Source organism: Tenacibaculum ovolyticum DSM 18103, from assembly GCF_000430545.1.
In the GTDB taxonomy this organism is placed as follows: domain Bacteria; phylum Bacteroidota; class Bacteroidia; order Flavobacteriales; family Flavobacteriaceae; genus Polaribacter; species Polaribacter ovolyticus.
Map to the genome: position 1 here is coordinate 205,821 of NZ_KE387164.1, position 57,671 is coordinate 263,491.

Genomic DNA, 57,671 nt, shown 5'->3' on the forward strand with positions numbered 1-57,671 from the left:
ATTTTTAATTACGATTTATATGTTTCTACGACTGTAGAAAATAAAGTAGGAATATCAACTACAAATGTTGTTTTTAGTAAAGATGGAGAGACTCCTAAGAATGTTATACAAAGTACTGTTGTTGTTGAGTCTATAACAGAAACAGAAATAGTTGTGAAAATTAAATCAAGTACTACTGGTAGTAAAGTAGAAGGTACTTTTACAGTTCCTTTTTGTAAGTAGATTAGAAAATAATAAATAAAGAAAAGCCATTTCAAATAAAATTTGAAATGGCTTTTTAGATTACTTAAATTAGATAAAAAAATCAATGAATAAACTGTCTTTTAAAAGCTATTGGCTTTTCTTATTAATTCCTATTGGTGTTGTATATTTTGTGCTTGTACCAGAACTTAAAAAAAATTATGAGCGATATAATAATAGCCAAATAAAGCTTCAAAATGATATTTATACTTTAGATTCTTTACAGCAATTAAAAAGCCTAACAAAAAAGGGTGAGCACCTACTTAAAGTATTAGAAATTACTGTGCCTATTCACACAAAGGTTTACGGTCGTGAAGAATATACGTTTTATAAAATAAGCGGAATGTTACTTGTTTTAGTGTTTATGGGAGTAGGTATGGTTGCAACAAGTTATATATCTAATAAAAAGAAAACTTCACCAAAAAATAAACAAATAGACTTTGTTTTTGAAGATCCGGAAACCGATGTAATTGGGCAGCAAATATCTTGGAATGCCTTAGAGAATTCTGCTAGTAATTTTGCGAGTGAAGTATTAAAAAAAACAGCACAAGGATACAAAATAACTTCTAGCTCATTTACCAAAGTATTTGCTTGGAGTTTTTTCTTAATGGGCTTAAATTATGTAGCAATTTCATTTTATGAATACTATCAAGTTTATAATATTCCACTTACTTTTATGAAAGGAGGAAAATTGTTTTTTACTTCTGGTGGGCCTTTTTTATTAATAGGGTTGTTTTTACTATTTATGTTTTCTCCTAAGGTATTTATACATACTAGAAAAAGAAAAATTATTACAAGTGGTGAAACTCTTCAATTTCAACAAGTATACGCGTTACAAGTATTAGAAAAATTTTCGTCGGGAGGTAGCTCAGGTGGCTATTTTTCATACGAGTTAAACTTAATCACTAACAAGGGAGCTAGATACAATTTATTAAATCACGGAGATAAAACATATATATTAAGTGATATGATGAAAATTAGTAAGTTATTAAAAGTGCCTGTTTGGAATAAAGGAGTGGCTTAATAGTCATTAAATAAACTTTTAGTAATTTACACTTCAAATAGAAGAGAGTCTGTGAATATGTTATCTTGTAGTAAACATTCTTTAAATGTTCAATATTTTTATAATATTAACGAAATTCCAAATGATATTTGGAAACAATTAGATTGTGAAAATAACTTGTATTTTAATTCAAAATATTTAGAGGCATTACAATTAAATAATTCGAGTATAAAGTTTGCTTACATAGTTTTATTTAATGAAAATGATTCTCCAGTAGCCTTAGCAACTATTCAGATAGTAGATTTTTATTTAGATAGTGTTCAGAACAATATGCAATCTGTTGTAGAATGGATGAAGTGTATGGGGAGAAAATTAGGTTTTATACCACCAGAAAACGTTTTTAAGATACTTACTTGTGGAAATACTTTTGTAAGTGGTGAGCACGGATTTTATATAAAAGATAATCAAGATAAAAACACAATTATTCAAAGTATAGCTAAAGCTGTTGTTGATTTTGAGAATTTAAGTACTAAAAATACTGCAGATGTTTTTATGTTTAAAGATTTCGAAAATAAATCACAGTTTACAACAACATTATATAATGAAGGTTATAATTCTTTTAATGTAGATCCTAATATGGTTTTACATTTAGATAATAATTGGAATAATTTAGACGATTATTTAGCAGCATTAAAAACAAAATTTAGGGTAAAGGCACGAAAAGCATTTAAACTTAGTGCAATGTTAAAAATTGAAGATGTTACTGCTGGTAGACTTTCTGAATTATTTCCAGAAATGACTTCGCTTTATAAAACGGTATCTGATAAAGCAAGTTTTAATTTGGTTGATTTTAATTTAGAAACCTATAAAACATTAAAGGAAAACTTAGGAGATGATTATTTTTTAAAAGTGTATTGGTTAGAAAATAAATTGGTTGGATTTTTATCTGGGGTTTTTAATCAAGAATCATTAGATGCACATTTTGTAGGAATAGATTATACTAATAATAAGGAATACGCTATATATCAGCGTATGCTATATGATTATATCTCTATAGGTATAGCTAAGAAAGTAAAGACAATAAATTTTGGAAGAACAGCAAGTGAAATTAAAAGTTCGGTAGGTGCAGTTCCTAAAGATTTAACTATTTATTTGCGTCATAAAAAAACGATTCCGAATCGTATTTTAAGTTTATTTTTAAAGAGAATTCAGCCTTCAGAATTTACGCAAAGACATCCATTTAAATTAAAAGATTAAGAGAGAAAAGATAATTATAAAAATGAAAAACACGCAAGAATTATTAGATATTCTAACTCTAGAAGATATTGGCGATAATAACTATAATGGGATTAGTAAAGATATTGGAAGCCCAAGTGTTTTTGGAGGTCAGGTTTTAGCGCAATCATTAAATGCTGCTTATAGAACTGTTTCAGAGAAGCGAACATTACATTCATTACATTCTTATTTTTTAGAAGCAGGAAATTTAGATTTACCAATAACATATAATGTGCAAATTATTCGAGATGGCGGTAGTTTTTCTACTCGTAGAGTAACAGCATTTCAAAAAGATAAAACAATTTTTATATTGGCTTGCTCTTTTCATAAGAAAGAAGAAGGGTATGAGCATCAAATGCCGATAAAAAAGGATATTAAACAACCCGAAGAGTTGTTTAGTTGGACAGATATGTTAAATCAGTTTGGTGATTTTTTACCAAAAAAATTAAAATCTTTTTTAAGTATTGAGCGTCCAATAGATTTTAAACCTGTTCAAGTTGTAAATCCTATGGATGCAAAAGATTTACCACCAGTTGTAGATGTATGGTTTAAGTTGAAAGGAGGTGCTGTTAATTTAACATTAGCCCAGAAGCAACAAATTTTAACCTATATTTCAGATTATAATATTTTAACAGCTTGTTTAAACCCAAATGCTAGTGTTGCAAACTTTGGAAATACTCAAATGGCAAGTTTAGACCATTCAATGTGGTTTTATCGTGATTTTGATTTTAGTGATTGGTTATTGTTTTCAATCGAGAGTCCTAGTGCTTTTGGAGCTCGTGGATTTGCTTGTGGTAATATTTACACTAGAGAAGGTGTATTAGTTGCATCAGTGGCTCAAGAAGGCTTAATGAGAGCAATGAAAAAATAATTTATATTAGTATACCAGTTCTAATTTAAAATAACCGTAATAAATCGCCCTTTTTTCCTTTCTATTTCAGAATAAAAAGAAACCATAGCTAAGGCTATTCTTTTAGTTTTGTTATTCATATAAAGAAAAAAATCATCATTTTATTTAAGAGTGATTTCAAACAAGAACTGGTATTAGTAACAAAAAAAACCGAGTGAAATATTCACTCGGTTTTTTGTTTTTATAAAAACAATTTTTATACGTTTTTACTACTTATGTGAAATTCTTCATAAGTTTCTAATAAGCTCATAAGAGCAGAAACTAAATCTTGAGTTTCAAGTAAAACACTAAAGTATAATGTTGTATTCTTAGGACTTGTTTCATCTGTTCTAATACGAGCTACTTGCTTTTCTATAGAATCAGAAACATCTTTTAATAACTCTTTCTTTTCATTAATAATGTGTGTTAAATTATTAAAAGTTCTATTCTCGAAAGTAGCACTAATATCATCTAACAATTTAGAAAGTGTATTATCAATATGTTTTAAGTCTTTTAACTGACCTTTCTTTAAATTCTTATGATTGTTATTTACGTGTTTAAAACTTGCTCTAGAAATGTAACTAATAGATTGTGCAACGTCTTGTAAATAACCTAAAACTAAAATGTAAAATCTACTAGCTTGTACTGAAGTATCATCTAATGATTTAATAAAGTAGAATACTCCATCTTTTAAACCATCAATTTCATCATTTAATTTACCAACGTGTTTATCTGTTTTACGTAGTTTATTTAAATCGTGATTCGCTAAATCATTAACAACACTAGTATATAACTTGTTAACGCGAGTTGCTACTTCAGCAATATGATCGGCACTTTCTTCAATTACCCCATTTATAGTAATTAATTCAGCTCTTTCAAAATGCATTTGTTTTTTAACTTCTTTCGATTTTCTTCTGTGTATTAATGTATTTCTTCCTATTAAAAGAGCTACTACTAATAATAAAACAGGAATCATAACCGTACTAAAGCTAATTAAATAAGCTACTACTGCTGCTGCTAAAAATGCAGTTAAAGCGGTTAAAAACCATCCACCAATAACATTAATTACACCAGCTACTCTATAAACTGCACTTTCACGACCCCAAGCTCTATCGGCTAAAGAAGTACCCATCGCAACCATAAAAGTTACATAAGTTGTAGATAATGGTAGTTTCATAGATGTTGCAATTGATATTAAAATACCAGCAACAATTAAGTTTACAGCTGCTCTTACTAAATCAAAAGCAGGCATTTCATAAGTTTTGTCTTTAGGTAATTCAATTACTGGTTTTTGAAATTTAGAATCTACAAAAGCTAATGTTTTTGCAGGGAAAACTTTACTAATACCAACATTAACAGCCATTGCAGCTCTTACAACAATTCTAGATAATGGATTTGGTTGAAATTTTTCATGCCCTTCTCCTTGTCTAGATAAATCAATACCAGTTTTAATTACGTTTTGAGCTTTACTAGAAGTCCATAAAGTAATAACCATAATAGCACCCGCTAATAAAAGTAAATAAACATTTGAAGGTACTTTCTTAGCTAAGATTCCCATAGAGAAAGCATCTGCTGAAACTCCAGAAACACTCCAAGCTTCATACGAATTCCACGCTGCAATTGGTACACCAACAAAGTTTACCAAATCGTTACCAGAAAAAGCCATTGCTAAAGAGAATGTTCCTACTCCAATAATTAATTTTAAAACATTTACTTTAAAGAAGCTAATTAATGCCTGAGAAATTAAACTCCAAACAACAAAACTTCCCGCAATAATTAATAATGTATTTCCTTCAATTAAGTGCTTAATATCTTTATAAAAAGGAGTTCCTTTCATTCCTTTTATAATAATAAAATAAGTAATTGCAGTAATTGCAAAACCACCAAATAAAGCATTGATATATGTGGCTCTTTTCTCGAAATTGAAAGAATATATTAATCTAGATACAAACTGAACAATAGCACCTACAGAAAAGGCAACTACAACAGAGAGTAGTATTCCGTTTATAATTTGAATTGCTTTTTTATGATTGATATAATTCCAGATATCTGAAATTGATTGCGTATCACTAGAAGAAATTTTAATTAAAGAGATACATACAGCAGCTCCTAATAATTCGAATACAATAGATACGGTAGTTGAAGTAGGCATACCTAATGAATTAAAGATATCTAATAATAAAATATCGGTAATCATCACTGCCATAAATATGAACATAATGTCTTGAAACATAAACATATTCGGGTTAAAAATACCCTTTCTAGCTACTTCCATCATACCACTAGATGTAACGGCTCCGAAGAACACACCTACACTAGCAATTATCATAATGTTTCTAACCTTAATAGCTTTAGAACCAATTGCTGAATTTAAGAAATTAACAGCATCGTTACTAACACCTACAACTAAGTCTACAACAGCTAAAATAGCTAAAGCGACAAGCATTAAAATATATGGATCTCCCATTTTTACTTTTTTTGTTTTTTTACAAATCTACAAACACTAGCATTGTGTGTATGTTAGGTTTATGTTATGTTATTGTTTCTTAAAAATGAATATCTACTTGTAAGCGGCACATTAACTGGTTTGTTTTATCAGCTAAATCTAAATAACTCACATCGGTTTGTACTTTTAATTTATGTCCTGCAATGTATTTTGATACACCTAATGTATATTGGTCTTCTGTTCCTTTTCCTGTTATAATTTCATCTAAGTTAATGTTTGTATAACGACCAGAAAGTTCCCAGTTTTTTGAAAATAAGTAACCAGTTTGTAAGTTTAATCCGCTACCTACCTGTACGATGTCTCCAGTAGCAGTACCATCTGAATTTTTAGCAATAGGATCTTTAGCATCTCTGTATGCATATTCTCCCATAAAAGAGAACCCTTTGTATTTAAACATAGCATCAACAAAAAATGTAGAAATGTTTGTTTGGTAAAAGCCAACATCGTTTTTCATGTAAGAACCTTGGTTACTTCTATTTTTAACAGCATTGTTATTAAAATCATAACTAGTAGCAATAGCTAATTTTGGAGATGTTTCTCTTTTTAAATCACTCCCCTTATAATCCCCTTTACTTTTAAATTTACCAAAAGGTAAAAATTCTAAATGAGCTGTGTATTGGTGCCCTCCAAGATTTCCTGTAGTAACATTTCGTCCTTCACCTTGTGCAATTGATAAAGCTTCACGTACAATAAAGTTATCAGATATATTAAAATGATGTCTTAATTGAATTCCCATATCTCTATCAATATTAAATCGTTTGTTTAATAAAGAACGATCTACCATTTGAAGATTAGCTGAAGAAACTACACGTTCTCTGTTTCCTGGTAATTTTGTTTGCCCCATCCACAATTCGAAATTTTCATAAAAATTCCATTTTAAAACGGCATCTAAAATATATCTAGGCGCGTTATTTGTGAATTCTGAAGCACCACCAATATCTCTATTAGTTAGTCCTAACTCCATTTTATATTTTAATTTTGGAGAAAAAGCAAAACCATTAAATTTTAATCTTGCTCTTCTTACTAAGAAAGAAGAAGAAGGATTTGATAATCCGTCAGCATTAGAGTCCCATTGTGCAATTGTTAAGAATTGCATTCTTGCTCCAATTTTCATAGACCAAGTACTATCTTTCCCTATTAGATTAAATAACCCTTTTCCAAATTTAGGGGCGTCTGTTTGTTGTGCATGTGCATACGATAACACAAACATACTTACACAAGTAAGTGCTGTTTTAAAATTCATTAGTGTTGTTTATTAGTTTTTGTCGCTGCAAATAACTAATACTAATGTTAATTTATTGTTAATAGGGTATTAAATAAAAAAACTGCCTTGGCCAAAGGCAGTTAGCCTGATAAAAAAGTCGACAAAAACTAATATTTACCTAACGACTCTTTCTTAAATTAAGATTTTTCAAAATTAATGGTTCATTTTTACCTTAATATTAAGGGTAATTTAAGAAACTGTTATCTATTGGAGGAAGTGAAAAATTAATTTATATATTCTGAAATATTGTTAGAAGTTTCTAAAATGGTTCTTTTAATCTGCATAGTACCATTTTCGTTGGTAATTACATGCCATTTAATAAGACTAATTTGATTGTTTTCTATTTCAAGACCTGTTATACACCGAGGATGCACACAGCTACCATCATTAAAATGCGGGAGTTCATTTGGGGCAGGAAAACGTGGGCGGTGTGTATGACCAGTAATAATCATTTGATTATTGTTTTTTTTAATCCATTCTTCAAGACGGCTTTCAACTTTTATGTGCCCTTTAAAATTTTGAGCAGGACTTGTAGGGTCTTTTATACCTACTAATTGTAATGGTCTCCATAAAATTTGAACTAAAAATCTACTTAATTTCCAAAATGTATAATTAAACCAATCTGCTTGATGACCGTGTAATAGAAAAATAGACCTTCCATTTTTTTGTTCCAATTTAATAGCTTCAGAAAAAGAAACATTTATCATTAATTCTTTTTCTTTACCGTCGGTAACATCATAATAATAGTGTAAGTTTTTTTTTACTTTTTTTGGATTTTTATAATCCATATCATGATTTCCCCAAATTAAATGGAGCCGATTTTTTTCATGAAATTTTTTTAAAAGTAAAAAAACATCCTTATTTGCATTAAAAATATTTACAAATTTATTTTCCCAGAGTTCATCGCCATCACCCAATTCAATATAAGTAAAATCTTTTTGTAAATATTGAGATAAGGCGTGATGAAATATTTTTCTGTTATGAGAAAAATCATCAGCAAAACTATTATCACCTCTATGACAATCTGAAAATAGAATGTATTTAGATTCCTTAGATAATTCTAACTTTTTGGCATTTAAAAAGGCTCGTGTTATTCGACTGTTAGATGGCATTTGCTCTTATAAATATTTAAAATATAAATATGCGTATTTTTTTCTAAACACTTAATAAGGTGTAAAAAAAATATTTTAAGATGTAATTAATAATTCTTTGCATTAAAAAGTCATGATCTCACTAAGTTTAATGGTAAAGATGAAAAGATTGCATTTTAAATTAGTTGTTAGTTTTTAATTTGCTTGTATTTAATCATTCATTTTAAGTAACTTACGCTTTGTAATATGCGTAAGCCACTATTGCAAAATATTTTAATAAAAATTAATTTTATAACCCTTCAAAAAATGAAAAAAAAGTATTTACTAATTTCGTTATTATTCTTGTGTACCATTGTATCAAGTGTTTTTAGTCAAGAAAAAATGTTTTATGCTACACTCGAAACTGCAGACGCTTTAAGTTTAAAAGCAAAAGCATCAAAAGAAATCAATATTATTTCCTCCTTAAATGGTTTTAGTGCAGTAAAGTTAAGTAATAAAGCTGCTGAAAAACTACATCACATGGTCTTAACACATGGGCCAGGTTTTATTTATGAAGCATCAGAAAAAGATGCACTTAATACACTTAAAAAATTACAAAGTAGAAAAGGCTCTCAAAAAAGAGCTAGTTATAGTATTTCCGAAGATCAATTAGTTAATCAAGGTATTAATTTGGTTAATAACACAAATATAGCAAACCATATTAAGGAGCTTGAAAATTATGGAACTAGGTATCATACTACTCAAAAAGCAAGACAATCTGTTCTTGATTTAAAACAAAAATGGGAAAGTATGAAAGGAAGTAGAACAGATGTTTCTGTTAGAATAGTTGAGCATAATAGTACTTCAATGCCATCTGTTATAATGACTATTCAAGGAAGTGAAACACCTAATGAATACGTTATAATTGGTGGGCATATAGATTCTGTAAGTCCCGAGCGTGAAACAAATGCTCCAGGAGCCGATGATAATGCATCAGGAATAGCGACTATTACTGAAGTTGCAAGAGTGCTTTTTGAAATGAATTATAAACCTCAAAAAACCATTGAGTTTATGGCTTATGCTGCAGAAGAAGTTGGGTTAAGAGGGTCTAAAGAAATTGCTCAAGATTATAAAAATAGAAATATAAACGTTTTATCTTATTTACAGTTTGATATGACCAATTATAAAGGTTCACCTAAAGATGTTTATATTTCTGATGATAGTTATAATAGTAGTGCGTTAAATGGTTTTTTAGCTCAGTTAATGGATCATTATAATTCTTCAGGAACAAATAAATTCACCTATGATTATACGCGATGTAATTACGGATGTTCAGATCACTATAGTTGGGCGCAACAGGGATATGACGCGGCTTTTCCTTTTGAAGCTTCTTTCAATGACTCTAATCCATATATTCATACCGTAAATGATACTTTTAACCGATCTGTTACTGCTAACGCAACACATGCTGCTAAGTTTGCTAAATTAGGAATTGAATATTTAATTGAGGTAGCAAAAAAAGAGGGAGCTGTTACTCCTGTTCCTGTTGTTTATTGTGATTTAAAGGGAGGAAATGTTAATGATGAATATATTCAAAATGTTACACTAGGTACAATTAATAATAATTCAGGAACAGTGAATGGGTATCAAGATTTTACTAATTTATCTACCAGTTTAAACAAAGGAGCTTCTTATACATTAACGATAACACCAAAATGGACAGGTACTAAATATAATGAGGGATATGCTGTTTGGATAGATTATAATCAAGATTCTGATTTTAATGATGCAGGAGAACAAGTTTGGACGAAAACTCCTTCGAAAACAAGTCCTGTAAGTGCTTCTTTTGTTGTTCCTGCAACTTCAAAATTAGGAAAAACAAGAATGAGAGTTGCTATGAGTTATAATGCTGTTCCTACTTCTTGTGGTACTTTTGATTATGGTGAAGTTGAGGATTATTCTGTGATTATAGCAGAAGGAAGTACAGCTGGTATTTGTGATGGTGTAGCAGCATATGATGCTTCTAAGAATTACCAAGCAGGTGAAAAAGTTGTGTATTCTAATTCTTTATATGAAAGAACAAATACTGGCTGGAATAAAATAGGAAGTTGTACTAGTGCTAATTTGTCTAAGAATAATTTTACCAAAAAATTGGTAAATGATAAAAACGTACTATTTTCTAATCCTAATCCTGTGGTAGGAGATAAGTTTACGGTTAAAGTTTATAATGAATTGTGGCAGCATAGAAATATTTATATTTATAATGTGAACGGAAGTTTAGTAAAAGAAGTAAAAATGTCTTCTGATACAAACAATATTGATGTTTCTAATATAAAAACAGGTGTTTATTTTATTACATTAGAAAAAACAGGAAAAAAATATACTCAGCAGTTTATTAAAGAGTAATGCCAGTTATTCTAAATTATAAATAGTTTAAAATAAAACCCCAAGCTTTAAAAGCTTGGGGTTTGTTTTGTTAAAGAAATTATTTTTTACCAACAGAAGAGAAATCGTCTTTATCTTTTACTTCCCATTCAGAATTTGAAGCGTTTGTGCCAGCACTTGCAGCCCAGTTTTTAGTACCCTTAGTAATTGTGGTTTTTCTAATTAAAGTATGGTCTTTGGTGGCGTTTTCGGTATCTGCAATTCTCCAACCAACCCCTGGGTCTTCACCTATTTTTCCGATAACATCTATTATTACGTCGTTTTTTAGAAGTGCAATAGCATCATCACCGTTAAAAATAGTTACAGACGATGAAAGATCTCCTTCATTTTTAATATGATTATTTGCGCTAGAATTATAGATAACGATTACTTCTCCGTTTGTTAAATATGTATTGGTTAAGGTATTTAATTCTAGTTCTCTAGTAGCTGCTGAAGAACCGTTACGGTATAATTGTAATTTATAGTTAGCTAAGTTTATAGTAGTACCAGTGCCGTTATAAATTTCAATATATTTATTATTACTAGACCCTTCCGCATATTCTGAGAAATATAAATCTGTATTAGATTCCGAGCCACCTCCAGTAGAGGTACAGGTATAAGTTTCTGTAAAATTTATATCTGTTTCATTTCTAATGTGTATTTGAACTCCGTTAAAATTAGTCATAACTCCTGTAATAAGTCCCTTTTTGTTACTTACTAGGTTGTTAGCAAACAAAGCATCTGTTTTTACTGAAAGAAGTTTTAATTCGTTAGTGCAATCATAAGTTAATATGTTTTCTGAGGTGTAATTTTTTGTTAAGTCTTTAAATTGAACGTTCTCAATTTTAACTAATTTACTTTCATAATTTCCTGATAATGCTTGTTCAATTGTTATTAATTCGGGAACAGGTAAGGTGCCAGTTGCTTTATTTATAATATTTGAAGAAGCTAGATTTAATTGCAGCACCCCATTATTTTTAGTTAAATTTAATCCGCCTACAGCAATTTCTATTGCATCACCTAGGTTTAAATTATGAGCATCACTAAAGGATAAAGAAATTCCAGCTGTTTCATCTTGAGCAAAAGCCTCTTTATTGGTTATGTTTTTTTTACTAAGGTCAGAGGTAATAATAATCTTTATTTTTGAGTTTTGAGAGATTTTTGTTTCAACTCCCGTAAATAAGGATTTTATATCAGCGAGAGAAGCTTCAGTAGGATTATTAAAACAACCATATTCTTCATTAAAATCAATATCATTCGTATTTCTAATAGTTAAATATTTTTTATCATCGAGCATATTAAAAACACCAGTAATACTTCCTTTCTTATCTGGAATAAATAATGATTTAAAAGATGTGAAAATGCTATTTGTCAGCGTTAATTTTTCGGAAGTATTACATGAAATAATCGACCTGTTAATCACATATTCTGAGCTACTGTTTGGAGTTGCATATTGTAATCCTTTTATTTCAGATTGAACATTGTTTATTTTAATAAGTGTATTTGTGTGCTTTTCATTTAATTCTGAAATATCCAAGAGTGTTGGTATTATGTCACTAATTTCAGAAGATCTATCTATAAAATAAACATAGTCATTTACACTTATTCTATCTACTCCGTTTCCAAAAGTATTTTTACTTCCTATTTGATAATTACCTTGAGTTTTATTTAAAAATAATCCTTTTAAGTTGATGAAAATTTTTCTACCGATAGCATATCTAGCACTTAAATTTGTGTCATTTATTTTTATTTCAACACCAATCGTTGGACTTGTGGGGGTATCTTGAATAAAAATTGATTTATAAAAATTACCACCCTTATCACTTGAAACTACATATCCAGAAGTTGTAATTTCTTCCTCGAATGCTACAAGATTTCCCTGGTATAAATTAGCAATGTCATTTAATGATGTTAGATTCACATATTCTTTGTTTTCCTCTAAAGTAGGAATTGAGAAATCTTCATTATTTATGCAAGAGCAAAGAATAATAAAAAATAGTCCAATGTATTTAAAAATGTTTTTTGTTTTCATGCTGTTTTTTTTAAAATCTATAATTTATATTTAAGAAGTAGGTTGCGCCTCTACCGTACCAGTATTTAGTTCCGAAATTGGGAGTTCCATTTACTTGATCTTTACTTTCTAATTTATAGTTTGCAGTTCTTCCTTGTTCGTAGCCTCCTGTTTTATATTTTTCATTAAGTATATTATTTAAACTCGCAAAGAATCCGATGTATTTGCCTTTACCAATGTTCCAAGTTTTTCCTCCAATAGCATTTAAGGTGAAATAGTCATCAAATCTTTCTTGTGAAAGTAATTCTCTTGCTATGTCAGGATTAAAATTTGGAAAAAATTGACCATCATCAGAAACAAAAGAAGTAGTTCTTTTTATTATTGAAGGAGATACATAGATGTTACCTAAATAATTAAGTGTCATTCCTATAAACCAGTAGTTAGGGTCTCTGTATTCAAAACCGAAAGAGTAGGCTGTTTGAGGGCCTGAAGCAACTCTGTAATTTTTTAGGTTTGCTGTTCCGTAATCTTTAATACCCCTATCATTAAAGCCAGTATTATTAGATTTTGTACTAATCTCAGAAGCTAAAGTTACATTAGGATTATTGTTATAAGTGTATTGCCCGATATTGGCAGCTGCTTTTAATTTAAAGCTAGATACTACTTGTGCTTCAATACCTATTTCTGTTCCAAAATGTTTTTTATTTATTCCTGTTGTAATTTCCTGAACAAAAAGATTATCAGCTCCAGTAAAGTAAAAAGCAATATTAGTGGCATCTTTAATTGTTGTGTAGTATCCTGATAATTTTGCGGTAATAAAAGGTGTTCTTACAATATAGCTAGCATCTAAAGATGTGATTTTTTCATTATTTAAACTACTCACATCTGCTACAGTCAAGTTATTGAATCTTGAATTTACAAATGAGTTTCGGATAGATGGAGCTTTACTAATATATCCCCCGTTAAAATCTAATAAATGACGCCCTGAAATTTTATAAGTGAAACCTGCTTTAATTCCGTAACCAAAGTGCTTTATTTTTTTAGATCTACCAAAAGAGTTTGGTATTGTGGCGTTTGTTGAACTTCCTGGGTAGATACCGTTTTTATACAAACCTTCTCTTTGGTATGCTTTATTATGAATAGCAGCAGCAGTATAAAAATCTATTTTATTGTATTTAAATTGTAATTGAGTAAAGCCACCATAAACTTGTGACATTAGTTTGTAATTGTACTTAAATCGATCCCCTTTTTTTACCACTCGATTAGGGGTTCGTAAATCGTTTTGAAGATTGTCATTACCAATATCTCCAAATTTATTAATGTCTAAATATCCGCTTGCGCCAAATAAATCTAATACATTGGCAAAGTTTTCAGAATTTAATTTTTTATATTCTAAGTTACCACTTAACGTAATATTGTTGGTTAATTCAGCATTTAAATTAGTCGTTACTGTTAATAGTTTATCATCGTTACGATCTTCATAGAGAGCAAACAAAGCGTTGTTATTGGTGTTTTCATTTCCAATATATAAATCAAGCCAATTTAACTGTCCGTCATTTTTAAAATTTACGAACGATTTATAGGCATTTGCATGATCTGGCCCATAAGAGTTGTTTAAAAAATAATTAGGTAGTTTTCTGTAATAAGTTGGGCTTGGATCGTTACCTCCATTGAAATCAATCCGACTATTACCAGTTTCCCCAAACTGATATGCAATTCCTGTATTTAAGGATATTTTACTACTTAATTTCCAATAGTGATTTAGCATAAAAATCGGCTCATTAACTCTTTTAATTCGAGCATTTCTAATTTTTCCGTTTTGATAGCCCCAATAAGGATTGTATGCTGTTCCTTTTAAATCAAAAACCTCCTGTGTGTTGGCAGCAGATTTTCCTCTGCTATTTTTAGCTTGAATGGCAGTGAAGTTTAAACTATGTTTTTTGTTAATTTGTTTTTCTAAAGAAGCAAAAATTGAATAAGCATTATATGAAGTTCCTTCAGTAAAGCCTTCGTTAGCGTGTCTTTTACTTGCCGATACGGTAAATGCCCATCCGTTTTTTAGTAAGCCCGAGCTGTACTTAGCCATTAAACGATGTGAATAACTTCTATTTGAAGATGCGTAAGAAATGCTAATGCTCTTTTTATAATAAGAAGCACGAGTATTAATGTTTGTAACTCCTAAAATACCACCGAAAGAATAGGCTGAAGGAGATAATCCGCTGCTAAAATCTTGATTTCTTAATACACTATTTAAACCACCCCAATTGCTCCACTGCGGACGACCGTTGTAGTGTTTATTCATTTCAATACCATTAATAAGAACCTTTGCGTTTTCAGACCCTAAACCTTTTATACTGTAGAAGGAAGCACTCCATTCATAAGCAGCAGCTAGCAAATAAGTGTCTTTTGATGATTGTAGTAAACCAGTAATGTTATCGGCAATGCTAGAATCATCATTTAGTTCATCATCTGTAAGCGTAATTATACTTAAGTCGATGTCATTGGAAGTGTCTTCGTCTATTGAAATATTTCCTAAATCTAGGAGACCTTCAGTTATTTGAATAGGAATGTTTTGAGTTTTAAATCCTTTTAAGGAAATTGTAATAACCAATTCTTTCTTAGGTAAATTATTTAGTGTAAAACCACCATTAAAGTTAGTTAAGCTATTAAAATTTGTTTTTTTTACACTTATTAAAACACCTTGTAAAGGTTTTTTAGAGTCGCTATTTATTACAATTCCTTTTATAGCGTTTTGTGCGCTTAAATTTAAAAAACTTAAACACAATAATAGTATTGTTACGGTAAAGATCCTCATAAACACTTATTTATAGTTTGTTTATTGGTCTTAATTCACCGTGAAAAGAAAATAAAAAGGAGGTGGGTAAAAATAATAAATAATAATTTAAATAATAATTTTTTTTATATTAAAATCTAGGTAAATTGTTGGTTGTTACATATGTGATGTTTTTTTGTCATATAAAAATTATGAAATGAAAAAGATATTAGGAATAATTAGTCTGTTTATTATACTGTTCTTAGGAAAGGTAGAAGCACAAAAAAAATATAAAATAAGAACGATAGGTTTTTATAATCTTGAAAACCTTTTTGATACTATAAATGATTTAGATAAAAATGATGAGGCAAGCCCTATAATGGAAATTAAAGGCGATCGAGAAAAAATTTATTGGGATAAAATAGATAAACTAGGGCAGGTTATTTTACAACTAGGAGCAGAAAAAACAAATACGAGTCCTGCAATTCTTGGAGTTGCTGAGGTAGAAAATGAAAAGGTGCTTGAAGATTTAGTAAACTCTAAAAACCTTAAAGATAAAAATTACGGAATTATTCATTTTGATTCACCTGATAAGCGTGGTATTGATGTTGGTTTATTATATCAGAAAAAATATTTTAAACCAATACATTTTGAGGTTTTTAATCCTAATATATACAAGGAAAACAGAAAAGTATATACGCGTGATATTTTATGGGTTTCAGGATATTTAGATGAAGAATTAATTCATGTACTTGTAAATCATTGGCCTTCAAGAAGAGGTGGAGAAGCAAAAAGTAGCGTATTGCGAGAAAAAGCAGCTTACAAAGTAACCCAGATAATAGCAGAAATTAAGAAGAACGACCCAGCTCCGAAAGTGTTTATTATTGGTGATTTTAATGATGACCCTACTAATGCTAGTTTTAAAAAGGTATTAAAAACAAAAGAAAAGAAACGTGATGTTAAAGAAGGAGATCTTTATAACCCATATGAAAACATGTTTCGTCGCGGTTTTAGTACCTTAGGATATAGAGATAATATTAATTTGTTTGATCAGATTGTAATAACATCTGCTTTATTAGATAAAGGAGAAAAAGATTTTTCTTCTTATAAAATGTTTAAATCGGGGGTTTTTAATAAAAGATTTTTAACTGAAAAGAAGGGGCGTTTTAAAGGGTACCCTTTTCGAAGTTTTTCTTACGGAAAATATACTGGAGGTTATAGCGATCATTACCCTGTGTATATGTATTTAATTAGGGAGGATAAAAACTAAAACCGACTCTCTTTTTTAACGTGAGTTCGATAGAAAATTAAAACGTATTTATTTACAATCATTTTATATCCGAATTGGTTACTCATTATAATCTAAAAGCTCTTGAAGCTTTGTTTGCTACTTTTAATAAAAAAAAGCCATTATGTTTTAATTAGTACTGTTTATGAAAAAGGTTTTTCTGTAATTTTTGTACACCGAAAGTTATAGTGAAAAAAGTGAGTGTACATAGCTGTACACTGAGGGAAAATAAAAATAAAATGGGTGTACATGCTTGTACACTTATTAATTTAAAAAATATACGAGTGTACATTAATAGACTTAAAAAAAATAAAAACAAAAAAAATTGAATTATGCTAACAGCTATAAGAACATGTTTTAAGATTACTAATATTTCATTAGCAAATTATACAGGAGCCTCGTACGATACGTTAAAATCGCTATCTTCAAATCGAAGATCGTACAACAATGCCCTATTTAATAAACTGCTAACAATATACAAAGCACTTGCCTTACAAACACCTATAGCAGCATTAGCACATGCGTTAAACTTTATAAAGAACGAAGAAGAAGTAGCGTTACCTAAATTAATGCAATTATTAAAAAAAGCAGAAAAAAAATTGCATAGAAAACATGCCTCGCTACAATTATTACAAGAAAAAAGAGCTAATTGGTTGCGTGGTATACATGCGTGTTTAGAACTATTACAAAAAGAGGGTTTAACAAGTAATGATACAAAATGGATTAATTTGCGTAAAAAACATTTAGAACTACAATTAGCCGATAGTTCACTTTTTAAAATAGTAGTATTACAAACGGAGATATCCGCTTTAAATACAGAAATTGCTAGTTTACATAATTTTATTAAAGAGTTTCAGAGTAATAGTACTTCATGATTTTTGTTATTACGTATTGGTATAATATGTATTGTGTTACCTTTTGGTTGTTAGAACTTTAAATTTTTAACAGACTTCTATTTAATGTCACCTTTATGCAAAATTGTTTTTTATTATAAACAATAAGTGATTATATTTACAACTCAAATTTGACAATTTGTAATTTTATAATTGCTATGTAAAATAAACTGTCATACTTGTATTTATATAGGCTACTAAAGCCTGTATTATACTATAAAAGTATCGTTATTGGGGATCTCCTGGTAGCGCATGTTTCTTTTTTTAGCTTATTATATAATTGCCTATTGTTATAGGAGAGTCCGTTTTATGTTTACATAATACTAGTTACGCTATGCATAAAGCAAAAGAAAATTTTAAAAATTAATAATTAAAAAACAAAATTATGGGATCGTTTAGAGCATCGCTAGAATTAGGAGGAAAAGAATTTGACGTATTAGCAACAGAATATTCTTTTAGTAGAGATACTGATAAGAAAGGTAAAATTGCATCTAATGTTTACGGAGGAAGAATCAACATTACAATAGAATCTACCGCAGATTCATCAGTAATCGAAGCGATGTTAAATAGCCAATTTAAAGCTATTGAAGGAAAAATTGTATTTAAGAAATCTGAAGAAGATTCAAAAATGAAAGAAGTTGAATTTAAGAATGCGTATATCGTATACTATAAAGAAAACTTACATGTAAACGGAGACGTACCAATGACTATTAACTTTACTGTTTCGGCAGAACAAATGACTATTGGTAATGCAGCTATCGATAATCGTTGGCCAGTAGCATAAGTACAAATTAATAAAGAGCAAACCTATAAGGTTTGCTCTTTTACTACTTATAAACGTGAGTTCTAACTAATAAAAAAGTGTCAGTTTGAGTGAAATTCTGGAATGATTTAGTATCGAGAACACTATTTTTTGGTTTAAATTGTCACTTCGAGTAATTTTCGTTAGAAAATTGTATCGAGAAGTATAATTTAAAAAATCAAAATATTTATAAAAGAGCTTTTGCTATAAGCTCTAATTTGAAAAAGAGAAAAATACTAATAGTATACGAATACAATAGTAGTAACAATAGTCTTGCTTAATTTATTTCAGTATTGCATACAAGCTAAGGCTATTTAGGTATGTAAATTAAAATAAGATATAATATTTGTAAACAAATGATGCTATTGTGTTGCGATTTTTACATGTTAAAGCTTTTTTGTTATGTGAATTCGAATACTACACAATATGTGTAAACAAATGATGTTATTTAGTTGAGTGGCAGTTATACATAATTTATTTATAGTAATACACAGTTTAACGGCTGTTTTAGTATGCTATTATTTCGTATTAAAAAAAATGAAAAATGAAACCAACAACAACGATTAATATAGACGGAGAAACGCTCTATAACTTTGAAAAAGTAACGCTTAACCAAGCCATAAACAATCATCATACCTTTAGTTTAATAGTAGATTATGATACTGTTGAAACCGTTGGTTCTTATACGCTAGACGACTCAAAAGAATGGTTAGGGAAATCGATTGTAATAAATTTTAACGATACCGATTTTTTAGGCGTAATAACCAATGTAAAACTACAACACAGCAATGGTTTTGATGGTAAATTGCTTGTTAGCGGATATTCTAAAACCATTTTATTAGAAAACGGTGCACACATGCATTCTTGGTTGCATAAAAGCTTAGATACCATTGTAAACGATACCGTTAGAGCAGCAGGCTTAACTGCCAAAATAAAACCTGTATTTAAAACACCAATTACTTACCAAGCACAATACAAAGAAAATCACTTTCAGTTTATACAACGACTAGCGAAACAATATAACGAATGGTTGTATTATGATGGTATACAATTGGTTTTTGGTAAACCAACCTTAGCAGCGGCAATAACGGTAGAATATGGAGCAGATATGGACACCCTTAATATTGCCATACAAACCATAGCAAGTACTGCCACTAGTTACGAATACAATGCATTGCAAAATGTTAGAGACGAAACAAAAACAAGAGGGCGTGTAGAGGGTTTAAACGAATTGGGTAGTTATGCTTTTGATGTATCTAAAGAACTATTTACCATAAATACTCAAGAAAATTTAGCGACTAAAGCAGAGAATAAAAGTGAAATAGACACTTTTGTATATAGCCAACAGGCAAGCAAAATAGCAACAGCTAATGTACTAAGTGCTACTAGTACCAAACAAGGTTTAACTGTAGGTACTGTTATAAAAGTAACAGGCGCTCAACGCGGAATTGATGCTTTTAATGTAAAAAATTATGGTGAGTATATTATTACTAAAATAACCCATACTGCTACAGGATCAAGTGAATATGGAAATGAATTTGAGGCAATTTCATCAGGTACAACCATATTACCCGTGCCAGAAGTAGCCTTTCCAGAAGCAGCTACTCAAGTAGCTACCGTATTATCAAATGAAGACCCGAACCAAAAAGGGCGCGTACAAGTACAATTTCAATGGCAAAAGCACGAACTAAAAACAAGTTGGATACGTGTAATGACTCCCGATGCAGGTAGTAGTGATCACCATGCACAAAACCGAGGACATGTTTTTATACCTGAAAAAGGAGATCAAGTAATGGTTGGTTTTCGTTACAACGACCCAAACCAGCCTTTTGTAATGGGAAGTTTATTTCATGGTAATAATGGAGCTGGTGGTAAAGATCAGAATAATTATAAGAGTATTATTACTAAAAGTGGGCATATTTTAGAATTTAATGATACCAATAATAGCGAGAGTATTACCATTACAGATAAAAATAATAATATTATATTTATTGATACTGCAAATAAAAATATACGAATTAGTGCGCCAGAAAACATTAGTATCAGTGCTAAAAATATAGACATTACAGCAAGTGAAAACTTAACGATGAGTGCTGGTAAAAATATGGGAATAAACACGGGTGATGATATGAATATTGGTGCGGGTGATAATTTAAATATGATTGCCAACGAAGCACTGTTAATTATGGCAAAAACAATTACCGAACAAGCATCAGAAAACTTTCAAACTCTTGCCACTAATTTAGAAGAACATGCCGAGGTAATTTCTAAAAACAGCACTAAAGAAAGTATCGATTTAAACAGCGCAGGTAGCGTAAATAATAATACAGGCGATAAAGTAAAATTATTTTAGATGAGTGGTACTATTATTAAAATAGGTAAAGTAATTACCAAAACAGCAGAAAAAATAATGCTGAACGCAACCAATGGAGATATTAATCTTAATGCTGCAAAAAGTGTAGTAGTTAGTAGCGATAAAGAAATTACTTACAGTAGTTATGAAGCTGTAACGCCAGATGCTCAAGAAGATTTATTGGTTAAAAAAGTAAAAGGTCCAAAAGAAGTAGTTGTAGGTAAAGAATATATTTTTACGGCAGCGGTGTTTTCTAGAAAAGCGACACCTATAGAGCTGCAATCTGTAAAATGGGCATATAAAATAGACGACGGGGCAATACAACATTTTAAAAACCCAGGAACTGTTATTGGTGGTGTAGTAACTAAAAAAATATACATTGATGAGGAGTTGTGGGATAATAAGACTTTAAAAGTATATGCTTATTTTCAAAACCCTAGTGATAGTGTTAGTGTAGCTTGTGATATTAAATTGTTTGAGAAGATATTTGTTGTTGGAACGGAACAACATTATAATACGCGTGAGAATAAATTGATTTTTGCGGCGCAAGCTATAAGAGAAGTCAAATTAAATAAAGAAAATAAAGCGGATTGTATTACGATTCTAATTTTTACAGACGGATATAATTCGAAAGAGTTAACAACTTTTGAAAGTAATGGAAAGACTTTTTTAGACCGATTAAATTTTATTAAGATTAATTCAGCCTCTGAAATGATTAATTATATAAATAAAGGAAATGAAGTTATATCAAGGGAAAATACAAAAATTAAAGAATTAAAAATATTCTCTCATGGATTACCTAGTAAAATAACTTTTGGTTTAGGCGAAGTTAATATCTTAAATATGAATATAGATAATAATTTAAACCAAGAGTTTAATAAAACACATGTTAATCAATTAAAAAAAGAATCATTTTCAAATGACGCAAGATTATATTCTTATGCCTGTAGAACAGGTAATAATAGTGAAAACGATAGTTTTGAAAAAGAAGGTTATGAGGTTGAATATTATCCAATAAATCCGAGAACATTAATAACAGCAACTGAATGGTTTGCAACAAGAGAAGAAGCGCAAAAGTTTTATGATAATAAAAATAGTTGGTATATTAATAAAGGGATAAGCATCAAACGCATTTCTGCTCCATTAAAAGTTGCAGACATAGAGAATAGTTTAGCACAAAAATTAGCAGATTATCTAAATATTTCTGTTTATGCTTATATAGTTCGATCAAATTATAGAAATACTTGGTATGATCATGAAGATAGAAACTACCAGAAAGAATACATTGAGATAGAAGACAAAAGTATTAGAATACAAAAAAAACCAACTTCTTGGGATGATGCAGAAGCGTTGTGGAATCCTAATGGTGCATATGGGGCGGTTGTTGGGGGTAATAGCCCTGAGAGATTACCAAAAAACTTGTTTAAATTCACTAAAGGAATGAAGCCTAAAAAAGAAAATTAAATAGGATACTAATGAAAAAAAATAAAACATATATAATTTTAATAACGCTGGCAATAAGCATAATCTTTTTGTATTTTATAGCTTCAAGTGCGTTTACAGAAATAACATTTCCTAATGAATTTGAAACCGATGATAAAGAAGCTTATTTATCTTTTTTAGAGACAGAAAAATACAATTGTAAAAATCAAAAGGATTTAGAAGTTATTTTTAGATATAAATTTCCTTTTGTTAATTTCAAAGGTAAGGTAGATATCACACTCCATGAAGATGAAAAAAAAAGAGTTATTTATTCAGGCATTTATAAAGATAAAATAAAGATAAAAAAAATATGTGTAGACTCTTTAAAAGGAGAGTTAGGGCTAATTTTTACTAGAAAAAAAGATGGAGCACGTTGTAGTTTTAACTACTATAATGATATTAGACTACATAGAGATAAAAAAAGACTTGAGTTTTATATAACAAATTTTAATGTAGGAAGAAATGATTTTGAGATTTTAGACTAAAAGAAGATTTTCTTAAAGCTAATCCAATGAATTGTAATAAAAATGGAGCAAAAATCAAATCAACACATCAAGGCGAATTTAACGACCATAGGAAAACAACTGTTACTACTAATTAGTTTAACTTTTTTTAATTGTACAAATATGAATACAGAACCAAAATTTAAAGTAATTGGCGAATCTGAAGTGTTAAAAGATTTAAGAATTAATTTACATTTAACACGTCAGACAAATCCTGAAGAAGAAATTTTTTTTACTTTATTGGATAAAGGAGTTTTATCTAATGTAGATACTCAATATACCTTTTTTCATAAAATATACTTTTCATATAAGGGGGCGTCGGTTGCAGTTTTAGAATTTGATAATATAGATGATAAAAGTGGTGATTATATTAATCATTTATATGTATCCAAAGAAAAGGATTCTTTATATGTACAGTATATTGGAAGAGAATCAGAAATTAAACACAAGAGTACTTATAAAAAAACACCTATGATTTCGCTGAAAGATTGGTATAATAATAAAACTATTACCTCTCAGAAAATGAAAGAATCTTATCATAAAATGTTTTTTGAATATTATAATCCCAAGAGTGCTTTATATCAAAAAATCAAATCAACACATTAAAGCGAATTTAATGACCATAGGAAAACGATTGTTACTACTAGTTAGTTTAACTTTTTTTAATTGTACAAATATGAATACTAATTTTACAATAGAAGGGCCAAAAGAGGTTTTAGATAAATTACATATCAATATTGAGTATACAGATTACCAAGAGAAGTGGCATTCATTCACAACATATCATAAAGGTAATAAGTATAAAAAAAATGTTGATGAAATTTTAGCTTATGGAGTTAGTATAAATTATAATAACACTCTTTTTTTTGAAGATTATTCTGATTTTAACCCAGATTATTTTAATTATTTGGGAGAGAAAAAAATATTTTTAAAAAAAGAAGGGGAAAGTATATATGCAAAAGTGGTATTCTTTAAAGAAGATGACCATAAAGAAAGTGGTTTTAAAAAATTGTTAACACTAGAAGATTTCTTTAAAAAAAATAAGATTGTAGACGACAGTATAAAAAACAATTATGAAAAATCATTTAAGGAAATACTTATACCTTAAGTAAATTTTAATGGGTAGTAGATTGGGATGAGGCTCTTTGGCATTCAAAAGGTGCTTTTGCTCCTCCAACAATTGGTAGTACACCTTATGGATTACCTAGTAATATGTATGTTTTTAAAAAGGGGATAAAGCCTTCTGAAAAATAATTAAAAGATGAAGAAATATAGAGGATACCTAATTTTAGTGGTTGTTAGTATAGTGCTTATAATTTATAAAATAATTCCTATCTCAGATAAAAGCTTTGAAGTTACTGATAAATGGATTAAAAAAATAGAAGAAGGTTATGAGGTAACAAAGAAAGAAGAAGTTATAAATAAAGGAACTTATATTAAAATTAAGCATATGCTACTTTATCCTTTAGATGACTATAAACTGGTAATAGAAAATCAAGATTTTAAAGTTCTTTATTACGGAGATTATAAACCTTCAATTAAACTAAATTTTAATATAGAATATGATAATTTAACTTTTAGCTTAATAGATAAGAATAATAATAGATTTTATTTTAGTAATGGTAAGAGTGGTTATGTAACATTTAATATTGTAGATAAGCCTATAAGAAATAGAAGTATAGAAATAACATTATATAATACCTTGCATCTAAAGTATGATACACGGTATAAAATGAATATTTCTGTTACTCGAGATGAATACAAAGAATTTGGCTGGGAAATGTAAAAGGAGGTAAATTAAAAGAGAGTTATATTATGTCAAAAAACATATAAAGCAATCAGAAAAGGGTACCCTGAAAATAACTTAGGTATTTTTCTTAAAGAACAAGATGTTAAAAAATATTTTAAATGAGAAATACTATAAAAACAGGTGTTATTATCACTTTTACCATATTAGCAGGATTGATTGCTATTTGTTTTCATGAGTTAGCAAGGATAATTTATGAGGAAAATTTTAATGTACAAAAAACAAATATTTCTTGGGGAATATTTGTTGAATATTTATTGTTTTATGTATATCCAATAATGGTATTAATAACTTCTTTTTTGTTATTTGCTAAAAAGAAATGGCTAGGTGTTATTCCTTTATTATTGCTCATTATTTATGTTTTGTATATAGGGGTGTTAAACAGACCTAAAAGAAGTTTGTTGTTAATCTGTTCTATTGTTGCTGGTTACGTAGTGCCTTTTTTTCTAACATATGTATATATATTTAAAAAGAAATGGAGATAATTTAATTATCATATAAAATGGAGCAAAAACCAAAAAAACAGTTTAGGGAGAATTTAATGAGTGTAGAAGATACAATAGTAAAATATTTACTGATGTTAACTGCTGCATTTAGTTTAACAAGCTGTACAACAATGGAACCTAAATTCGAATTATATGGAGACGCCGTGCTCTTGCAAAATATGAAAATTAACATGTTGAGCATAAAAGATGTAAAATACCCTAATAGTGCATCAAAAATTGAAACATTATTATTTGAAGGAGAAAAGTATAATGTTCAAAATAATGATGTTATGAGTTATGAGGTTTATTTTTCTTACAAAGACTCTTTGGTAGGAGTACTGAAGTTTGAAAATATAATGAAATGGGCAAACGATTATATTAATCACTTGTACGTTTATAAAGGTGAAGACGGAATATACTTACAATATATAGGGAGAGAAGCTGAAATAAAAGACAAAAAAGGATTTATAAGCCTTTCTGCTATGTCAATAAATGAGTTTTATGAAAAAGAAAAAATTGTATCTAAAGTAAAAAAGGAGCAAGTTGAACGTTTTTTTAAAAGTTTTTATAATCCAAGTATTGCTTCGTATAAAAAAAATTAAAGAGAAGTAGCGAGAAGAAAATAGTAACGAGATACTTATTGTTACACCCATTAAAAAAAAATGAAAATTGAAAAAAATTAGCAAAAAGAAAAAGAAAAAATATGCAAAAGCACAACCAAATTATAGAGAATCCACCAAAATATAAAACATCGCTAACTGAAGTAACCTATAAAGTTACGATACAACAAAAAACAGTAGGATTATCTAAAACAACCAGTAACTCGATACAATACAACTTACAAGTAGAAAAAAGCGGAGATCTTAATTACAGTACTTGGAAAAAAAGCGATTTTATACTAAATAATAGTAAGAATACTGTAAAAATGGACAGTCTGTATTTAAAAATAGCAACGCCATTAAATGACTTAGAATTTAGTGTAAACAAGTATAATGATATAGCAGAGATAGCTAATTATAAAATATTGCTTGACAATTGGAACCAACAAAAGCAACTAATTTTTAAAGAATACACTGGCGATGTTTTAGAAGTGCTAGCACAAAAAATGACTGATAAGCTAGCAAACTACAACATCTTAAAACAAAGTTTAAGTAACGATTTAATATTGCAACTCTTTTTAAATAGTACATTAAACGATCATTTAATTTACTATGGTGAGCGTAAAGATACTATTCATTATAAAGGGTTGATAGATACAGTATCGCTACCATTTAAAAGAACCACTACCTTAGGTTTAAAAGGAAAAGCATTAGAGCTACAATCGAAATCGATATTGAATACCCAAAAAATTGACACCGAAAAAATAACCAACTATTTTAAGAATAAAATAGCAGGCTTTGATATACAAAACTTACAGGCTACCATAAAAAGTGATTTACAATTAAATTACGATACTATTTGGATAGAAGCAGCTACTATAACCCATAGTATTTGGATAGCAGACACCAATTATGAAAAAGAAATTGTAGTAACCTTAAAAAAATTGAAGTAATTATAAAAAGAAGTGATAGGCACTTTGCAATACCTATAATACTATGGAAAAAGACCCAATTATACATACCATTACCAAAAATAAAGACTGGCAACGAGAAAATCGGAACGATTTGGTTATTAAATACCTTAATAAATATAAAAAAAACCACCCCGAAGCCAATTATTTACTGTTTGATAAGAAAATAAAAGAAGCAAACCCAACCATAAAAAATTGGGAAAACATACAACTAGGGCAAACCGTAAATATTCCTATGGATATACCAAAGGAAACAAAAAGCGAAGAAGTGTCACCTAAAGATGCTAGTAGCGAAACTACGGTCGTAAGCACCAGTAGTAAAAGTGATACAAAAGCAGCACCAGAAAAAAAAGAAGAAGCACAAGAAGATGTAAGTTCAGGAAAACCAAGCAAAGCAGGATTATATGTAGTTTGTAACGGGGCAGAATGCTCCTGTAATATGAGTGACGACGGTACCAAAGGAAAGTTAAAAGTGCTTAGTCAGAATAAAATATATGTAAACGATAAAGAAGGAGCAGAAAAACTAGTTGCCAATACCAACGATTTAGGAATTCCTTTTGAAGTACCAGTAAAAACCTTTGGTAAATGTAAAATGCAACCAACAGGTACAACCTTTTTACCATGTATACCTAATATAGCAAAGTGGAGCGAAGCCTACGACCCTATTGTTTTAGAAAATAAAGGAAAAGCTTTGGTAGATACCAGTGAAGGTACCTGTGCTTTTGGCGGTAAAATAACTTTCGATACCCATGGGCAAACCCAAGCCGTAAGCCAACAAGATGTAGCAGAAGCAAGTAACGATGTAGCAACTCTAATAAATCCAGCCCTAACCGAAGAAGATGTACACGAACTTATAGCAGGGAAGTTTAAAACAAAAACCGAAGATGAAAAAGGTGCTTCGGTAGCTACTATTAAAACTGAGGATAATAAAAACGCATATCAATTTACCAAGCCAGATATTGCCTTTACAGTAAAAAAATACAGTAGTAAAAAGAAGCCTACTGATGAACAAAAAGCAGGCATAAACTGGGCGGTATTTTATAGAACAACAAAAAAAGAAAAATATAAAGAAGTAGGTAAATATGTAGATATAGGCGAAACCTTCGATTTTCCTTTTCAAACACAAGGAGATTTTGTTGTAGAAGCTTACGGAGGTGCAAAAGGGCCTTATTATTTAACAGCTAGAGACAATTCTGCCTATAAAAAAATAACACTCGGTAGCCAAAAACTTACAGGAGTTTCTGGACCATTTGTAGGAAAAAGTGACCGAAGTGCCCAAGGCCGCGTACGTATAAACGAAACTGTAACTATAAAAGCAGGGCTTTTATACAGCCAAAAAGATGTAGAAACCGCATTAAGTGGTAAAGAACATATGAAAGGTATTGTGTGGGAAGCCACTGCTTATAAAAAGATAGGGAAAACTAAGAAAGAGATTCCTGTTACCATTGTAAAAGACAAAAACAACCCCCAACAAATAACAATTGCCCCTTTAGCACAAAGTGCAACAAGAGTAACAGTTACTGCCACCAACCCAAAAACAGGCGCCGTTAATACTCTAAAATATTCGGTAGGTAGCAACTATGTAGTTCGTGTAAAACAAAACAAAGAAACCATATGCGTTTGGGATACAAAAGAAGCAAAGAAAAAACGCCATACCGTAACCTTAGAAGTAGCTAAGTATGCGATAGAACCCGCATTGCAAGCCGAAAAAGACGCCGTAAAATGGACTAGCTATTGCAAAGGCGATAAACCACTTGCCGATAAAATAATAGCAACAGGCCATAGTACCACACAAATAAGTGAAGATTTGGGGGGTATTATTTACGAAGCCTATGGTATTTACCCTAGCAAAAAGGGAGGCGAAACCGCAAGTGCTAAACTTGTAACTGTAATAGCTCCAAGAATAATAAAAGCCTATTGGGCAGATAAAAACGGAAACCAAATACATCGTAGTGGTTTTAAACACGAGGTATATATACACATAGAAACCGAAGGGCTTACAGGTGAAAAATTAGAACTAAACATATGGGAAAGTGATAATAAAACAAAAGATGATTTTGTGAAAAATGCGGGGACTGCTATTGAGGTGAACGCAAAAAACGGAATTATACACCAAGCCTTTACCTTACCCGAAAATCATTTTTTTGAACAAGAATATTTTTTTACTATTAAAGAATTTCCTTGTGTTGTAGCGGGTGCCAAACAAGACAGTGGTTGTAAAAACGAATATGTATTGTGGAATAATTGGGAAAATAAAAAAACGCATTATCTTTACGTTGATAAGGATGAGAAGATAGTAAACCTACGCATGTACGAGAGTAATGGCAAACTACATACTGGTATTGTAAAATATGGCGATTGTATAACCGTAAAAGTAGCAACACGTAATTATGTTGGTAAAACCTTAGAGTTTAAGATATACGAAGATATTAATTGGGCTAAAGACCCAAAGAAAAATGAAACTATAAAAATACCCATAGACAAGCAAGGAAAAGGAGAAACAGAGTTTATGGTGCCTACCGCATGGGAGTCAGACCATAAAGATGCATGTACAGCACGTTATTTTTATTTAGAGCATAACGGAGACGATTTTCCACGTAGTTTTTATATAAAAACCAAAGGGAAAGAGGAAGATGAGGTAGAAAGCAAACCAAGAGTACGTGCTTTAATGCTTAAAGTTTCTACCACTTTAGAACTGGATGAAAAACTCGAAGCGGATAATGCAGTGGTTTTAGGAGAGGAGTTAAATGTACCTACAGGAAGCGGAAAAGCTTGTGAATCGTTAATATGGGGTGAAAAGTTTACGTGTGAAGAGCGCGAGAAAGTAATACAGATAGCTTCTGATTTATGGGGAGAAGATAAAAAAATAAAAATGGCAAATAATTTAATGGCTGTATTTGCATGGGAAAGTGGAGGTACTTTTAAAACGAATGCTCCTAATATGGATAACTCTGGAGGGACAGGATTAATACAGTTCATGCCAAAAACAGCTAAGTCATTGCTAGGTAGAGATATAACTATTGAATATGTTAAAAACTATTGGGGTAAAGAGAAAACTTTAAAAAGGGTTAAAGAGTTTGCGAATATGACTGTGTTAAAACAATTAGATTACGTGAAAAAATATTTTAAACCGCAGGCAGGTAAAGATTTAGAATTTGTAGATTTTTACTTGCAAGTATTATTTCCTGCTTCTAGTGGTAAAAAAAATCATGTTGTCTTTAGTGAAAATGGAGAAGGGTTGGATGTTAATGATAGACATTTTAAATTACGTGTTAAAGCATACGCACAAAACAAAGGAATGGATGCTGATAAAAATGGTAAACTCATGAAAAACGAGATTGCCCTAAGTGTTCAGAAATACTTAATTAAGGGAGAGGCTTTTAAAAATGATTGTTCTGATGGAAGTTGTACTTTGGGGGCTAAAGCTCATGATGGTGAAATTATAAAAAATGGAGTTACGCTTCATTTCATTGGTAAGACAGCAAAGGAATCATCATTATCTATAAAAACAAAAAATATATTGAAGGAGGTTGGTGAAATTTCATCTAACATGAATATTTATATTACAAGTGTTGCTAGAACAGCTTATGATCAGGCTAGAATAATGTACGATAATTGTAGTGTTGATATAGAGGAGCAAAGGGCTACTTATGCAACTGCTGGTCAAAAAGTAATTGATGTGTATCTCTCAGAAACAAAGAAAGGGAAAACAAGAGAAAAAATTATTTTACTTATGGAGCAGAAGATAAAGGAACTGGGACCTGCATCAGTCTCGAAACACTGTTCAGACCCTAATATTTTAAATACATTTGATATTTCTTATTCAAAATTAAATGATAAAAATAGTTTCTGGGAAGAAATGAAGAAGAGGTCAGAGTTAGATAAAATTTTAAAAGAGAATAAATGTTATCATATACAAATAGAACAATGAAAAAAATAATTAGTTATATAATATTAATCTTTATTTTTTTTGGGTGTAAAAATAAGAGTGATTTATCACAAAAGGTAATAATACAATCAAATGATACGATTATGATTAATCATAAAGAATGTGTTATTGATATTAAGTTTGATATTCAGAAAATGAATGACTTGAAGAATAAATATGGTGACGAGGATTTTTATGTGATAGCGGATGATGCTAATTTTTATACTGCGGAAGTAAATGATTTTTTGAAAAAAAAAGGAAAAAAGATAATTTATGTAAAAATGAAACCAAATACTATCTTGGGGTTTAATAACAAGTATTATATGAGTTATGCAGATATAGCTTATTGGGATTATATTTTATTTAAAGAAACAAAAAAACCGAAAGTAATAAGTCCTATCAATTTTGAATCTGCTTTTAAAAAATTCTTTTATAAGAAAACTTATATAGAGGAGATAGATGAAAAGTGGTTTGGTAAATATAATTTTTTTCAAGATCTAGGGAAGATCAATGATATTGGCGCTTTTATTGACTATAATATAAGAATAGAAAAGGATGATTGTTTCTTTTCAGGACAAGGTTATCAAACTAATTTTTATGATTTATGCTATGCAAAACAAAATAAAGATACTTTAGATATATACTATAAGAAAACAATAGAAGGAACAGATTATAATAAAAGTGATAATCCTATTGCAAAAATATTTAAAAAAGATAACAAGTACTTTGTTATAAGTTCTGCCATAAAAGATGTTCCTGTTTTATTAACTAAAGAATAAAATTTTTAAGCAAGGAGTTATATGACAAAAATTAAAATACTTTTATTATTTTTTATATCTTTAATTAGTGTTAATTGTAAAAAAGTGAAAACTGACAATTTAGCTTATAATATTAATACTGAAAATAAACTAAATCTGAATGGTACTTGGTACTGTAATGATTTTACTAAAGAAAATAGGATTAACACTAAATATAGCATAGGGTTTGCAAAAGAGAATGTGAAATATTCTAAATTTCAAATAAAAAACGATTCTATTTTTTTTGGTAATTGTTCAAAAAAAATATACAAATACTCTTATTCATTAGAGAAAAAAAAATATGATGAAGAAAGTGTATTTGTAACTCATTTTAAACTACAAAAAAAAGCAATTGATTTTTTTACAATAGATGATGAAGAGTCATGCGTGCCAATAGAGAGTCCTATTTTTTATATAAAAAGTAATAAAGAGGTTGTGATTCTAGATAGAGGGTATTTTTTTTCGTATAAAAATGAGAAAAAAAATAAGCCTCATTATTCTGTAATAGGTATCCCAAGCAATAATAGAGAGTATTGGGAAGTGAATGGTGTTTACAAAAATTCAAGTATTAATATAGCTTATAATAACTTTTTGAGTGAGTTTGAATATGGTGGAGAAAATCTACTTAAAGCCTCTCCTGATAAGAGTTTTATTGATGAAAAAAATTCAATAGAGTATTTAGTGGAAAATAACAGGTTAATTGTTGAAAAATCCGATCCAATGGGTACTATTTATATTAATTTCAAAAGAAATGGTGATCGTATAAATTTCACATATAAATTAGAGTATCCAGAATATTAGTATTAAGATATGTGAGAAAGAGAACAAACTACATACTGGTATTGTAAAATATGGCGATTGTATAACCGTAAAAGTAGCAACACGTAATTATGTTGGTAAAACCTTAGCATTTAAGATATACGAAGATATTAATTGGGCTAAAGACCCAAAGAAAAATGAAACTATAAAAATACCCATAGACAAGCAAGGAAAAGGAGAAGCAGAGTTTATGGTACCTACCGCATGGGAGTCAGACCATAAAGATGCCAGTACAGTACGTTATTTTTATTTAGAGCATAACGGAGATGATTTTCCACGTAGTTTTTATATAAAAACCAAAGGGAAAGAAGAAAACGAGGTAGAAAGCAAACCAAGAGTACGTGCTTTAATGCTTAAAATTTCTACCACCTTAGAACTCGATGAAAAACTAGAAGCCGATAACGCAGTGGTTTTAGGAGAGGAGTTAAATGTACCTACAGGAAGCGATAAAGCTTGTGAATCGTTAGTATGGGGCTCAAAAGTAAGTTGTAAATTTCGCGAAAAGCTTATTAAAATATGTGCTGATTTGTGGGGAGAAGATAAAAAACTCTTTATGGCAAATGAAATGATGGCATGTATGTATGTTGAAACCTCAGGAACATTTAGTTCTTCAGTAATCCGTTTGGTAACTAAAAACAGACCCAACCCTAAAAAAGGACAAAGTAAAACCATGCGAGTTTATGAGGGGTATAGTAAAGAAGCACATAAAAAAGATAAAAGTTTAGTAAATAAAAGTGCTGTAGGATTAATTCAGTTTACAAGTGTAGCAGCAGAAGAGTTGAAAATATCAAAACAGGAGCTAGCATTAATGACTGAAATAGAACAGTTAGATTATGTGAAAAAATATTTTGAGATAGGAGGAAGAAACAAAAAGATTAAAAACGGACAAGAAATGTACTTGACCATTTTTTGCCCAGCAGCAGTTCATAAGGATAAAGATTATGTGTTGTATAGTAAAGAAAAAGATACAAAACATGGAAAGTCTCATTATGAAGCCAACAAAAGTATAGATGAAGAAAATAACAACGATAAAAAAATACAACGCTGGGAAGCAGTATCACGTGTTTTAAAAGCAAAAACGCAAGGTGTTTCAAGAAAATATATAAACCAGTGTAAAATAGATATTAGTACTTGTACTAATATTGTTTATGAAGGTACTGAGGATGGAGGGTGTCCTAAATGTGGTGAAAAACACATAGATTTAAGAGGGGATAATAGTAAATGGATTTCTCAGTATAATTCAAAATTTGGGTCAAAAAAGAAACAGGATGTAGCATGTTGGAGAGCTTGTAGAGTTGTATTGAAAAATTATAGTGTCGAGGGGGGACTTTTGGATTATTCTAAGAATGTAAAAGGTGATGCTCTGTATCAAATAGGAAGGGAAGAAAATAAAAAACTAGTTATTAATTCTTCAATAGCGAAAACAGCTAATACTTACTTGGATAAACAACTAAATAAAGGTAAGCCAGTAATTGTTGGAGTAGATCATACTTATAAATATAAAGGAGGTTTTAATAATGATTTGAGTACGGATCATTTTGTAATCATTGTGGGTAAGGGATGTGAAAATGGCGCTGTTTTTTATATCTTTTATGAAGTTGCAACTAGTTATCCAGATAAAGGATGTAGTGATGATAACAAGTTGTTCTTGCAAAGTGATAACACATTAAAAGGGACAACAGTATATAAATCAAGTAGAACTTATACAGTTATACAAATTAGAAAAAACGAATAATTATGAAAACACATCTATTTACTTATTTACTTCATGCAATTCAAACAAAACTAGTGGTTTTAAAGAAATTGTATGGTGTGAAATCGTTAAAAACGATAATTCATTTTATAAAAGTTGTGGTGAATTTGGGAATGAAATTTCTTTTAAAAAAGATTTAATGCTGCTTGAGTATATGGAACCTGAACGAAAAAAAATTCTTGATATAAAAAAAGAAGAAAATGGTTATCGAATTAATTTGGGTAATTATAAAGTTACATTTGAATGGGTAGATAAGAAAAAAATAATTGGTCATTGGGTAATGTATCTAGCTAATGGAGAAGAAGGTTTTAATTATTTTGCTATTGATAAAACTAAATATGAAAGCTTATTAAAGCCCCCTTGTATAGAGTGTTTTGATAAAGGAATATGTGATGAGCTAGTAGGAGAAAAAAATACAATAAAAGAGCGAGTAAAAACCTTAATTTCAGATCAAAATATTTCCAAAAAATGGCAAGGAAAATATCATTATTTAGATGAAGAAGGAAGAACAGCTGGTGGAGATTGGACAGGCCATTATACAAATTATCGTATAACAAAAGACAGTGTTCATTTAACTACTAGTGGTCATATGTCTGGTAGAGAAGATTATTATTTGGCTGAAGAAAAGGGAGATACCTTAATGCTGTATCGTTACCAAGATATAAGAAATAATAATAGCCTTTACAAACAGATAGAGCAAGAAAAATTATATAAAAAAGGAGATACCTATTACTTTTTAGTTAATGAACAAGAGAAAAAAGGTGTTAAAGTTGAATAAGTGCTTAAAGTTATTGGCGTGGAATTATGATTAGATACAGTATACTTTTATTCATTTTATTGTTCATTTCATGTGGACAAGAAAAAAAATCTTTAAAAAATGAAGAGAAAGTAATCATTAATAAAAAAGAAAATATTTCTAATCTTATTACTACGTGGTATGAAGTAGAGCTAAGGAAAAATAGTTATATTTTAAATGATTGCGGCTATGAAGGTAGGAGGCTTAAAATTAAAAAAGATTCTATACATGAACACGGTATAATGGAAGATAGTGATTTTAGTATATATAAAATATTAAAAAATCAGGATAACATATTTTTATATATAAATGAGAAAGATTTTTACAGTATATCATGGGTAGATAAATTAAAAAGAATTATACGTGTAAATTCAAAATTTTATGGAAATAGTAATAGATACTATGTAAGTCAGGAAAACTTAAAGAATATAAAGAAAGTTCAAGAGAATGGAGATGATTGTATTGAAGATATATCTTTTGAGAGAGATATATCAATTAATGGTGATTGGAAAATAAATTGTGAGAGTATAGGTGCCCTGAAAATACGAGAGAAAGAAGTCTTTATTGAAGTAAACTCTAATCAAATATACATTGATGCGACTTTAGAAAAAAAGAATGATTCCATTTATAATATTTATTTAAATAAACCAAAAGATTTAGGGCGCGGTGGTGTAAATTTAGATTGGGGTTATTTTTCAAAAGATAGTATCATTTCGAGGATTAATTGTAATAAAAAAAGTGAATTTATAATTTTTAATTGGCTAGGTTTTTATAATGTATAAACAGGTAAAAGAGAATGGGTTGAGGATAGTGATTTTCAATTGCAATCAGAGAGATTAAAAGATATAAAATTAATAAAGTGTAAATATTAGAGTTTGTTTATAAGGTATTCCTCTCGGAATTTATTAGTAAAAGAATGATGTTCTATTTATTTTCTAAATATTAAACTTAGTGTGTATAGCTATGTCGTTATGTAAAAAACGAGGTAGAAAGCAAACCAAGAGTACGTGCTTTAATGCTTAAAATTTCTACCACCTTAGAACTCGATGAAAAACTAGAAGCCGATAACGCAGTGGTTTTAGGAGAGGAGTTAAATGTACCTACAGGAAGCGATAAAGCTTGTGAACCTTTAGTATGGGGTGAAAAATTTACGTGTACCGAAAGAAAAAAAGTAATACAAATAGCAGAAAACTTAGGTATAGGTAAAGATAAAATAGAAGGTGCTAATTGGTTAATGGCTGTAATGGCTTTGGAAACAGGAGGTAAATTTGATCCAAGTATAAGAAATAGTTTAGGATATACGGGGTTAATTCAATTTGGTAAATCTGCGGCAAAAAGTTTAGGGACTACGAGGGATAATTTACGTAAAATGACTGTTGTTGAGCAATTAGATTATGTTGAAAAATATTTTAAGCAATATAAATCTAAATTAAAAACGATAACAGATGTTTATTTATCTGTATTATATCCTGTGGCATCAGGTCATGGAGAAGAAAAAAACTATGTAGTTTTTGATGATTCTAAAAAGGCTTATAAGGCTAACCCTACTTTTTTTTATGAAGATGATGAGGTGGATAAAAATAGTAAAGGGAAAATAATCAAACGACATGGGAAAACAGGTGGTAAAACGTATATTTGGGAAGTTAAAATGGCTATACTAACTTGGTATAGTAAAGGAAGTGCCAAAAATAATATGTGTAAAAAAGATGCTAGCACTTGTGAATTTGGTAGTAGTGCTGGAAATACTGAGAGTTCTGATTTAAATATCCCCGCTGGGATTAAATGGCTTAAGAGTAAAGCAATATCTACGGGTTTTGAAGATAAATCTAAATATATAGTACTGTATAAACAAGACGATAATAGGGTTTCTTCGGAAGGAGAGAATACAATGGACTGTTCCGAAACAGTATGTAGGTATTTAAAAGAAATAGGTTGGAGTGAGAAAGTAATAAATTTAAATACTTCTGCATTATATAATTTTGCTGAAAAAAATATAAATTGGCTTGTTAAGCATGATTCTTTGGATTATAAACCTAAGAAAGGTGATGTTTTTTTATGGAAAAATGATAAAGGAACAAATGGGCATACAGGAGTTGTTGTTGATTATGATTCTGTTAATGATGTTGTAACTACTATTGAGTCTATTAATTTTAAAGAATATCCTATCGGATACTCCAATGGTGTGAAATTACAAGGTACTGTAGAGGTAAAATGGAAAAGAAAATCGAGGCATTTATTATCACATCCAACTTCAACGAGTAGATATACAGCTTCGACAAATAGGTTTTATACTCCAAAAACTCATTATACTAAACAAAAAAAGAAATAATATGCATTTTATAAAAAAAACAATTTTTACATTAACAGTCATTGTGTTGTTAAGTTGTAAGAATGATCAAAAAAAAAGAAGTTTTTTAAAATCAGATAGTTCAATTAAAAGAGACACAATTAGTTTTTTGAAAAAATCAAATGACTTAGGGAAAATACATAATGTGTTTTTTAAATGGTATAAAACAAGGAATAATATAAAAATAAAAAAATTAAATTCATCGTATAAAGTAGATCTTGTAAAAAGAATACCTATAAATATTGATAATATTGATATTTATTTACAAATAGATTTTTTTATGGCTTTTTTGGACTCAAAATTTAATAATGAAGATATTTATCAATTATTTAATAATGATGTAAGTCCATCATCTAAAGCTTTTAAATACGCTGAACATCCTTTTAACTATGAAGAAGATAAGATAGAAAATGTCCTAGAGAAAATAATTATAAAATCAAAAGATTCACTTTGGATCAAATACTATTTAGAAGAAGAGGGAATTAATAATATGCTTCTGTTTTATGATAATAATAAGGTGGAGAATATTTTTCATTACAATAAATTGGTTGGCCTTATTAATACACCTCCCAATAATTTAGATTTTGGCAGTACTAAGGAGCTAATTAATGGTATTAAAGATGAAATAAAATTTAAAACTCAATGGAAAGGTGAATATAGTTTTGAGTATGAGCATAACCATATGGGGGAATCTTCTGAGGGAAGAGCATTAATATCTGTAAATCATAAAGATGGTAAATCTAATATCGATTTATACTGGAAAACAACAGTAGACGAAACAGGAGAAATAACCGATAAGGGAGATATAAGAAAAGAATTAACAGTTGTCCGTATTACTAAAGATACATTAGAATTGAAAGGTGCTAAAAAAGAACAATATGTATTATATAAAGAAAACGGAGAATCTGATTACGCTATAAAAGGACAGAGTATATATACGTTGAGTCCTCCCAAGAACCATTATCCTTTAACAAAAAAGTAACAAATAATTGTTATTGTTGTAGCATTAATGAATTCTAAAAATGAGAATAAATAGACCCCTTTTAAAATTTTTATTATTTGCAACCATACTAATGAGTTGTAAAAAGAATAATAAAACAGAAGTAGTAAAACAAAAAACAGAAAATAAACAATTTTTAAAAATTAGTGATAATAAATCATTTGTTATAAGTTGTGGTTCTGGTTGCGCTATGACTTATTCTGAAACAGGTATTGTTTCAAATAATAACTCTAAAGAAGTAACATTTGAAGTTCAAATGTTTATTGATGAAGTCTTGACAGATGGATATTTTGAAACTTACGTTTTTAATTGTGATAACTCAAAGGAAATTAGTCTAAAAGGAGATAATACTTTTAAATTAGATAAGCAGGTTGTTTCAATTCAAGAAAATTTAAACTTATACACAAATAGACTATGCCTTAAAAAAGAAGAAATAGGTACTTCACAAGAGGCTATATCTAATTTTATTAATTTAAAGAAGGTCTTAAATCAAGTTAAGAATGTGAATTTACCTCTGAATACTAAAAAAGCAGATTTTTTAAAAGGTAATATTATTGAAGGTATATTAAAAAAATTTGAAGATTTTGATCGTTTATCTTTTTATAAAATTAAGACAATTAAAGAGGGTAATTTACTTTTGTTAAAATCAAGTGATTTAAGAGGCGAAGATTATTATTGTTTATTAACTATTAACAATAACTATGAAATAATAGATTATTTAACAATAAAACAATTAGAAGAATTTGAAGATGAAAAAGGCTTTGGAGTCAAACACACAATGTTTGAAGTTTCAGAAAATTATGTCATAACTATAAAAAAAAGCATTCATAATAAGTATATCGTAGATGCTAGAGAATACATAATTAATAGCATAGGAGAGTTTGAACAAGTTAAAAGTGAAAAAGAATTAACTGTTAATAATTATGACCTAAAATTAAGAGACAGCCATAATCTATTATCAAACACTCTAGAGTTATTAGCGAAAGAAACCTCACTTGATTATATCGAAAAATCAAATAATCAAACAAGCGTGATATTAAACGGAAAAGAAATAACAGACTATTGGTATAAAGTAAAAACTCCAAAAGGTAATATTGGTTGGGTGCATGGTTCTTGTATAAAAAATAAAGAATAAAAAATACAAAATTTTAAATAAAAATAGAACCTCTATAATTTAGAGGTTTTGTTTTTATTAGAATACAATTTAATGAAAAGCTCAATTAATATTTACGAAGGTATTAATTGAGCTGTAGACCATAAGAAAGAAGAAAACGAGGTAGAAAGCAAACCAAGAGTACGTGCTTTAATGCTTAAGGTTTCTACTACCCTAGAACTCTATGAAAAATTAAAAGCCGATAATGCAGTGGTTTTAGGTGAGGAGTTAAATGTGCCAATAGTAAGTAAAAAAGCTTGTGAATCGTTAATATGAGGTGGAAAATTTACATGTACTGAAAGAAATAAAGTAATAGAAATATGTGCTGAGCTTTGGGGAGAAGATAAAAAAATGAAAATGGCAAACAATTTGATGGCTGTTTTTGCTTGGGAAAGTGGAGGGACTTTTAAAACGAATGTACCTAATATGGGTAATTCTGGAGGGACAGGATTAATACAATTCATGCCAAAAACAGCTAAGTCTTTGCTAGGGAAAGATATAACTATTGAATATGTTAAAAACTATTGGGGTAAAGAGAAAACTTTAAAAAGGGTTAAAGAGTTTGCGAATATGACTGTGTTAAAACAATTAGATTACGTGAAAAAATATTTTAAACCGCAGGCAGGTAAAGATTTAGAATTTGTAGATTTTTATTTGCAAGTATTATTTCCTGCTTCTAGTGGTAAAAAAAATCATGTTGTCTTTAGTGAAAATGGAGAAGGGTTGGATGTTAATGATAGGCATTTTAAATTACGTGTTAAAGCATACGCACAAAATAAAGGAATGGATGCTGATAAAAATGGTAAACTCATGAAAAATGAGATAGCCCTAAGTGTTCAGAAATACTTAATTAAGGGAGAGGCTTTTAAAAATGATTGTTCCGCTGGGGATTGTACATTAAGAGGTGATAAACATGATGGTACAGTAAAAGAAGGTTATGATATAGAAAAAGCTGTAAATTATATAATTGCCAATGTAGAGCCTAAATCGATAGGTTATTGTGCGAAGTATGTAAGGTTAGCTATTGTTGCGGGGGGGATTAATACAGATGATCGTCCAGCAGGTACAAACGCTAAAGATTACGATACGTATTTAGTGAAAAAAGGATTTACTATTATTGATTCTAGCAATTATAGTCCTATTAAAGGAGATATTGCAGTTTTTGAAGCTTTTCAGGGTGAAAAAAAATACCATAAATGGGGGCATATAGAAATGTTTACAGGAGATAAATGGGTTTCAGATTTTATACAAAATGACTTTTGGGCTGGCTCTGATTACCGAAAAGCAAAACCAAAATATACAATTTTAAGATGGAAATAAAAAGAATATTACAGATAGCTATACTTTTTTTGGCTTTCAATGCGTGTGGTAGTAAAATAGATAATAATATTAGATGTATAAAGGACTTTTATAAGTCATATATAACGACTTTAGGATTAAATAATAATACTGAAAGAATTAATTTAATCAAGGAAACGTATCTAACTACTAATCTAATTAATAAATTAGAAAAATTGGAGTTGGATTATGACCCAATATTAAACGCACAAGATGTTGATTCTCGATGGGTAAATGATATCAAAGTTAAGAAAGATTTAGTAGAAGATAACGTGTATCATGTTTCTTATACAAATGGAGCATTTTTTCTAAGAATAACTATGGTGAAAAACATAGATGGAATCTCTAAAATTAACGATATAGATGATGTTTCTAAGATGTTTTTAAAAACAAATAAAATAGAAACTAATGAGAATTTATTTCAAAATTTTTGGGTTAATAAATTTTCTTATAAAACGACACCTTTTAGAGTTGATTCTGTATCTAATATTTCAATTTATTATAATATAAATATAAAGAAGGATAGCGTTTTTTTTTCGGGTCAAGGTTATAAAACTAATTTTTATGATTTATGTTATGCAAAAGAAAATAAAGACACTTTAAATATATTCTATAAGAAAACAATAGAAGGAACAGATTATAATAAAAGTGATAATCCGGTTGCAAAAATATTTAAAAAGGATAACAAGTACTTTGTTATAAGTTCTGCCATAAAAGATGTTCCTGTTTTATTAACTAAAGAAGAATAAGTTTTTAATCCTAATATATACAAAGAAAACAGAAAAGTATATACACGTGATATTTTATGGGTTTCAGGATATTTAGATGAAGAATTAATTCATGTACTTGTAAATCATTGGCCTTCAAGAAGAGGTGGAGAAGCAAAAAGTAGCGTATTGCGAGAAAAAGCAGCTTACAAAGTAACCCATATGAAAACATGTTTCGCCGTGGTTTTAGTACTTTGGGGTATAGAGATCGAATTAATTTGTTTGATCAGATTGTAATAACATCTGCATTATTAGATAAAGGAGAAAAAGATTTTTCTTCTTATAAAATGTTTAAATCGGGTGTTTTTAATAAAAGATTTTTAACTGAAAAGAAGGGGCGCTTTAAAGGGTACCCTTTTCGAAGTTTTTCTTACGGAAAATACACTGGAGGCTATAGCGATCATTACCCTGTGTATATGTATATAATTAGGGAGGATAAATAAATTCTTACAGAAATTATGCATGCATAACAATTAATTAACAAACCAATTTAGATAAGTACTTATCTTTGTGAGATTAACCTTCTAACTTAATTTTACAATGGATTATCATTATTTAAAAAAACAACTACTTTTTATTGTTTTTTTCTCATTTGCGTTAGTAAACGTATCAGCTCAGGTTCCGACTTATTATAATGGAACAAATATTACAAACACGGGGCAACAATTAAAAACAAATTTAGCTTTACTCATTCAGCAAGGAACAACAGGGTCATACACTCCTGGTGTATGGAATGTATTAAAACAAACAGATTTAGATCCAAATAACGCAAATAATGTGTTATTAATTTATGGATATAACGACACTGATGGAGATTCTAAAACTGATAGAACAAGAAGTAAAAACAACAACGGAGGTAACTCTGGAACAGATTGGAACAGAGAACATACGTATCCAAAATCTTTAGGGAGTCCTAATTTAGGAACTTCAGGACCGGGATCAGATATTCATCACTTAAGATCTTCAGATGTTAGTATGAATTCAAACAGAGGAAGCAGACCTTTTATAGATGTAGTTGGCGGAGGTAACGCTAGAGCATTTAATAATGGATGGTATCCTGGAGATGAATGGAAAGGAGATGTTGCACGTATGATGATGTATATGTATTTGCGTTATGAAAATCGATGTAAATTAACAAAAGTAGGTACTGGGGCAACTACTTTTAATGCCGAAATTCCAGATATTTTCTTAGAGTGGAATGTGCAAGATCCTGTTTCTCAATATGAAATTAATAGAAATGTGATTGTTGAGGGAATTCAAGGAAATAGAAATCCTTTTATAGATAATCCTGCTTTTGCTACTGCTATTTGGGGAGGGCCTCAAGCAGAAGATAGATTTAACAACACAAATCCAGACAATGAAGCTCCTTCTGTACCAACTAATTTGGTTGCCTCAGTAGTTGATAGTACGAGCATAACACTTTCTTGGGATGCTTCGACAGATAATATAGGAGTAATAGCGTATCAAATATTTCAGGATGGAATTCAAATTGCAGCAGTTGCCACTACAAATTATAATGTTAGTGGATTAGCAGCAAATACTACCTATAGTTTTAGTGTAAAAGCTATTGATGCTTCTAGTAATACCTCATTAAGTAGTAATACTGTTACAGCAACAACTTTACCAGGTGTTATAACACCACCTAATACAGGAGATTATATAGTTTTTCAAGGTTTCGAAGCAAATGATTCGTGGGGTTACACAGCTTCACCAGTAACATGTAACGATAATGGAAATGATGTTTGGGATGTGGTAACTAGTGTAGGATCTATAACTACTCCAAAAACAGCTACAAGTTTTTTTGGAGTTAGAGATTTAGATGGAAATTGTGGAACATCAACAGGAGGTTCTCTTTCTTTTGATGCAATAGATGTTTCTAATTTCGAAGATGTACAATTATCATTTTCTGTAAATGTAGTAGGTTATGATGTTGCTAATGGAGATACGATTGGATATCAAGTTGTGTTAGATGGGCAAATGCAGGCTGAAGAAATGATTACTGTAGGAAGTTCGTACACAACAACAGGTTGGGAAACGATTAATGTAGCGATACCAAATACGGTAACTTCTGTAAGTTTTGTTGTTAATGTGAAACAAAATGGAGGTAGTGATTATGCTGGTTTTGATGATGTAAGTTTATCAGGTACTGCAATTTCGACAACTCCTACTATTATAATAAATGAATTAGATGCAGATACTTCAGGTGCAGATACACAAGAGTTTGTAGAGTTATATGATGGAGGACAAGGAAATACTTCGTTAGACGGATTGGTATTGGTTTTTTATAACGGATCAAATAATTTAAGTTATAGAACAATTGATTTATCAGGTCAAACAACCAATGCAACAGGTTACTTTGTGATAGGTAATCAAGATGTACCAAATGTAAATTTAGTAATACCAAACAATGGTTTACAAAATGGAGCAGATGCTGTGGCATTATATTCAGGAACTTTAGCTGATTTTCCTAACGGAAGTTTAGTAACAATAGATAATTTAATTGATGCTGTTGTTTATGATACAAACGATGGTGATGATGCAGAATTACTGATTTTATTAAATTCAGGAGAACCACAATTGAATGAAGATGAATTAGGAGAAAAAGATACACATTCATTACAACGTGGTCCAAATGGAGTAGGAGGAGCAAGAAACACAAGTTCATATACACAATCGTTACCAACGCCAGGAGCAGAAAATGGAGTAGTAATTGTTGTGCCTCCACCAGTTGATACAGGAGATTTTATTGCTTTTCAAGGTTTTGAAGGTGATGATTCATGGAATTATACAGTTTCACCAGTAGTTTGTAACGATGGAGGAAATGATGTTTGGGATGTAGTAGCAAGTGTAGGATCTATAAGTACAGCTAAAACGAATGCTAACTTTTTTGGAGTTAGAGATTTAGATGGGAATTGTGGAACATCAGCAGGTGGATCTCTTTCTTTTGAAACTATAGATGTTACTGGTTTTGAAAATGTACAATTGTCATTTTCGTTAAATGTGGTAGGGTACGATGTTGCTAATGGAGATACTATTGGTTATCAAATAGTTTTTGATGGACAAACTCAAAGTGAAGAAATTATTACGGTCGGTAGTCCATTTTCAACAACAGGTTGGGAGGCTATTAATATAGCAGTTCCGGATACAGTAAACACTGTTGGCTTTGTTGTTAATGTAAAACAAAATGGAGGAAGTGATTATGCAGGTTTCGATGATGTAAGTTTATCAGGTACTGCTATTTCAAGTACCTCTACTGTATTAATTAATGAATTAGATGCTGATACTTCGGGAACAGATACACAAGAATTCGTAGAGTTATTTGATGGAGGAATAGGAAATACTTCGTTAGATGGATTGGTGTTAGTTTTTTATAATGGGTCAAATAATTCAAGCTATAGAACAATTGATTTATCAGGTCAAACAACCAATGCGACAGGATATTTTGTAATTGGGAATCAAGATGTACCAAATGTAAATTTAGTAGTACCAAACAATGCATTACAAAACGGAGCAGATGCTGTGGCATTATATCAAGGAAGCGTTACTGATTTCCCTAATAGTACTTCGGTAACAACAACGAATTTAGTAGATGCTGTTGTTTATGGAACAAATGATGCTGATGATGCAGAATTATTAATTTTACTAAATACAGGAGAGCCTCAATTAAATGAAGATGCACAAGGAACTAAAAATATTCATTCATTACAACGTTCACCAAACGGATTAGGAGGAGCAAGAAATACAAGCTCATTTACACAGTTATTACCAACTCCTGGAGCCAAAAATGCAGATGTAGTTACTGCGCCTACTTCACCAAGTACAATAGCAGAAGCTAGAAATAAAGTAGATGGTGAAAAAGTATTTATAACAGGAGTTTTAACAGTTGCAGATGAGTTTAGAGGATCTGCTTATATTCAAGATACTACTGGAGCAATTGCTATTTTTGATGAACAAGTTTATGGTGAGAATATTTTTAAAATAGGAGATTCAATCACGGTAAAAGGAACTAGAAGTTCATTTAAAGATCAAATTCAAATAAGTCAAGTAACAGAGGTTATTAACAATGGAGTGCCAAATAACCCAATAGAAGCTAAGGTTGTTACATTAAATGAACTGGTTAATTATCCAAGTCAATTAGTTAAGGTTTTAAACCCAACTTTTCCAAAAGCAGGAGATATTTTATTCGGTAATTCAAATTACAATTTAACTGATGCAAGTGGTAGTGGGCAAGTACGTATAGATTTAGATGTAACGGATATTGTTGGTTTAGGTCAACCAGAAACTTGTAATGAAATTGTAGGGGTAGTAAGTAGATTTTTAAATTTCTACTCATTATTACCAAGACAAGGAAGCGACATGTCTTGTGCTACTACTTATGTACCACCAACTTTTCCAGTGAATGATATTCCTAAAGAAAATACATTAGATGTTGTTACTTGGAATATAGAATGGTTTGGAGATGAAGAAAATTCACCTGCGGCAGGGAACCCAAACTCAGATCAAATTCAAAAAGAAAGCGTAAAAGCAGCGTTAAATAAATTAGATGCAGATGTAATTGCGGTTCAAGAAATCGTAGATGTACAATTGTTTGATGAATTATTAAAGGAATTACCAGCATATGATTATGTACTTTCTGATGCTATTTCTCGACCTAATTCAACAGATGGTATAAGCCAAAAAGTAGGTTTTATTTATAGAAAGGCTACAGTAAATGTTAAGAAAACTGAAGCGTTACTAAGATCTATTCACCCTTTGTATAATGGAGGAGATGATGCTGTTTTAGCTGATTTTCCTAATAGCGATAAAACAAGATTTTATGCAAGTGGAAGACTACCTTTCTTAATGACTGCTGATGTTACTATTAATGGTGAAACAGAAGAGTATAGTTTTGTAGCATTACACGCGAGAGCGAATAATAGTGGAGATGCGCAGAACAGATATAACATGCGTAAATATGATGTTGAGGTTTTAAAAGATTCTTTAGATACTAGATTTTCAAATGCAAACTTAATATTGTTAGGAGATTATAATGATGATGTAGATGAAACAGTAGTGGCTGATCTAGTTACAGATGCTACTTCTACATACGATGTTTATATAAAAGATACAGTAAACTATTCTATTGTTACAGAATCTTTAACAAATAACGGATTTAGATCTTTTGTATTTAGAGAAAATATGATAGACCATATTGCGATTTCTAATGAATTGGATGATAATTATTTGACAAATTCTGAAAGAGTACATTATGAGTTTTATAATAATACGTATTCTCGTACAACATCTGATCATTTCCCAGTATCTATTCGCTTGCAATTAAAAGAGCTTGCGTTAAATATTGCAGTTGCTAATGTGAATTGTAATGGAGCTAATGATGGTTCAGCTATAGTTTCTGCAGTTAATGGAGTGTTACCTTATACATATGTATGGAGTAGTGGATCTGAAACAACAACAGCAACAGGTTTAGCCGCAGGTGATTATACAGTAACGGTAACGGATGCAGTAGGTGCATCAATAACTCAAGATTTTATTATTGAAGAGCCAGTAGAGATGGAAGTTTCTGTGTCTGAAGATGCAACGGTTTATAAAGGTTACAGAAAACAAGCTTGTACTAGTTTAGAAGTACTTTCAATATCAGGTGGTGCAGCTCCTTATTCTTATGAGTGGGATAATGGAGAAACAACAGAGCGTATTAATGTGTGTCCAAAAGAAAACACAATTTATAGTGTTACAATTACAGATGCAAATGGTTGTAGTATTTCTAAGGAAATTACAGTAGAAGTAATAAATGTTTCATGTGGTAATTACTTTGGTTTTAAGAAGGTTAAAATATGTTTTAGAGGAAGAGTAAAATGTATTCCAGAATTTTTAGTAAAACATTTCTTAAGAAAAGGAGCAGTGTTAGGTTCTTGCGATGGGGGAGCTGTAAATACGCCAGCTATTACTAGAATGAGATTATATCCTAATCCTTTATATAGAAATGCTTTAACAATAAGTGTTGATGCTAACGATGATTCAATTGTAGAAATTTCAATATATAGTATATATGGAGGGCGTAAAGTGTTTTCTACTAACGAAAGTGTTGTTAAAGGTAACAATACCTTTAAATATAATTTAAATAATCTAAGAAGAGGTATTTATTATGTTAAGACATTTATTAATGGAAAACGACAACGTGTAAAAGTTCTTGTTAAACATTAAGCGACTATATATTATTGAAGTTTAAAAAAACGCTCTGGAAACAGGGCGTTTTTTTAATTTCTACATAAATCATCTAAATAGCTATTCATTCGAATTTGAAATAAAGTACCTTTAAGTAAATCATCTATTTGACCAAGTTCAATTTTAGAAACAGCCATGCTTACTTTTTCTGATGGAGTTTGTAATAATATAGATTTGCAATTATCACCTTTTATACAAGTAGCACAATTTTTTTGATTCTTAGAATCCAATACTTTTTCAGAAAATTCTTCTATTTCATTTATAGTTAAATGAAAACCAGTATCACGAAATATTAATTGAATTAAATGGGTGTTAGCATCTCTCCAGTGAAAGGAAATACCAATTTGATTGTCGTATATTTTAATTATATTTTCCATAATATGTTTTTTACGGAAACAAATATATAATTTATTTAGACTAATTCTAAATAAATTATTTTAAATCTTTTAGAAGTAACTGAATGGAAGTGTTTCCGTTCCATGTATTTTCATCTAGTGCATATACAATATCAAAATCATTTTGAACAGCAGATAGCTTGTTGCCTAAATTAAATCCAATAGCATTATAAGTTCGCTTATCCGACCCGTAAATAATATTTAGTTTTAAATGTGTTTTATCTGCACCAACTTGTTTTCCATAACCATTATCTCTTACAGAAGTGGTTGAAAAAGCAGGTTTCATATTCTGAGGCCCAAAAGGAGCCATTTGTTGTAGAATTCTATAAAACTTTGGCGAAATTTCAGATAAATCTAACTCAGCATCAATGTTAATTTCTGGAATTAATAACTCCTTGTTTATAGTGGAAGCAACAACTTCTTCAAATTTATTTTTAAAACCCTCATATTGCTCTGGTAATAATGTTAAGCCAGCTGCATATTTATGACCACCAAATTGCTCAATAAAATCAGCACATTGTTCTAGGGCATTATACACATCAAAACCTTTTACTGAACGAGCAGAAGCTGCGAGTTTATCGCCACTTTTGGTAAAAACGAGTGTAGGTCTGTAATACGTTTCAATTAATCTAGAAGCTACAATTCCGATAACTCCTTTATGCCAACTCTCATCAAAAACAACTGAGGTGAATTTTTCAGTTTCCTCATTATTTTCAATTTGAAGTAAAGCCTCTTGTGTAATTTTTTTATCGAGTTCTTTTCTGTCAGAGTTAAATTTTTCTATAGAAGAAGCAAACTCAATAGCCGAATCAAAATCCATTTCAGTTAATAACTCAACAGCATAATTACCATGTTTCATTCTACCGGCGGCGTTTATCCGCGGAGCGATAATAAAAACAACATCAGTAATTGTTAGTACTTTTTTATCTAGTTGATGAATTATTGCTTTAATTCCATTTCTGGGTTGCGAGTTAATTATTTGCAATCCCCAATAAGCTAAAGTTCTGTTTTCGCCTGTCATTGGTACAATATCTGCAGCAATTGCAGTGGCAACTAAATCTAAATAACCAACTAAATCATCTATAGTCTGATTTCTTTTAGATGCTAGTGCCTGAATTAATTTAAAACCAACACCACAACCACATAATTCATCGTACGGATAATTACAATCTACCTGTTTCGGATTTAAAACGGCTACAGCTTTCGGGATTTCAGCACCAGGTTTGTGGTGATCACAAATAATAAAATCAATATTTTTTTCTGAAGCATAAGCAACCTTATCAATTGCCTTTATACCACAATCTAAAGCAATAATTAAAGAGAAATTATTGTCATGAGCAAAATCAATTCCCATATACGAAACACCATAACCTTCGGCGTATCTATCGGGAATATATGTTGCTATGCTATTCGGATGAATTGTTTTTAAATAAGATGACATTAAAGAAACGGCGGTTGTTCCGTCAACATCATAATCACCAAAAACTAAAATATTTTCGTTGTTGGTAATTGCATTTTCAATTCGCTGAACAGCAATATCCATATCCTTCATTAAAAACGGATCATGTAGGTCTTCTAAAGACGGACGAAAAAACTGCTTTGCTTTATCAAAACTATCTATATTACGTTGTACAAGAATTTTAGCCAATGTTTTTTCAATACCTAGCTCTTTTGCTAATTGATTTACTTTTATAGAATCGGGTTCTTGCTTTAAAGTCCAACGCATGTAATTAATTTCTGTGTTTTTTATTTATTGTGAAAATGATTGGTTGTTTTTACTTCAGCAAATTTTCTAAACATTTCCATAACACCACAATATTTATCTACTGATAATTGTACCGCCTTGTTAATTTTATCTTCATTTAAAGCTGTTCCATAAAAATGATAATCAACAAATACTTTGTCGTAATATTTAGGGTGTTCTTCTGTTAATTCACCTGTAATTACCACTTTAAAATCATCAATAGAAACGCGCATTTTATCTAATAAAGGAATAACATCTACACCTGAACAACCTGCTAAGGCAGATAACATCATAGCTTTCGGTCTTAAACCATTACCATTTCCTCCATTTTCTTCACCTACATCTATAAATGTTTTGTGACCGCTTGGGTTATCAGTTTCGAATTGCATGTTTTCTTTCCAAACGGTTGTAACTGTATGTGATGCCATAATTTAATTATTTTTTTGTTTCTTGCGTAAGCGAATTTAATAAAGAGTCAACATAATTTGTTGAAACTTTACACAAACTTACTGTAAAAATTTATTAATAAAAATAGAATATATGCCATTAGTAACACCATTATCAGCAGAGCATGATAAAGAAACCAAAGAATTAGCAGAATTTTTTAATGAAACACTTGGGTTTTGCCCAAATTCTGTTTTAACAATGCAGCGTCGTCCTGCCATTTCAAAAGCTTTTATAAATTTAAACAAAGCAGTGATGGCAAATGAAGGAAAGGTAACTTCAGCTTTAAAAAGAATGATTGCTTGGGTTTCGAGTAATGCTACTGGTTGTAGATATTGTCAAGCACATGCTATTAGAGCGGCTGAACGTTACGGAGCAGAGCAAGAGCAGTTAGATAATATTTGGGAGTACAAAACACATGCTGCCTTTTCGGATGCTGAGCGTGCTGCATTAGATTTTTCATTAGCTGCTTCTATGGTACCAAACATGGTTGATGATAAAATAAAGACTGAATTATATAAATATTGGGATGAAGGAGAGATTGTAGAAATGTTAGGAGTAATTTCTTTATTCGGATATTTAAATAGATGGAATGATTCTATGGGAACTTCTATTGAAGATGGCGCAGTTGAGAGTGGAGATCAGTATTTAGGAAAACATGGTTGGGAAAAAGGAAAGCATGTTTAAAATATTATAAAGAATAAAAAAGGCGATAAATTAATTTATCGCCTTTTTTTGTATAATTATTAAAGATTTATTTTTTTAATAAATCTCTAATTTCAGTTAAAAGATCTTCTTGACTAGGTCCTTTTGGAGCTTCAGGAGCAGGTTCTTCTTTTTTCTTTAAAGCATTAACACCTTTTACAACCATAAACATTACAAAGGCAACGATAATAAAATCGATAATGTTAGTTAAAAACTCACCATATAAAATAGCAACTTCACCTGTTATTTTTCCAGCTTCATCAGCTATCCCTTGTTTTGCTATGTATTTTAAATCTTTAAAGTTTGCGTTAAATAACAAACCTATTAAAGGTGATATAATTCCACCCGTAAAAGAAGTTACTACTTGTTTAAAAGCAGCTCCCATAACGAAACCTACAGCAATGTCGACTAAATTGCCTTTCATTGCAAACTCTTTAAATTCTTTAAGCATTCCCATGATTTTTGTTTTTAATAGTTAATTGAGTTGAAAATATATAAAAAAATTAGCGTTTTACCAATCTTTTTACGCGTTGTGATATTGCTGTAAGTATTTCATACGGAATTGTTTCGCACTTATGAGCAATGTATTCTATGTGTTGTTGGTGGTTAAAAACAATAACTTCATCTCCTTCTTTACAGTCAATTTTTGTAACATCAACCATAATCATATCCATACAAACATTACCAATAATAGGAACAGCTTGTTTATTTATAACTACAAAACCTTGTTCGTTTCCTAGTTTTCGAGATATTCCATCGGCATGACCAATAGGAATGGTAGCGCTACGAGTAACCTTATTTGCAACAAATTCTCTGTTGTATCCAACTGTTTCACCAGGTTGAATTATATGTATTTGTGAAATAATAGATTTTAAGGTATGTGTGTTTTTTAATTGAGCTGTTTCTTCTGGATTATTTCCAAAACCATATAAGCCAATACCTATACGAACCATATCAAACTGAGCTTGCGGATAATTTATAACACCAGAAGTGTTTAAAATATGAAGCATTGGTTCGTAGCCTAAATATTCATAAAATTGTTTTACGATATAAGCAAAATTATTTATTTGCCCAATTGTAAATTCTTGTTCATTAGTGTCTTCACTGGCAGCTAAATGAGAAAAAATAGATTCAACTTTTATGTTATTAGATTTTTTAACAGCTGTAATAATGTTAGGAACATCGGTATGCCAAAAACCTAATCTGTTTAAACCTGTATTAAATTTAATATGAACTGGGTAATTCATTAAAGGTTTTTCATCAGCTAACTGAATAAAAGCATCAAAAATTTTAAAATTATAGAGATTCGGTTCTAACCTGTGTTTTACAATTTCTTTTAAGTTTTGAATTTGAGGATGTAAAACTAAAATAGGAGTTTTAATACCTGCTTCGCGTAAAATTACGCCTTCATTAGAATAAGCTACCGCAAAATAATCAACTTTATCTTGAAGTAATTTAGCAATTTCTACTGATTCACTACCGTAACCAAAAGCTTTAACAACCGCTAGTATCTTAGTATTAGGGTTTAGCTTTTGCTTAAAGTAAGTAAGGTTGTGTTCTACTGCTTTTGCATCAATTTCTAAAATAGTGACATGATTATTCATCAGGTAAGTTTTCTTTTTGTTTGTTCTGTTCTTTCATTGCTTTATAATACGCAGCCCTACTTAAAGGCTCGTACTCTTGAGTTTCACCGAGTAAAACCAAATCTTCATTTAATGCTTTTCTATAGCTAAAATGTGCCAAGTTTCCAGTATGTGTACAAACAGCATGTACTTTTGTTACGTATTCAGCAGTCGCCATTAATGCTGGCATAGGACCAAAAGGATTTCCTTTAAAATCCATATCTAAACCTGCTACAATAACACGAACACCTCTGTTAGCTAGGTCATTACAAACAGCAACAATACCATCGTCAAAAAACTGTGCTTCATCAATACCTATAACATCAACGTTGTTGGCTAGTAGGCGAATGTTTGAAGAAGAGGGTACAGGTGTTGATCTAATTCTGTTTGCATTATGAGATACAACCTCTTCATCATCATAACGAGTATCTACTGCGGGTTTAAAAATTTCAACACGCTGTTTTGCAAATTGAGCGCGTTTAAGTCTACGAATTAACTCCTCGGTTTTACCCGAGAACATTGAGCCGCATATTACTTCGATCCAACCAAATTGTTCTGTGTGGTTTACTGTATTTTCAAGAAACATTTTGTAATTTTAAGCACTAGATTATTGATTTTTATATTACTTTCGAGTAAGCAACAAAATTATTAAAATTTAACAGAAAAAAATAAAATCAAACAACAACTTATGCACAAAAAACTAGCATCAGATTTAACCAGTTTAGCACACAGTATTTTAAAAATGAAAAAGAAAGATGATGTGTTTGAGTTAAAGCAAAAAGCCTATGAAGTTTATGAGAAACTTTCAGTTTTAGCATATGTAGAGGAGTATATTAATAATACGCCTAATCCTACGAAAACAAAAGCAGCATTATTAGCCGATGTTTTGTTGGCAGAAGAAAATAGAATTGTGAAAGACAAGGTTGAAGTGCCTTTGCCTGAAGAAAACAAAGTTGTTCATTATTTAAAAGAAGAAGAGTTTGTAGAAGAGGAACTTGTTAGTGAAAAGGTTATTGAGCCTGAGGAGATTGTTGAGGTTAAAGAAATTGTAGAGGTTGAGGAAACTGTAATTGTAGAAGATACTGATACTGTTGAAAAAGAGGTAGCTATAGAAGAGAAAGATGTTAATGAAATTTTAGAGCAGCCTTTTGATGAACTTGAAGATATATTATTTAAGGATACTAGCAATATAAAGAATGATGTAGAGGATGTAGGGGAGAGAAAAACACAGACCTTAGAAGAGGAATTACAGGATACAATTTCTGTAGATGTAATGGCAGATTTATTTAAAAAAGCTGATTCAAAATCATTAAATGATCGTTTACAAAATACGATACAAATAGGTTTAAATGATAGGATAGCTTTTGTTAAGCACTTGTTTGATAATAATCAGAATGATTTTAACAGAGTGATTTCTCAATTAAATACGTTAAAAACAGAAAAAGAGGCGAGAAGTTTTATTAATAAAATGGTAAAACCAGATTACGATTGGTCTGATAAGGAAGCATACGAAAATAGATTATTTGAAATTATAGAAAGAAGATTTGCTTAGATGGATACTGATCTAATAGTTATACATACTCATTTTCATAAAAGAAGAACAGGGGTTACAAGGAGTATTGAAAATGTGATTCCAGACTTAAAGAAATTATGTAACATATATATCTATGGTTACGGTATAGAAGGAAGTAAGTTAAAAAAACCAGCATTAAAAGAAATGCTCTTTTCAAACAAGAGAGTCGTAGTTCATTGTCATCGAAACAATGAAATTATGAAAATATTGTGGTATCGTTTCTTAGGTGCAAAATTTAAATTGGTGTCAACTAGGCATGCAGAGAGTGACCCTTCAGGTTTAACAAGGTTTTTGTTAAAGAAATCAGATGAGGTTATCACGTTAACAAAATCGATGCATGAGAAACTTGGTATTAAAAACACAAAAGTATCGCATGGAGTTAATACCAAAGTGTTTGCCCCATGTGAGAATATCAAGCTAAAAGAGATATCTCAAAAAAATATTATTCTTTGTGCAGGAAGAGTTCGAAAAGCAAAAGGGCAGAAGATTATGCTTGAGTCGTTATGCGAAGAGTTAAGTATGTATAAAGATTGGGCTATAGTTATTGTAGGTAAGGTAGATAAACCTGCCTTTTTAGATGAGCTAAAAGATGTAGTTCAGGAAAATGAAGTAGCAAGTCAAGTTTACTTTATTGATGAAACACCGAATATAATTTCTTATTATCAAGCAGCAAAAATTTCAATTGTCCCTTCTTTTACTGAAGGTTTTTCTTTAGTATGTGCAGAAGCAATGTCTTGCGGTAACACCGTAATTGCAACAAAAAATGTAGGTGTTCATTCTGAAATGATATCTCATGGGAAAAATGGATACTTATTTGAAGCAGGAAATGTCCAAGGCTTGAAAAGTTTGGTTGTAGAGTTGATTAAGGAAGAGTTGTCTAAATTTGAAATTGAAGCAAGAGAAGAAATTATTCAAAATTGGAGTGTTAAAAAAGAAGCGAATGAATTGTTGGCTGTTTATAGTGAAACGTAATAAGAAGAGTTTTTTGTTATTTTAAAGAAGCTTATTGTTCTGTTTTATAATTTCAAGTAGATAAAAAAAATGGGGGGACTTTTCATTTTTTGGATAAAACATATAATGTTGTTGTTTTATTTAGAGCTTAAACTTTAAAAGTAAGTACTGGTTTTAAAACGTTTTTTGATAAGTCTAAAGACACACTTCCGTTAAAAAAACGAGATAAACCACTTCTACCGTGAGTTGCTAATGAAACAATATCAATGTCATTGTCATTAGAGAAGTTTAAGATTCCATCTTGTACCGATTTATCATTGTATACTTTTATAGAATAGTTTGTTAAGTTGTATTTTTCAACAAAAGCGTTTATTTTGTTTTTCGAATCATTGGTGTTTTCAAATCTGTCAGGAGTGTTTATCTTTAAGAAATAAATTTTACTTTTAAATTTAGAAGCAAAATCTAAAAACCCTTCAAGAGCTTTTGCTTCGTCGTTTTCAAAAGTTGATGCAAAAACTAATTTTTTTAATTTAAAATCATCACTATCTCTTTTAGAAATAATTACTGGTATTTCAGAATTTCTAACAATCTTTTCGGTGTTAGAACCAATTAAAATTTCATCTAAAGCGGTTTGTCCCTTAGATCCCATTATAATTAGATCAGCACTAATTTTTTTAGAGTAATCTTTAATGCCTTCATAAGGGTTTTGAAAACGTATAGCATGGTGTACGTTGTCAACTTTAGAGAAATAAGTGCTCTTGTATTTAAGAAGTTGGTCTTTGATTTTTCTAATATATAGCATGCTCTCAGGTATGCTAATATTTGCGCCAGATGCCATGTCAGAAAATCCACTAGGTAATTCAACCATGTGAATTAGGTGTATTTCGCTGTCAGTTTTTCGCGCTATTTTAGAAGCAATCTTTGATGCGTACTCAGAATGCTTAGAGAAGTCAATAGGGAGTAATATTTTTTTCATAATATTAAGATTTAAAGGTTAATACTTGCTTCAAGTTACGATTTTTTTTCTGAATTAGAAAACCTAAAGACATTTGTGTGTTAATGAATAACTTACTATATTTGCAGCAAATTTATTAATCAGAATAGATGCAGGGGACGGAAGTCCCCTCTTTTTATACATTAGGATGAATCAAGAAACCGTAAAAGAATTATTAGAAGAAGCCCTGCAAGAGAACGAATCATTGTATTTAATTGATTTGCAGTTTTTGGCTAATAGCAAAATAAAAGTAATTGTTGATGGTGATCAAGGTGTTCCGTTAAATGAATGTATTCGTATTAGTAGAAAAATAGAGAATAATTTAGATAGAGAAGAAGAAGATTTTTCTTTAGAAGTAACAACACCAGATATTGCACATCCGCTTACGGTTAAGCGTCAGTATAAAAAGAATGTTAAAAGAATTCTAAAAGTTAAAACAGCAACTGAAGAATTTGAAGGTACATTAACCGAAGCAACAGATGCTAATATTACATTGTGTTGGAAAGCAAGAGAACCTAAACCAATAGGTAAAGGAAAGCATACGGTAGAAAAAACAATGGTTTTACCATATGAAGATATTAAGGAAGCAAAAGTGAAGATCATATTTTAATAAGAGAATGAAATGGAAAATATAGCGTTAATTGAGTCATTTTCAGAGTTTAAAGATAATAAAAGTATAGATAGAGTAACTCTAATGGCTATATTAGAAGAAGTATTTCGTGCAGCATTAAAACGTAGGTTTGGATCTGATGAAAACTTTGATATAATTATTAACCCAGATAAGGGAGATTTAGAGATTTGGAGAAACCGTATTGTAGTTGCAGATGGTTTTTCGGAAGATGATAATGAAGAAATAGAGCTTGCTGAAGCGAAAAGAATTGAGCCAGATTTTGAAATTGGTGAAGATGTATCAGAAGAAGTAAAATTAATAGATTTAGGTAGACGTGCAATTTTAGCATTACGCCAAAATTTAATTGCTAAAATTCATGAACATGATAGTTCAAACATATTTAAGCAGTTTAAAGAATTAGAAGGTAGTATTTATAGTGCAGAAGTACATCATATTCGTCATAATGCTGTAATTTTGTTAGATGATGAAGGAAATGAAATTGTTTTACCTAAAAGTGAGCAAATTCGTTCAGATTTTTTCAGAAAAGGAGATTCAGTTCGTGGAGTTATAAAATCAGTAGAATTAAGAGGTAATAAACCTGCTATTATTTTATCAAGAACATCACCAGCTTTCTTAGTGAAATTATTTGAGCAAGAAATTCCTGAAGTTTTTGATGGATTAATAACTATTGAAGGTGTTGCAAGAATACCAGGAGATAAAGCAAAAGTAGCGGTAGATTCTTATGATGATAGAATTGATCCTGTAGGAGCTTGTGTTGGTGTAAAAGGATCTCGTATTCACGGTATTGTTCGTGAATTAGGAAACGAAAACATTGATGTAATCAATTTTACAAAAAACGAACCGTTATTTGTAGCAAGAGCATTAAGTCCAGCAAAAGTTACTTCGGTAGATATTAAGCTTTATGATGAAGAAAAGAATGGGAAGAAAGGACGTGTAAGTGTTTTATTAAAGCCAGAAGAAGTGTCAAAAGCAATTGGACGTTCAGGAGTTAATATTAGGTTAGCAAGTGAATTAACAGGATATGAAATTGATGTTCAACGTGAAGGTCTTGAAG

Annotated in this window: 47 protein-coding genes and 1 pseudogene (2 of these 48 cut by a window edge); 36 read left to right on the plus strand and 12 right to left on the minus strand. The window is 30.1% G+C overall.

Features of this window, described 5'->3' with window-relative positions:
- From H518_RS0115635 to H518_RS0115650, 4 genes are all read left to right on the plus strand, one after another.
- Positions 1–222, plus strand: partial view of a hypothetical protein gene (locus H518_RS0115635; protein ID WP_028889941.1) — the 3' portion only. It extends 219 nt beyond the left edge of the window; the window shows 222 of its 441 coding nt (coding positions 220–441); its start codon lies off the left edge, out of view; it ends in the stop codon at positions 220–222.
- A gap of 85 nt (positions 223–307) precedes the next feature.
- Positions 308–1,264: a hypothetical protein gene (locus H518_RS0115640; protein ID WP_028889942.1), complete on the plus strand. Its 957-nt coding sequence runs from the start codon at positions 308–310 to the stop codon at positions 1,262–1,264.
- Positions 1,265–1,321: 57 nt separating this feature from the next.
- Positions 1,322–2,500, plus strand: a complete 1,179-nt coding sequence (locus H518_RS0115645; protein ID WP_028889943.1) for a hypothetical protein — start codon at positions 1,322–1,324, stop codon at positions 2,498–2,500.
- Positions 2,501–2,522: 22 nt separating this feature from the next.
- Positions 2,523–3,389: an acyl-CoA thioesterase gene (locus H518_RS0115650; protein WP_028889944.1), complete on the plus strand. Its 867-nt coding sequence runs from the start codon at positions 2,523–2,525 to the stop codon at positions 3,387–3,389.
- Between the two features lie 235 nt (positions 3,390–3,624).
- Here H518_RS0115650 and H518_RS0115660 read toward each other — a convergent pair whose 3' ends face one another.
- The 3 genes from H518_RS0115660 to H518_RS0115670 form a co-directional block, all read right to left on the minus strand.
- Positions 3,625–5,874 (minus strand): inorganic phosphate transporter, encoded by a 2,250-nt coding sequence (locus H518_RS0115660; protein WP_028889945.1) that lies wholly within the window; start codon positions 5,872–5,874, stop codon positions 3,625–3,627.
- A 79-nt stretch (positions 5,875–5,953) separates the two neighbouring features.
- Positions 5,954–7,156 (minus strand): porin, encoded by a 1,203-nt coding sequence (locus tag H518_RS0115665; RefSeq protein ID WP_028889946.1) that lies wholly within the window; start codon positions 7,154–7,156, stop codon positions 5,954–5,956.
- A 245-nt stretch (positions 7,157–7,401) separates the two neighbouring features.
- Positions 7,402–8,289, minus strand: a complete 888-nt coding sequence (locus tag H518_RS0115670; protein WP_028889947.1) for a metallophosphoesterase — start codon at positions 8,287–8,289, stop codon at positions 7,402–7,404.
- A 285-nt stretch (positions 8,290–8,574) separates the two neighbouring features.
- On the opposite strand from H518_RS0115670, the gene H518_RS20620 reads away from it, so the two are divergent.
- On the plus strand, positions 8,575–10,653 hold the full coding sequence (locus H518_RS20620) for a M20/M25/M40 family metallo-hydrolase (RefSeq protein WP_162143117.1): 2,079 nt from the start codon (positions 8,575–8,577) through the stop codon (positions 10,651–10,653).
- A 79-nt stretch (positions 10,654–10,732) separates the two neighbouring features.
- Here H518_RS20620 and H518_RS0115680 read toward each other — a convergent pair whose 3' ends face one another.
- Together H518_RS0115680 and H518_RS0115685 are read right to left on the minus strand one after the other, a co-directional pair.
- Positions 10,733–12,703, minus strand: a complete 1,971-nt coding sequence (locus H518_RS0115680; RefSeq protein ID WP_028889948.1) for a DUF5689 domain-containing protein — start codon at positions 12,701–12,703, stop codon at positions 10,733–10,735.
- 10 nt (positions 12,704–12,713) lie between these two features.
- The gene (locus tag H518_RS0115685) at positions 12,714–15,497 is read right to left on the minus strand and encodes a TonB-dependent receptor (protein ID WP_028889949.1); all 2,784 of its coding nucleotides are present in this window, start codon (positions 15,495–15,497) and stop codon (positions 12,714–12,716) included.
- A 175-nt stretch (positions 15,498–15,672) separates the two neighbouring features.
- Between H518_RS0115685 and H518_RS0115690 the strand changes: the two genes are divergently transcribed.
- From H518_RS0115690 to H518_RS0115825, 26 genes and pseudogenes are all read left to right on the plus strand, one after another.
- Complete coding sequence (locus H518_RS0115690) at positions 15,673–16,725, plus strand: endonuclease/exonuclease/phosphatase family protein (protein WP_028889950.1); 1,053 nt, start codon at positions 15,673–15,675, stop codon at positions 16,723–16,725.
- A gap of 350 nt (positions 16,726–17,075) precedes the next feature.
- On the plus strand, positions 17,076–17,618 hold the full coding sequence (locus tag H518_RS0115695; protein ID WP_028889951.1) for a hypothetical protein: 543 nt from the start codon (positions 17,076–17,078) through the stop codon (positions 17,616–17,618).
- A 403-nt stretch (positions 17,619–18,021) separates the two neighbouring features.
- Complete coding sequence (gene tssD, locus H518_RS0115700) at positions 18,022–18,420, plus strand: type VI secretion system tube protein TssD (protein ID WP_028889952.1); 399 nt, start codon at positions 18,022–18,024, stop codon at positions 18,418–18,420.
- A 562-nt stretch (positions 18,421–18,982) separates the two neighbouring features.
- Positions 18,983–20,791: a type VI secretion system Vgr family protein gene (locus H518_RS20045; protein ID WP_051263810.1), complete on the plus strand. Its 1,809-nt coding sequence runs from the start codon at positions 18,983–18,985 to the stop codon at positions 20,789–20,791.
- Positions 20,792–22,255 carry a hypothetical protein gene (locus tag H518_RS0115710; RefSeq protein WP_028889953.1) on the plus strand — a complete coding sequence of 488 codons (1,464 nt, stop codon included), beginning with the start codon at positions 20,792–20,794 and terminating at the stop codon, positions 22,253–22,255. It begins immediately after the preceding gene.
- An 11-nt stretch (positions 22,256–22,266) separates the two neighbouring features.
- The gene (locus H518_RS0115715) at positions 22,267–22,758 is read left to right on the plus strand and encodes a hypothetical protein (RefSeq protein ID WP_155995249.1); all 492 of its coding nucleotides are present in this window, start codon (positions 22,267–22,269) and stop codon (positions 22,756–22,758) included.
- Positions 22,759–22,899: 141 nt separating this feature from the next.
- A complete protein-coding gene (locus tag H518_RS0115720) occupies positions 22,900–23,382 on the plus strand; it encodes a hypothetical protein (protein ID WP_155995250.1) in 483 nt (160 codons plus the stop codon).
- Between the two features lie 70 nt (positions 23,383–23,452).
- Positions 23,453–23,884 (plus strand): hypothetical protein, encoded by a 432-nt coding sequence (locus tag H518_RS0115725; RefSeq protein WP_028889956.1) that lies wholly within the window; start codon positions 23,453–23,455, stop codon positions 23,882–23,884.
- Positions 23,885–24,037: 153 nt separating this feature from the next.
- Entirely contained in the window at positions 24,038–24,562 is a 525-nt protein-coding gene (locus H518_RS0115730) for a hypothetical protein (RefSeq protein ID WP_028889957.1), read from the plus strand.
- 122 nt (positions 24,563–24,684) lie between these two features.
- Positions 24,685–25,068: a hypothetical protein gene (locus H518_RS20050; protein ID WP_051263811.1), complete on the plus strand. Its 384-nt coding sequence runs from the start codon at positions 24,685–24,687 to the stop codon at positions 25,066–25,068.
- 17 nt (positions 25,069–25,085) lie between these two features.
- A complete protein-coding gene (locus tag H518_RS0115740) occupies positions 25,086–25,670 on the plus strand; it encodes a hypothetical protein (RefSeq protein ID WP_028889958.1) in 585 nt (194 codons plus the stop codon).
- Between the two features lie 101 nt (positions 25,671–25,771).
- Positions 25,772–26,620 carry a hypothetical protein gene (locus tag H518_RS0115745; RefSeq protein ID WP_028889959.1) on the plus strand — a complete coding sequence of 283 codons (849 nt, stop codon included), beginning with the start codon at positions 25,772–25,774 and terminating at the stop codon, positions 26,618–26,620.
- Positions 26,621–26,663: 43 nt separating this feature from the next.
- Positions 26,664–30,569: a DUF4280 domain-containing protein gene (locus H518_RS20625; protein WP_051263812.1), complete on the plus strand. Its 3,906-nt coding sequence runs from the start codon at positions 26,664–26,666 to the stop codon at positions 30,567–30,569.
- Entirely contained in the window at positions 30,566–31,345 is a 780-nt protein-coding gene (locus tag H518_RS0115760; RefSeq protein WP_155995251.1) for a DUF5991 domain-containing protein, read from the plus strand. The genes H518_RS20625 and H518_RS0115760 overlap by 4 nt, the downstream gene beginning before the upstream one ends.
- 21 nt (positions 31,346–31,366) lie before the next feature.
- The gene (locus H518_RS0115765) at positions 31,367–32,164 is read left to right on the plus strand and encodes a hypothetical protein (RefSeq protein WP_028889961.1); all 798 of its coding nucleotides are present in this window, start codon (positions 31,367–31,369) and stop codon (positions 32,162–32,164) included.
- A gap of 208 nt (positions 32,165–32,372) precedes the next feature.
- Positions 32,373–33,917: a hypothetical protein gene (locus H518_RS0115770; protein ID WP_028889962.1), complete on the plus strand. Its 1,545-nt coding sequence runs from the start codon at positions 32,373–32,375 to the stop codon at positions 33,915–33,917.
- A 2-nt stretch (positions 33,918–33,919) separates the two neighbouring features.
- A complete protein-coding gene (locus H518_RS21190; protein ID WP_155995253.1) occupies positions 33,920–34,075 on the plus strand; it encodes a hypothetical protein in 156 nt (51 codons plus the stop codon).
- Complete coding sequence (locus tag H518_RS0115780) at positions 34,075–34,713, plus strand: hypothetical protein (protein WP_028889963.1); 639 nt, start codon at positions 34,075–34,077, stop codon at positions 34,711–34,713. The genes H518_RS21190 and H518_RS0115780 overlap by 1 nt, the downstream gene beginning before the upstream one ends.
- Before the next feature lie 26 nt (positions 34,714–34,739).
- Positions 34,740–35,513, plus strand: coding sequence for a hypothetical protein (locus tag H518_RS0115785; RefSeq protein ID WP_028889964.1), 774 nt, complete (start codon positions 34,740–34,742; stop codon positions 35,511–35,513).
- Between the two features lie 233 nt (positions 35,514–35,746).
- Positions 35,747–37,060 carry a peptidoglycan amidohydrolase family protein gene (locus H518_RS20630; RefSeq protein ID WP_051263813.1) on the plus strand — a complete coding sequence of 438 codons (1,314 nt, stop codon included), beginning with the start codon at positions 35,747–35,749 and terminating at the stop codon, positions 37,058–37,060.
- 1 nt (position 37,061) lies between these two features.
- Positions 37,062–38,060: a hypothetical protein gene (locus tag H518_RS0115795; RefSeq protein WP_028889965.1), complete on the plus strand. Its 999-nt coding sequence runs from the start codon at positions 37,062–37,064 to the stop codon at positions 38,058–38,060.
- A gap of 91 nt (positions 38,061–38,151) precedes the next feature.
- Complete coding sequence (locus H518_RS0115800; protein ID WP_028889966.1) at positions 38,152–39,213, plus strand: SH3 domain-containing protein; 1,062 nt, start codon at positions 38,152–38,154, stop codon at positions 39,211–39,213.
- A gap of 375 nt (positions 39,214–39,588) precedes the next feature.
- Complete coding sequence (locus tag H518_RS21365) at positions 39,589–40,551, plus strand: hypothetical protein (RefSeq protein ID WP_205618020.1); 963 nt, start codon at positions 39,589–39,591, stop codon at positions 40,549–40,551.
- Positions 40,542–41,318: a DUF5991 domain-containing protein gene (locus H518_RS0115815; RefSeq protein ID WP_028889968.1), complete on the plus strand. Its 777-nt coding sequence runs from the start codon at positions 40,542–40,544 to the stop codon at positions 41,316–41,318. The genes H518_RS21365 and H518_RS0115815 overlap by 10 nt, the downstream gene beginning before the upstream one ends.
- A 51-nt stretch (positions 41,319–41,369) precedes the next feature.
- Positions 41,370–41,779: pseudogene (locus H518_RS20905) on the plus strand (endonuclease/exonuclease/phosphatase family protein).
- Positions 41,780–41,876: 97 nt separating this feature from the next.
- Positions 41,877–47,537 (plus strand): endonuclease, encoded by a 5,661-nt coding sequence (locus H518_RS0115825; RefSeq protein WP_028889970.1) that lies wholly within the window; start codon positions 41,877–41,879, stop codon positions 47,535–47,537.
- 53 nt (positions 47,538–47,590) lie between these two features.
- On the opposite strand, the gene H518_RS0115830 is transcribed toward H518_RS0115825, so the two are convergent.
- From H518_RS0115830 to H518_RS0115840, 3 genes are read right to left on the minus strand one after another with little or no spacing between them, the layout of a single operon-like run.
- Positions 47,591–47,935, minus strand: coding sequence for a hypothetical protein (locus H518_RS0115830; RefSeq protein ID WP_028889971.1), 345 nt, complete (start codon positions 47,933–47,935; stop codon positions 47,591–47,593).
- A gap of 55 nt (positions 47,936–47,990) precedes the next feature.
- Positions 47,991–49,679 carry a single-stranded-DNA-specific exonuclease RecJ gene (gene recJ / locus H518_RS0115835; RefSeq protein ID WP_028889972.1) on the minus strand — a complete coding sequence of 563 codons (1,689 nt, stop codon included), beginning with the start codon at positions 49,677–49,679 and terminating at the stop codon, positions 47,991–47,993.
- A gap of 20 nt (positions 49,680–49,699) precedes the next feature.
- Complete coding sequence (locus H518_RS0115840; RefSeq protein WP_028889973.1) at positions 49,700–50,125, minus strand: OsmC family protein; 426 nt, start codon at positions 50,123–50,125, stop codon at positions 49,700–49,702.
- 112 nt (positions 50,126–50,237) lie between these two features.
- Here H518_RS0115840 and H518_RS0115845 point away from each other — a divergent pair, with 112 nt between their 5' ends.
- Positions 50,238–50,828, plus strand: coding sequence for a carboxymuconolactone decarboxylase family protein (locus H518_RS0115845; protein ID WP_028889974.1), 591 nt, complete (start codon positions 50,238–50,240; stop codon positions 50,826–50,828).
- Positions 50,829–50,895: 67 nt separating this feature from the next.
- Here H518_RS0115845 and mscL read toward each other — a convergent pair whose 3' ends face one another.
- From mscL to H518_RS0115860, 3 genes are read right to left on the minus strand one after another with little or no spacing between them, the layout of a single operon-like run.
- On the minus strand, positions 50,896–51,297 hold the full coding sequence (mscL, locus tag H518_RS0115850; RefSeq protein WP_197474527.1) for a large-conductance mechanosensitive channel protein MscL: 402 nt from the start codon (positions 51,295–51,297) through the stop codon (positions 50,896–50,898).
- Positions 51,298–51,349: 52 nt separating this feature from the next.
- Complete coding sequence (gene alr, locus H518_RS0115855; protein ID WP_028889976.1) at positions 51,350–52,450, minus strand: alanine racemase; 1,101 nt, start codon at positions 52,448–52,450, stop codon at positions 51,350–51,352.
- The gene (locus tag H518_RS0115860; protein ID WP_028889977.1) at positions 52,443–53,054 is read right to left on the minus strand and encodes a thymidine kinase; all 612 of its coding nucleotides are present in this window, start codon (positions 53,052–53,054) and stop codon (positions 52,443–52,445) included. The genes alr and H518_RS0115860 overlap by 8 nt, the downstream gene beginning before the upstream one ends.
- 102 nt (positions 53,055–53,156) lie before the next feature.
- Between H518_RS0115860 and H518_RS0115865 the strand changes: the two genes are divergently transcribed.
- Both H518_RS0115865 and H518_RS0115870 read left to right on the plus strand, forming a co-directional pair.
- Positions 53,157–54,020, plus strand: coding sequence for a hypothetical protein (locus H518_RS0115865; RefSeq protein WP_028889978.1), 864 nt, complete (start codon positions 53,157–53,159; stop codon positions 54,018–54,020).
- Positions 54,021–55,013: a glycosyltransferase family 4 protein gene (locus tag H518_RS0115870; RefSeq protein WP_028889979.1), complete on the plus strand. Its 993-nt coding sequence runs from the start codon at positions 54,021–54,023 to the stop codon at positions 55,011–55,013.
- 127 nt (positions 55,014–55,140) lie between these two features.
- Here the strand turns inward: H518_RS0115870 and H518_RS0115875 are convergent, their stop codons facing one another.
- Entirely contained in the window at positions 55,141–55,968 is an 828-nt protein-coding gene (locus tag H518_RS0115875) for a universal stress protein (RefSeq protein ID WP_028889980.1), read from the minus strand.
- Between the two features lie 166 nt (positions 55,969–56,134).
- Here H518_RS0115875 and rimP point away from each other — a divergent pair, with 166 nt between their 5' ends.
- Entirely contained in the window at positions 56,135–56,596 is a 462-nt protein-coding gene (gene rimP, locus H518_RS0115880) for a ribosome assembly cofactor RimP (protein ID WP_028889981.1), read from the plus strand.
- A 12-nt stretch (positions 56,597–56,608) separates the two neighbouring features.
- A protein-coding gene (gene nusA / locus H518_RS0115885; RefSeq protein WP_028889982.1) for a transcription termination factor NusA crosses the window boundary here: on the plus strand, positions 56,609–57,671 show its 5' portion. 194 nt of this gene lie beyond the right edge of the window; only the first 1,063 of its 1,257 coding nucleotides appear in the window; its start codon is at positions 56,609–56,611; the stop codon falls past the right edge of the window.

What these genes read in the sequence shown, in the direction of transcription:
- H518_RS0115795 (WP_028889965.1), top strand. Translation starts at nt 37,062, where the DNA reads ATGCATTTTATAAAAAAAACAATTTTTACATTAACAGTCATTGTGTTG.
- H518_RS0115640 (WP_028889942.1), top strand. Translation starts at nt 308, where the DNA reads ATGAATAAACTGTCTTTTAAAAGCTATTGGCTTTTCTTATTAATTCCT.
- rimP (WP_028889981.1), top strand. Translation starts at nt 56,135, where the DNA reads ATGAATCAAGAAACCGTAAAAGAATTATTAGAAGAAGCCCTGCAAGAG.
- H518_RS0115680 (WP_028889948.1), bottom strand. Translation starts at nt 12,703, where the DNA reads ATGAAAACAAAAAACATTTTTAAATACATTGGACTATTTTTTATTATT.
- H518_RS0115875 (WP_028889980.1), bottom strand. Translation starts at nt 55,968, where the DNA reads ATGAAAAAAATATTACTCCCTATTGACTTCTCTAAGCATTCTGAGTAC.
- H518_RS0115865 (WP_028889978.1), top strand. Translation starts at nt 53,157, where the DNA reads ATGCACAAAAAACTAGCATCAGATTTAACCAGTTTAGCACACAGTATT.
- H518_RS0115830 (WP_028889971.1), bottom strand. Translation starts at nt 47,935, where the DNA reads ATGGAAAATATAATTAAAATATACGACAATCAAATTGGTATTTCCTTT.
- H518_RS0115815 (WP_028889968.1), top strand. Translation starts at nt 40,542, where the DNA reads ATGGAAATAAAAAGAATATTACAGATAGCTATACTTTTTTTGGCTTTC.
- H518_RS20620 (WP_162143117.1), top strand. Translation starts at nt 8,575, where the DNA reads ATGAAAAAAAAGTATTTACTAATTTCGTTATTATTCTTGTGTACCATT.
- H518_RS0115665 (WP_028889946.1), bottom strand. Translation starts at nt 7,156, where the DNA reads ATGAATTTTAAAACAGCACTTACTTGTGTAAGTATGTTTGTGTTATCG.
- H518_RS0115860 (WP_028889977.1), bottom strand. Translation starts at nt 53,054, where the DNA reads ATGTTTCTTGAAAATACAGTAAACCACACAGAACAATTTGGTTGGATC.
- H518_RS0115770 (WP_028889962.1), top strand. Translation starts at nt 32,373, where the DNA reads ATGGTACCTACCGCATGGGAGTCAGACCATAAAGATGCCAGTACAGTA.
- H518_RS0115730 (WP_028889957.1), top strand. Translation starts at nt 24,038, where the DNA reads ATGAAGAAATATAGAGGATACCTAATTTTAGTGGTTGTTAGTATAGTG.
- H518_RS0115685 (WP_028889949.1), bottom strand. Translation starts at nt 15,497, where the DNA reads ATGAGGATCTTTACCGTAACAATACTATTATTGTGTTTAAGTTTTTTA.
- H518_RS0115695 (WP_028889951.1), top strand. Translation starts at nt 17,076, where the DNA reads ATGCTAACAGCTATAAGAACATGTTTTAAGATTACTAATATTTCATTA.
- H518_RS0115800 (WP_028889966.1), top strand. Translation starts at nt 38,152, where the DNA reads ATGAGTTGTAAAAAGAATAATAAAACAGAAGTAGTAAAACAAAAAACA.
- H518_RS0115780 (WP_028889963.1), top strand. Translation starts at nt 34,075, where the DNA reads ATGCTGCTTGAGTATATGGAACCTGAACGAAAAAAAATTCTTGATATA.
- H518_RS0115760 (WP_155995251.1), top strand. Translation starts at nt 30,566, where the DNA reads ATGAAAAAAATAATTAGTTATATAATATTAATCTTTATTTTTTTTGGG.
- tssD (WP_028889952.1), top strand. Translation starts at nt 18,022, where the DNA reads ATGGGATCGTTTAGAGCATCGCTAGAATTAGGAGGAAAAGAATTTGAC.
- H518_RS20045 (WP_051263810.1), top strand. Translation starts at nt 18,983, where the DNA reads ATGAAACCAACAACAACGATTAATATAGACGGAGAAACGCTCTATAAC.
- H518_RS0115645 (WP_028889943.1), top strand. Translation starts at nt 1,322, where the DNA reads ATGTTATCTTGTAGTAAACATTCTTTAAATGTTCAATATTTTTATAAT.
- H518_RS0115715 (WP_155995249.1), top strand. Translation starts at nt 22,267, where the DNA reads ATGAAAAAAAATAAAACATATATAATTTTAATAACGCTGGCAATAAGC.
- H518_RS21190 (WP_155995253.1), top strand. Translation starts at nt 33,920, where the DNA reads ATGAAAACACATCTATTTACTTATTTACTTCATGCAATTCAAACAAAA.
- H518_RS0115740 (WP_028889958.1), top strand. Translation starts at nt 25,086, where the DNA reads ATGGAGCAAAAACCAAAAAAACAGTTTAGGGAGAATTTAATGAGTGTA.
- H518_RS0115745 (WP_028889959.1), top strand. Translation starts at nt 25,772, where the DNA reads ATGCAAAAGCACAACCAAATTATAGAGAATCCACCAAAATATAAAACA.
- H518_RS20630 (WP_051263813.1), top strand. Translation starts at nt 35,747, where the DNA reads ATGCTTAAAATTTCTACCACCTTAGAACTCGATGAAAAACTAGAAGCC.
- H518_RS0115725 (WP_028889956.1), top strand. Translation starts at nt 23,453, where the DNA reads ATGAATACTAATTTTACAATAGAAGGGCCAAAAGAGGTTTTAGATAAA.
- H518_RS0115720 (WP_155995250.1), top strand. Translation starts at nt 22,900, where the DNA reads ATGAATACAGAACCAAAATTTAAAGTAATTGGCGAATCTGAAGTGTTA.
- H518_RS0115825 (WP_028889970.1), top strand. Translation starts at nt 41,877, where the DNA reads ATGGATTATCATTATTTAAAAAAACAACTACTTTTTATTGTTTTTTTC.
- H518_RS20050 (WP_051263811.1), top strand. Translation starts at nt 24,685, where the DNA reads ATGAGAAATACTATAAAAACAGGTGTTATTATCACTTTTACCATATTA.
- H518_RS0115690 (WP_028889950.1), top strand. Translation starts at nt 15,673, where the DNA reads ATGAAAAAGATATTAGGAATAATTAGTCTGTTTATTATACTGTTCTTA.
- H518_RS0115840 (WP_028889973.1), bottom strand. Translation starts at nt 50,125, where the DNA reads ATGGCATCACATACAGTTACAACCGTTTGGAAAGAAAACATGCAATTC.
- H518_RS0115845 (WP_028889974.1), top strand. Translation starts at nt 50,238, where the DNA reads ATGCCATTAGTAACACCATTATCAGCAGAGCATGATAAAGAAACCAAA.
- H518_RS0115660 (WP_028889945.1), bottom strand. Translation starts at nt 5,874, where the DNA reads ATGGGAGATCCATATATTTTAATGCTTGTCGCTTTAGCTATTTTAGCT.
- recJ (WP_028889972.1), bottom strand. Translation starts at nt 49,679, where the DNA reads ATGCGTTGGACTTTAAAGCAAGAACCCGATTCTATAAAAGTAAATCAA.
- alr (WP_028889976.1), bottom strand. Translation starts at nt 52,450, where the DNA reads ATGAATAATCATGTCACTATTTTAGAAATTGATGCAAAAGCAGTAGAA.
- mscL (WP_197474527.1), bottom strand. Translation starts at nt 51,297, where the DNA reads ATGCTTAAAGAATTTAAAGAGTTTGCAATGAAAGGCAATTTAGTCGAC.
- H518_RS21365 (WP_205618020.1), top strand. Translation starts at nt 39,589, where the DNA reads ATGGCAAACAATTTGATGGCTGTTTTTGCTTGGGAAAGTGGAGGGACT.
- H518_RS0115785 (WP_028889964.1), top strand. Translation starts at nt 34,740, where the DNA reads ATGATTAGATACAGTATACTTTTATTCATTTTATTGTTCATTTCATGT.
- H518_RS0115650 (WP_028889944.1), top strand. Translation starts at nt 2,523, where the DNA reads ATGAAAAACACGCAAGAATTATTAGATATTCTAACTCTAGAAGATATT.
- H518_RS20625 (WP_051263812.1), top strand. Translation starts at nt 26,664, where the DNA reads ATGGAAAAAGACCCAATTATACATACCATTACCAAAAATAAAGACTGG.
- H518_RS0115710 (WP_028889953.1), top strand. Translation starts at nt 20,792, where the DNA reads ATGAGTGGTACTATTATTAAAATAGGTAAAGTAATTACCAAAACAGCA.
- H518_RS0115670 (WP_028889947.1), bottom strand. Translation starts at nt 8,289, where the DNA reads ATGCCATCTAACAGTCGAATAACACGAGCCTTTTTAAATGCCAAAAAG.
- H518_RS0115870 (WP_028889979.1), top strand. Translation starts at nt 54,021, where the DNA reads ATGGATACTGATCTAATAGTTATACATACTCATTTTCATAAAAGAAGA.
- H518_RS0115765 (WP_028889961.1), top strand. Translation starts at nt 31,367, where the DNA reads ATGACAAAAATTAAAATACTTTTATTATTTTTTATATCTTTAATTAGT.